Consider the following 52,504-nt stretch of genomic DNA (forward strand, 5'->3'; position numbering starts at 1 on the left):
ATGTGATCGATCTTTTCCGGCGATACGGAAAAGTCTTCTGTCAACGAAGAGGAACCAATCTTGACGACGACGCGCTTAGCGTTGGTGATTTGCTTACGCAGCTCGGAATCGTGGCCCATAGCCAAGCTGTCCAGGGACTCTTTGGGTGGGTCCGGGAACTTCACCTCCGGAGAATCATCGTGGTACGGATCCAGTGGGAGGTGGGCATGAATGTCACGGTCATGGGCGTTATGAGGCATACTGTGTAGTTTACAAAAATCTGCGCCGGTTCTCACCCATCACGCACACCGCATGTTTAACCCTGCCAACGCTCCCGATCAGCTTGTTCGTTGTCCACATCGTCGTAGACCAATTCGTCGATCAAACCACGGCGTGCCTGCGAGGCGCGTTTACGCTCAGCGGCCGTGGCACGCTGGGTGGTTTCCAAACGAGCGTCGCGTCCACGTCCGGCCAGGGTTGGGTCGCCACCGATCATCGGCTCCCACTCGAAGGTGATCTCGCCAATCGTGACCGGGCAGCCTTCGACGGCTCCTTGGCGGAACAGTTCGTGCTCTACCCCGGCACGCGCCAAGCGGTCGGCCAAGTAGCCGATGGCTTCATCGTTTTCGAAGTCCGTCTGGGTAATCCAGCGTTCAATCTTCTTACCCGTGACGACGAATCCACCCTCGACTTCTTTATCCGGACGCACAGTGAAATCAGCATGGTGGCCACCGCGCTTAGCCCCGCGCCCGGTAACTGCCTGTGGGCGAATGATTTCTGCAGCTGGCTTGTCGTCGGCTGCCGGGCGTGCAGCACGGTCGGATTCGACGATTTCTGCCAGTTTATAGCGCAACGCATCCAGGCCCTGACGCGCGACAGCAGAGATGATGAAGACTGGCCAACCGAATTGTTCTTCTAGGTCTTCTTTCACAAATTCCGCAAGTTCGCGAGCTTCTGGCACATCAGCTTTGTTCAGCACGATCACGCGCGGGCGCTGCATGATATCGCCGAGGCCGGTGTCTTCGTCCAGAGCATCCTGATACTGAGCCAGCTCGTGCTCCAGGGCCTCGATATCCGAGACTGGGTCGCGGCCGGGCTCAATCGAGGCCGTATCGACGATGTGGGCTAACACCGCAGTGCGCTCAATGTGGCGCAAGAATTCCAAGCCGAGGCCTTTACCTTCGGATGCTCCGGGGATCAGGCCAGGAACATCGGCGATGGTAAACACGGTCTCTCCTGCGGTAACCACACCCAAGTTGGGGGTCAAGGTGGTGAATGGATAATCTCCAATTTTCGGTTTTGCGGCAGAGAGCACCGAGATCAGCGAAGATTTACCTGCCGAGGGAAAGCCCACCAGGCCGACGTCGGCAACGGACTTCATCTCCAGAATGAGGTCGTGTTCTTCACCGGGTTCGCCGCGCAGGGCAAAGCCTGGCGCCTTGCGCGCAGCGTTCGCCAGCGCCGCGTTACCCAACCCGCCGTAGCCACCTTCGGCGGCCATGAAACGCGTTCCCACCGTGGTGAGATCAGCGAGCATCTCGCCTTGCGCGTTACGGACGACGGTGCCGACGGGTACGTCCAGAATCAGGTCTTCGCCGCGCTTGCCTTGGCGGTTGTCACCTTCGCCATTTCCACCGCGCTCAGCCTTGATGTGTGGGCGGAAGTGGAAATCGAGCAGGGTGTGGACCTGATTCGATACCTCAAGGATGATGTCCCCGCCGTGGCCACCATTGCCACCGTCGGGGCCACCGAGGGGCTTGAACTTCTCGCGGTGCACCGAGGCACAGCCGTGCCCGCCGTCGCCTGCAGACAAGTGCAGGGTTACTCGATCAACAAAGCGAGACATGGCGCGGGACCTTTCTGGAGAATTCTCTTACGGTGCATGATGCTGCGGCTGCACGGTTCTTAGGGTGCATGTTAAAGCAAAAACGCGCAGCCCCACATTCAGGTGGGAACTGCGCGCTGGAGCCTTGCTGCGGCTCCGACGAGAAGCTCAGCGTGTTATGCGCTGGCTTCTGCGGCTACTTCTTGTGCCGGAACGATGTTGACGATACGACGTCCGCGCTTTACGCCGAAGCTGACGGAACCAGCTTCCAGAGCGAACAAGGTGTCGTCGCCGCCACGGCCAACGTTCTCACCTGGGTGGAACTTGGTGCCACGCTGACGGATGATGATCTCACCAGCGTTGACTTTCTGGCCGCCGAATCGCTTAACGCCGAGGCGCTTGGACTCTGAATCGCGACCGTTCGAGGTGGACGATGCGCCCTTCTTGTGTGCCATTGTGCTATCCCCTTAGTGCTTTACTTAATACCGGTGATCTTAACGACGGTCAGTGGCTGACGGTGACCCTGACGGCGCTTGTAACCGGTTTTGTTCTTGTACTTAAGGATCCGGATCTTTGGACCCTTGGCTTGTTCTACGATTTCAGCGTTGACGGAAACACCGCTGAGCTCATCAGCCTTGGTTTTGACGGTTGCGCCATCGGCGAGCAGAACCGGGGTAAGAGCCACGGCATCGCCTGGCTCGCCCTCAAGCTTCTCAACCTTGACGAGGTCACCTTCAGCAACCTTGTACTGCTTTCCGCCGGTCTTGACGATCGCGTACATGGAGGGTTACCCCTTATCTATACTCGGCTCGGAGCCATCCACCCCGCTCACACGGTATGGAAGCCCCAAGATGGACTTTAATTTCTTAAGCGTTATTCGCCGCGCGTTCCAGCCAGCTTAGTCAAACAGCTGACTGTCTACATAGCTACCTACATAGCCACGCGCAGGCGCATAACAGCGACTGCCCAAGACTACCGTGTACACGCCCAAAAAGACAAACCCAGCTATTTCTTCACTGGCTTGCGCACCACCCGACGGCGCCGAGTGCTCTTGCGCACCACGCCATCGGCATCATCGCGCCGCCGTTTCTTGTCGACGGATTGCGCTCCCGCACGGCCAGCCTGCGCCCCAGACTGCTCGCCGGTGCGCTGCTCAGCAGCATCATCGCGGGCTGCCGATACCCGCCGGACGACGCGACGGCGCTTTGCGCTCTTGTGCACCGCAGCTTTGCCTTCCGATTTGGCCGTGCGCTGGTCGCTAGGCTTTTCTGCGGATTTCGCTGTGGATTTCTCTACAGCTTGCTCCGCAGCTGCACCGCGCGTCTGCTCATCGCCAGCGCGGTCTGCGTTGCGGAAATCTTCCGGGCGCGGACGATGGTCCGAACGCGAGTTGCCACGGGTACGTCGGCGACGACGCGGGCTCGCCTCGAATTCTTCTACCGCCTGTTCATACGATTCCTGGCCTGCACGTGGCGCCTCATCGCCGTGCTTTACGCGAGGTTTCTTCGAACGTCGACGTCGACCGGATTTCGCGGTAGCAGCGTCTCGGTCAGCGTCCTCATCCGCAGCTGCTGCGTGCTGCGACTGCGACTCCGACTCCGGTTGCGCTTCCGTGTGCTGCGTTCTGATGACGCTCGCGGCCAAAGACTCGAATTCTTCGGCACTCGCGCGCTGCCGGTCATCTTCGGCATGCCCGGCGCGCTCACTGCGGTCAACGCGCCCTGCTGCCTGCTCGTTTACGTCGTCAAGCGCCTCGTCGCTCGTCGTCGACACTCGATCGCGGCCGTAACCATTTTCCGGCTCCTGATGATGCGTTTTCGCGGCCGCCTCTGCCTGCTCCCGAGCATCAACCGGATCGCTGTTGATCACCACGCCACGGCCCGCACAGGTCGGGCACTCCATGCCATAGGCTTCCAGCAAACCGGTGCCGATACGCTTGCGAGTCATCTGCACCAAGCCGAGGCTAGTGACCTCAGAAACCTGGTAACGGCTGCGGTCTTGCGTGAGACGCTCTTTCAAACGCCGCAGCACCAAATCCTGGTTTTCTTCCAGCACCATGTCGATGAAGTCCATGACGATCATTCCACCCAGATCGCGCAAACGAATCTGGCGCACAATCTCGTCGACGGCTTCCAGATTGTTGCGGGTGACGGTTTCTTCCAGGTTGCCGCCCTTGCGCTTGCCCGTGAACTTGCCGGTATTGACGTCGATGACGATCATCGCCTCGGTACGGTCGATCACCAACGAGCCACCCGACGGCAACGAGACGTGGCGCGACAGAGCCGACTCGATCTGCTCATCGATGTGATAAGCCGTGAACGAATCTTTCCCGTCGAACTTGCTGGCATCGTGTTTTTTGATGCGCTTGAGCAGGTCCGGCGCGATAGATTTCACGTACGAGTAAATGACGCTATAGGCACGATCGCCGTCGACGATCAGCTCGCTGTAGTCTTCGTTGAACAGATCACGCACGACTTTGACCAGCATGTCTGGTTCTTCAAACAGCGTGACCGGCGTGGTGGACTGCGATTCTTTTTCTTCTTCGACGCGCTGTTTAATGTGCAGCCACTGGTTGTGCATCCGGTCGACATCTGCCGCGATGGCGCGTTCCGGAACGCCTTCGGCTGCCGTGCGGATGATGGTTCCGCCGTCGTCAGGCACGACGCGATCCAGCATTTCTTTCAAGCGCGAACGCTCCGGTGCGGGGAGTTTGCGGGAAATCCCCGCATTGTGGCCGCCTGGCACATAGACCAAGTAGCGTCCCGAAAACGAAATGTGCGCGGTCAGACGTGCGCCCTTGTGGCCAAGTGGGTCTTTGATGACCTGCACAAGCACCTGATCTCCAGGCTTCAGCGCAGCCTCGATACGACGCTGCCGGCCGTTGAGACCTCGCGCCTTCCAGTCCACCTCACCCGCATACAGCACGGCGTTACGCCCCTGCCCGATGTCGATGAACGCAGCTTCCATGTTGCGCAGCACATTTTCGACGCGCCCCAAATAGATGTTGCCGATGATCGAGCCCTGGTTATCGGCGTTGACGAAGTGCTCCACCAACACGTCGTCTTCCAACAGACCCAGCTGGGTGACGGTTCCTGGCCCATCGATGCGGGGGCGTTCGCACACGATCATCTTGCGGGTGATGGCGTCACGACGTTCCTGGAATTCGCTCGCAGAAACGATGCGTTCGGTTTTACGCGTTTCTTCGCGCAGTTCATTGCGGCGTCGGCGTTGCGCCTCGAGGCGGGAGGAGCCGCGTAGTCCACGTGGTTCGTCGATCTTTTCGACGTGCTCGTGCTTGTCGGCTTTGTCGTCGCGGTTGGATTTCGCTGCACCTTTGCCGGATTTACCGGCTTTGTCGGAGTTGTCGGTTTTGCCGGCGTTGTCGGTTTTTTCGGCGTTACCGGCATTGTCAGCGTTGCGTTCTTGTTTAGCGTGCTCGTACTGGGAATTGTCAGACTTGTCGTTCTTGTCTGGTCCGGCAGCCTCTGCAGCGCCACGTCCGCGCGCGCCACCGCGACGGCCGCGACGACGACGCCGACCGCGCGAATTCGTGCTCTCCCTGCGCAAGTCGTCGTCGGCAGCAATGTCTGCCTCCGCACCGCTCGCCTCACCTGCGTCCGCCCCGCGAGCGTCAGCAGAAGCGATCGTCCCGGTTGCATCTTCGGCTTGTTCTGTGAAGGCAACGATATCGTCGATCTCGGATTCAGAAATTCCCTCCGGCACGTCAGGCGCACGGAAAACGGGAACGTAAGCATTCATGGTTGGCTCTGCAGGGGCAGGCACGTCCGGGCTTGGCGCTGCAGCGGGCTCGGCGGTTACATCCTCAGGCTCGTCGGCTGAACCGTGCTGGTTGCTATTCTCGGCGTTTGCGACCTCACCGGATGGCGCCTCGACTGCAGATGCGGTGATTTCAGCATCCACCTTTTGCGCGATCTGGTTGATCTCGTTTTCAACGTTTTTGCGCACGCGGTGGCGCAGTTTTTCGTCGGCAAGCTTGTCCGCAGCATCCTTGTCTGAGGCGACGTCTTTCGTCGTCTTTTCTTTCGCCGTCGTTTCTTTCGCCGCTTTTTTAGATTCGGCCTTTTTTGATGCAGCCTTTTTCGCCGTCTTTTCTTTCGCCGTAGTCTTTTTCGCTACAGCTTCCTCATCCTTGTCTGCTGCGGTTTTAGCTGGTTTCGTCTCTGCAGGCTGCTGGTCAGCCGGCTTCTTGTCTGCGGATTGCTGGTCTTCCGGCTTCTTGTCTGCAGGTTGCTGGTTTGCCGACTTCTTGTCTGCAGGTTGCTTCTGGGTCTGCTTCGTTTGGGTTAGCTTTTCCTCTGCAGATTTCTTCCCTGAAGTTTCTTTCTTTGCAGGCTGCTTGGCTTCCGCAGAAGCAATATGGTCCAACACGGCCGTAATCTCTGTTGGCGAAACATTCGACTGCGCCCGCTTCGAGATCTGCAGCACCGCCAACAAGTCAATCAACTCGCGTGAGGAAAACCCCAGGTTCTTCGCCAACGTGTACACACGGGTTTTCTCAGGCCAGGCCGCGCTTGTCAGCGTCGAGGCTTTTTCAATTGTTTCCGGGTTAAATTTCACCGCTATCATGTCTCCTGACATCATGTTGTGCCCCGGGCGCAGCCATCCGGCCGCTGCCGCACAGGGCATCGCAAATATTTAAATATCAAGCTCACACCGAGCTTTTCCTACAAAACTTTGTGTTGTTATTTTCTTCGTCTTCGCGCCTGGCAGTTTGCCGCCCGCGCAGGAACAACACACCTGGCATTATGTCACAGAGTTCTTTACGACGAACATACGCGCTGGTCTAACTGCCACCAGGAATCTGCCTTGGACAATTCTGCGTAATTAAAATGAGAGCTAGCTGCCGGCCAGAGTAAACCCTAGTTAGACTAAGGGCATGCTCAGCAGAAAGGGTCACCACCGTTCGACAACCACACAATTGTTTTTTAACGCTGCCGCCACCGTGCCCGCAGGGCTTGGTTATGCCTTGATACTGCACGAACACTGGCTGTGGGGGCTGCTGAGCTTCGCATGTTTCATGGCCACCGGCGTATGGACGATGCGCGATCATGCGGTAACTGTGTCTACCGAAGAATACCGGGATACCGACTACACCCCGAAGCAAAAGCTCATGCTGTATCTTCCGTTATTCCCGTGGGGAGGAATTTTGCCGCTCCCATTTGCACAATTAGACGGTGTGCTCCACCCAGCTGCTTCTATCGCGGCGACCGCAGCAGTAGCGACCATCGGCTTGGCCTTCCAGATCCTCGGCATGAATATCGGGCCACGACGCGTCGGAAAGCGACGGATCCAGCAGGTTCTTGCGAAAAGCGATCTGGAGGCTGTTACCCGTGAGCGCCTTGAGATCGTGGCCCAAAACCCGAAGGTGCTTCGAGACCTGTCGACCATCGGCGCCGGGGATAATGTATTCGTGAAAGTCGCCGAGTTTGCAAGCGCTAGCCGCCGTGACACTGATGACTTGATCGCGGAGCTCGAGGAGCTGCGCAAAGCTGGTTTGGTGGATGCGCAGAAAATCACCGTGCGCGAGCAACCGCACAAATGGAAATATAGCTTAACCCCTGCTGGTATTCAGTGCTTGCAGCACTACCAGCAGGGGCGTTAGCGGGGTTCTGTTCCGGGCCGCGTCACTGAGGTGCGTTCCTGCGCTCCCGTTAGTGCGGGGTTTGCAACGCCACCCTTGGCACAGACATTGGCAGCAATCCCTAGCTACGGTCAGTGTGTCTTTTTTACAAATAGTGCTACGAAATCGCCGGTTTTGCGGCCACTATTTGTAAAATTCGCACATAAACTGCGGCGGGTTGTATAAATACACGGAACGAGAACACCGAATGGATACAGATTCTTGGAACCCGAACCCGCTGCTTACAGGTTCGGGAACCAGATTCCGATCTCGCGCTCGGCAGATTCTGGCGAGTCCGAGCCGTGCACAACGTTTTCTGCCACGGACAGGGCGAAGTCACCACGGATGGTGCCTGGGGTGGCCTTGCCGACGGGATCAGTGCCGCCAGCCAACTGACGCCACGCATCGATGGCACGCTCACCTTCGACGATGCCGGCGATCAGAGGTGCAGAGGTGATGAACTCGACGAGCTCACCGAAGAATGGTTTATCTGCGTGCTCGGCGTAGTGCTTTTCTGCGGTTTCGCGGTCGGCCACGCGCAGGTCGAGTTCTGCCAGGCGCAGTCCTTTGCGCTCAATGCGGGAGATGATTTCTCCCACGTGGCCGTTTTGTACGCCATCGGGCTTGATCAAGATCAAAGTACGTTCAGTCATGGCATCCATTCTACAACTTCCGCTCTACGACGCCCGCACCCTAGCGGCTAGTCCGTGCCCAAGTGCTGGGTGGTCAACAGTCCGCGGCGCATGCGTTCTAACAGCATCGAACGCAAATAAAGCATGAAGCCCCATACGCCAATGAACAACAGCATGATGACGCCGATGGACCAGTGCACGAAAAACATCAGCAGCCCCAGCGCTTGCAACACCAGAATCATCTTGACCGCCCACGGTTTGCGCGCGAAGAACACCGCGAGCACATGCAGCGAGCCAAGAATTGTCACTGCCAGCCAGTTAGGCGTGGTCCAGTACACCCCGCCGTCGATTTTCAGAATCACGGTCAGGCCCAAAAAGATACTGATCGCTTCCATCACCAGCGTGCCGGACATCATTCCGGCAAGACCACGCATCGGGTCTTTCACCGGTGCTTTACCTGGGCCTAGCGGGCCGTAGTCGGCGTTGTTCGCGCTCCTAGCACGGCCATTGCTGGCAGCGCCGCCACCGTTAGCAGCATCGGCGCGAGCGTATCCGTTGCTCCTAGCACGGTCATTTCTGGCACGGTCATTGCTGTCGCGGTTGTGCGTCATGACGGTTCCTTTCCAAACAACGTGCGCGCTTCACCGGCGGTGACCACAGAACCAGTGATCACGATGCCGGAGCCCGACTGCACTTCTGCATCTTCCGCCAGCTCCACGGCCAGCGCATAGGCTCCGGGTAAGTCTTCTATGGTGTGTACGCGTTCTTCACCGAAGATCTCGGTGGCGTAGTCTGCCAGCGTATACGCATCGAGAGCACGCGGGGAACTGTTTTGGCTGATGACCACCTCATCCAAGTGTGGTTCCAGCGCCAACAGCACGCCCTTGGCATCTTTGTCGTCAAAAACCGCAAGCACACCGATCAGGCGTTGGAAATTGAAATCGCGCGACAGCGCAGCACCCAAAGCAGTCGCGCCGTGCGGGTTGTGCGCAACATCGATGAATGTCGTCGGTGAGGTGCGCACACGCTCCAGTCGCCCGGGCACGGTGACGGTACGGAAGCCTTCGCGCACGGTATCCAGATCCAGGCCATGCCCGGCGCGAGCACCGAAGAATGCCTCGACCGCTGCCAGAGCACACGACGCATTGGCTGCCATGTGGCTACCAGATAGCGGAATAAAGATCTCTGGGTATTCCCCACCCAGGCCACGCAGGTGCAGCTGCTGGCCACCGACGGCCACCGAGGTTTCCAGCACGCCGAATTCGCTGCCATAGCGGGCAACCCCGGCATCGGCCTCGACGGCGCGTCGCAGGATAACCTCCATCGCCTTCGGATCTTGCTCACCGATGATGGCGATATTTTCGGCGGGCTTGAGCACGTCGTCAAGATCGTCGCGTTTTTTAATGATGCCGGCTTTTTCTGCAGCGATCTCTTCGATGGTCTCGCCGAGGTAGTTCTGGTGATCCAGCCCGACGGGCATGACGACGGATACTTCCGGGTTGACGACGTTGGTGGAATCCCAGGTGCCGCCGAGCCCCACTTCGACGACGGCGACTTCCACGGGTGCATCAGCGAAAGCGGCATAGGCCATGGCGGTGAGGATCTCGAACTTAGACAAGCGTACGTCGAAATGCGCGTCCGTCATCTGCACGAAGGGTTCGATCTCTTCCCACTGGCGGACATAATCGCGTGCGGGAATCGGGTTTCCATCGATGCAGATACGTTCGGTCACCGTTTGCAGATGCGGCGAGGTGAACATTCCGGTGCGCCGGTGGAACCCGCGGACTAACGAATCGATCATGCGCACCGTCGAGCTTTTGCCGTTGGTGCCGGCGACATGGATGACGTGGAAGTTTTCTTGCGGGTTGCCCAGCAAATCCAGCAGGTATTCGATGCGCTCCAGGCTGGGATCAATCTTGGTTTCCGGCCAACGCGTATCCAGCTCCGCCTCAACTACGGCGAGCGCGTTGAGTTCTTCCGGGGTGGCTTGCAGCGGTGCCGGAGGGTTGAGGTCTTCATCCGGCAGGCCCAGGTTCAGTTTCAGGCCGTGCTCGTCCACCTCAACGTCGCCGTGGTCGAGGGCAGCGAGTTCTTGATCGAGATCGACGCCGTCAGCGCCGTCTACACCGTCACCGCCGTCAGCAGCCCCATCTGTTCCAAATGGATGTTCGTTATCTGCCACTATCCCAGTGCCTCCAAACGCGCGCCGATGCGGTCGACTTCTTCTTGTGCCAACTGCTGGCGGGCTTTGATCTTGTCGACGACATCTTGCGGTGCCTTCGCCAAGAATTTCTCGTTACGCAGCTGGCCGCCGGTTTGCGCCAGCTCCTTTTCGGCCTTCTTCAAATCCTTCTGCAAGCGTGCGCGTTCTGCTTCCACGTCGACGGCACCAGAGGTATCCACCGCGATGGTGATCGTAGCTTGGCTCAGGCGAACTTCCACCGACGCGGATTCGGTGAAATCAGCACCCGGGGTTTCGACGTTCGCCAAGCTGCGCACCAGTTCTTCCTGGCCAACCAGGTCAGCGGCGGCGAAGTCCAGCTTGCCGGGGATCTTCTGCGAAGGCTTCACGCCTTGGTCGGCGCGGAAACGACGCAATTCGGTGATCAGCACCTCGGCGTCGGCGATGCGGCGCGCAGCAACCTCATCGGCGTCCACTCCACCGTTGGTATCGGCCGCCGTCGGCCAGTTCGCGACCACCAGTGATTCGCAGCCGGTCAGCGCTTTCCACGTCACCTCGGTGACAAACGGCATGGTCGGGTGCAGCAGACGCAGCACCACATCAAGCACGCGCCCCAGCACGATCTGCGTGTTACGCCCCTGGGCGGATTCGCTCTCACGCGGAATCTGGGTTTTCGCGATCTCGACGTACCAGTCACACAACTCACCCCACGCGAAGTGATAAAGCAGCTCGTTGGCTTTCGCGAACTGGTAATCGTCCAGGTATTTATCAACCTGCACGCGCACCTGCTCGGTGCGGTCCAAGATCCAGCGGTCAGCGTCGGTCAATTCGCTGCGCGGCGGCAGCTCACCAATGCCAGCGCCATTCATCAGTGCAAACTTCGTCGCGTTGAACAGCTTGGTGGCAAACCGCTTGGATGCCTCGGCTGCCTCATCACCAACCGGTAGATCCACACCTGGGTTGGCACCGCGTGCAAGGGTAAAGCGCAGCGCATCGGCACCGTAATCGCGCACCCAGTCCATCGGGTCGATGCCGTTACCCAGCGATTTCGACATCTTCCGGCCGTGCTCATCGCGGACCAGACCATGCAGGTAGAGATCCTTAAACGGCACCTGCGGGCGACCGTCCGCAGCCGTGCCGAAGGTCTCTGGGTCTTGGCTGGCAGCGAAGGTGCCGAACATCATCATGCGCGCAACCCAGAAGAACAAGATGTCATAGGCGGTAACCAGCACCGAGGTCGGGAAATAGCGTTCCAGATCAGCGGTTTTGTCTGGCCAGCCCATCGTGGAAAATGGCCACAGTGCCGAGCTGAACCAGGTATCCAGCACATCCGGGTCTTGCTCGTAACCTTCTGGGGCTTGCTCATCCGGGCCGACGCAAACGATGTCGCGCTCGCCGTTTTCATCTTCTGGCCCGTACCAAATCGGGATGCGGTGGCCCCACCAGAGCTGACGTGAGATTGTCCAATCGTGCATGTCATCGACCCAGTCGAAGTAGCGTGGCTCCATCGACGCCGGGTGAATCTTGGTATCGCCTTCGCGCACGGCATCGCCGGCCATCTGCGCGAGTTTGTCGACCTTCACGAACCACTGCAGCGACAAGCGCGGCTCAATCGGCTCGCCACTGCGCTCCGAGTGCCCCACCGAGTGGGTGTATGGACGCTTCTCAGCGACAATGCGGCCCTGCGCATCCAATGCTTCGCGTACCTTCACCCGGGCTTCTTCGCGGGTAAGGCCATCAAATTCTGTGCCCGTACCAGCGATATGGCCAGTGGTATCCATGACCGTGGGCATGTCAAGGTTGTGGCGCAGCCCCATCGCGTAGTCGTTTGGATCGTGCGCCGGGGTAATTTTCACCGCACCCGAGCCGAATTCCGGGTCCACGTAATCATCAGCGATGACTTCCAGTTCCAGATCATCGCGGAATGGGTGCGCAAATTTCTTGCCCACCAGGTGCGTGTAACGCTCGTCATCTGGGTGGACGGCCACGGCGACGTCGCCAAGCATGGTTTCCACGCGGGTTGTCGCGACGATGACGTGGTCTTCGTCGTCATTAAGCGAACCGTAACGCAGCGAGACCAACTCACCGTCGACGTCTTTGTGGACGACCTCAATATCGCTCACCGCAGTTTCCAGCACCGGCGACCAGTTAACCAACCGGTGCGCGCGGTAGATCATGCCCGCATCAAACATCTGCTTAAAGATGTGTTGCACAGCGCGCGAAAGGCCCTCATCCAGGGTGAAACGCTCGCGCGACCAGTCGACGGAATCACCGATCGCGCGCATCTGCTGCTGAATGGTGCCGCCGTATTCTTCTTTCCATTCCCAGACCTTGGCGATGAAATCTTCACGCGAATAATCCCAGCGCGATGTGCCTTCTTCTTCGCGCAGCTTGGCCTCGACCTTCGTCTGGGTGGCAATGCCTGCGTGATCCGATCCCGGCAACCACAGCGTAGAAAAGCCCTGCATGCGCTTGCGGCGAATAATCGAATCCATCAGCGTGTGGTCTAAAGCATGGCCCATATGCAGCTGGCCGGTGACATTTGGCGGCGGCAAAACCACGGAATATGCCGGCGCATCGGCATCTTCGCTCGGGCGGAAATAGCCTGCGGCCTCCCAACCGTCGTAAAGCTCTCGTTCTACCTCGCCCGGCTGCCAATTCTTCGCGAGCAGCCCGCTGCGGTCGCGGCCCGGCGCGGCATTATTCACGCTCTGGGCGCCATCCGCGCCATGCTGGTCGTTCGAGTTGCGGTTGTCTGGGTTTTGCTGGTTATCCGTCATCACGGCGCCTATTCTAGCGCCCGCCTGCAACATGAGTCTCGCTGCTTGCCGGCAACGCGGCGGCGACTTTCCACACTGCTAAAATTCGGTGTTATGTCTACCCAACCGTCGCATCCCGTAAAACGGCTACGCACCCATTATTTTTCCCGCGCGAAAGCCGCAAGCGAGCCCTTCACGGCACTCACCAGCTACGACAGTTTAACCGCAAGTATTTTCGATGAAGAGGGCATCGATCTGCTCCTCGTCGGCGATTCTGCGGCGAATGTCGTTTTCGGGCACAGCTCTACCCTGCCGATAACCACGGATCAGCTGATCAGCTTGTCGGCGGCAGTGGTGCGCTCCACCAAACGTGCGTTCGTTGTCGCGGATTTGCCGTTCGGTAGCTACGAAACTTCGCCAGCCCAAGCGGTGGATACCGCCGTACGATTCATGAAGGAAGCCGAAGTGCAAGCGGTGAAAATTGAAGGAGGGGTGGAAATCGCCCCGACCATCAAAGCGCTTGTCGACGCCGGCATCCCTGTCTGCGCGCACATTGGATTCACCCCGCAAGCCGAACACGCGCTCGGCGGCTACCGCGTGCAAGGCCGTGGTGAAGCAGCCGCCAAACTCGCGGCCGACGCCCAAGCGGTCGCAGAAGCAGGCGCTTTTGCCGTCGTCATGGAGATGGTTCCTGCGCAGTTGGCTGGCGAGATCACCCGCGATTGCCCCATCCCTACCATCGGCATTGGCGCGGGGAACGACTGCGACGGGCAGATCCTGGTGTGGACGGATGCCTTCGGTTTGGGCACCGGCACCCCGCCACGGTTTGTGCGCCAATACGCCCAGCTTGCCGACGAATTGCGCTGCGGTGCGCGCGCCTACCGCGACGATGTTGCCGCCCGTAATTTTCCGAACGCCGCGGAGTCGTTTAGCGACGAATCTTAGGCGATGCCTCGGGGCCACAAACTTGCACGGCCCCAAATTTAAACGCGCCAAAAACTTCAACGGCCAAAATCTTGAACGCACCACAAACTTCTACGCGGCACAGCAGCTAAAAATGCAGAACGGGAGACGCTGAGATGCAGATCTTCGAGACTATTACTGGGATGCGCGAGTTCCTCGCGCACAACAAAGCTCAGGCGGCAGATGGCGCTACGCGTTCGGTCGGGCTGGTGCCGACGATGGGCGCACTGCACGATGGACACGCCAGCCTGGTGCGCGCCGCCCGCGCAGCTAACGACATCGTGGTGGCTTCGGTGTTCGTGAACCCCCTGCAGTTTTCTGACCTCGGCGATTGCGACGATTACCGCAACTACCCGCGCCAACTGGACGCGGATGCGCGGTTTTTGGAGTCCTTGGGGGTCGACGCCGTCTTTGCCCCCAGCGTGGAAGAAATGTATCCGGGTTTTAGCGACGCTCCAGAAACCTCACCACAGATTTGGGTGCGCACCGGACGCATGGGAGAGATCCTAGAAGGCGCGTCCCGGCCGGGGCATTTCGATGGTGTCGCGACAGTCGTCGCCAAGCTATTTCAGATCATGGCGCCGCAGCGGGCGTATTTCGGGCGCAAAGATGCCCAGCAGCTGGCGATTGTCGAAGCACTGGTGCGCGATCTCGAATTCACAGTGGAGATCTGCGGCATGCCCATCGTGCGCGGCGCGGACGGGGTGGCAGAATCGAGCCGTAACCTGCGCTTAAGCGCGGAACAACGACGGCATGCCCGTGCGCTGTCTCGCACGCTTTTCGGCGTGCGCGATGGCGAATTCGACAGCGTGTCAGATGCCCGGGCACACCTAGCCGCCAGCGACGGCGTTGAGCTGGGTTATTTCTGTCTGGTCGACCCGCTGAATCTGCGCGAGGTGGACGCTGTTACCCGCCCAGCGCTCGCGTTAACTGCCGCATGGGTGGGGCCGGTGCGCTTGATTGATAACTTGCTACTGGAAGCAGCAGATGCATCCCCGGAGGCACATGAATAACGACAGCAGTACCGCCGAGGCCACAATTAATGCAGCGATCACGGAGTTTGTGCGCCACGGCTACGAACACGCACAGGTTGGCGTCGACAAGCAAGAGCTCTACGCCCAGGCCGTGAGCACCTGCATGGAGGCCATCACCCCGCCTGCCGACGCGCTGCGCATGGATTCTCCGATTCCGGCAGAGTGCATGGCACACATTGTTTCTGCGGTCTACACGCAACTGGATTCGCACCGCGATGCCGTTGCGCTATTGGCGGCGGAATCTCTGCACCCGGTGCTGGAAGCCGATACGGCGAGCGCGATGATGGAATCATCAGAACTTGGTTTGCACCTCGACCGGGTGCTGTTGCGTGGGCAGGAGGCCGGGGCTTTTCGGCCGGGAATTTCTGCCCAGGATGTGTTTTATGTGATTGTGGCGTTGAGCTCGTTCCGGCTCAACCATCGCCATTTGCTCACCACGACGACGCGAGTCGATACGTTATCGGCCGCCAATACCGCAGGGATTCGGCGGCTCGTGGTTGATGCCGTGCTGTCGTTTTTGACCTCGAATATTCCCAATTCTGTGCACGAATCTTATCTCGTGGCCTCTGGTGAAGACGGCGCAAGCTCAGGGCTTGGCGTCTACTGGGATTAAAAGGGCTTTTTTGGGGGGGGGCTAAGCCGACTGCACAGTCTACAGGCTATGCCGACTGCACGTTCTCGGAATAGCGCAGCTGTGGGGTGTTTTCTCCCCGCACAGATGCTGCGCTAACAACCACCTGGTTGATGTCTTCTCGATCCGGCAGCTCGTACATCACCGGCACCAGAAGATCTTCCAAAATCGCGCGCAAACCACGCGCACCGGTGCCGCGCTCAATCGCGAGATCAGCGATTTCTGCCAGGGCATCGTCGTCGAAAAGCAATTCCGCACCGTCCATCGCAAACAGGCTGCGATACTGCTTGACCAGCGAGTTCTTCGGCTCGGTCAATACCTGCACCAGGGAATCGCGATCCAGGTTGTCTACCGTCGCCACCACCGGCAAACGACCAATAAACTCTGGGATCAGACCGAATTTCACCAGGTCAGCGGTGCGAACCTGGGAAAACAGCGCGGAGTTGTCAGTGTCTTTGCGCGATTCGACCTCGGCACCAAAGCCCAGGCCTTTCTTTCCGACACGTTCTGCAATCACCTTGTCCAGGCCGTCGAAAGCGCCCGCCACGATGAACAGCACGTTCGAGGTATCCAACTGGATGAACTCCTGGTTCGGGTGCTTGCGCCCGCCCTGTGGCGGAATCGAGGCGGTGGTGCCTTCCAAGATTTTCAGTAACGCCTGCTGCACGCCTTCACCGGAGACATCGCGGGTAATCGACGGGTTATCGCTCTTGCGGGAGATCTTGTCGATCTCGTCGACATAAATGATGCCGCGTTGGGCGCGCTCCACATCAAAATCGGCAGCCTGCAGCAACTTGAGCAGGATATTTTCGACGTCTTCACCGACGTAGCCGGCCTCGGTCAGCGAGGTGGCATCGGCAATGGCAAACGGCACATCCAGCATGCGCGCAAGGGTTTGTGCCAGGTAGGTCTTACCCGACCCGGTCGGCCCCAGCATCAAGATATTGGATTTCGCGATCTCGATTTCTTCATCTGCATGGATGGAATCAGTACGCGAACCGTATTTCACCGCACCCGATGTCCGCTGGCTGGTTTTCGAACCCGAGCCGGTGCGAGAAAATTCGTCGGCACGCATGCGCTTGTAATGGTTATACACCGCCACCGACAAAATACGCTTGGCCTGGTTTTGGCCAATGACATAATTATCCAAAAACGCGGAAATTTCCGACGGGCGCGGCAACCGCTTGCCGGTTTCAGATTCCTGTGCGCCAGGCTCGTTCGCGATCTCTTCTTCGATGATTTCATTGCAGAGCTCAATGCACTCGTCACAGATATACACACCGCCACCGGCGATGAGTTTTTTCACCTGCTTTTGGCTCTTTCCACAGAAGGAACACTTCAGCAGATCAGCGCTTTCTTGCATACGTGCCATAGGACCTTTTACGTACTTCTCGTTTCGCGATTGTGGACAGGTGCTGTAATTTGCGTAGTTTTTGCAGTTCACACGGCCCGGCGCGCAGGGTGCGACGCCACGGAGCCGACTGGTTCTTTCTAGTGTAATCACCGATGCCGCCCGTGCTGGTAGCCACACGATGGGATCTACGCCATCTTGCTTGACGACGATTGGTGCTAACTTCGCGTTATGCCCACGATGAGCTCCAGCCACGATTCGCCCACGCTGCTGCACCGATTCAAGCGTATCCTCACCACTGATTCGGTCGAGCTCATGGCCTTGCGGATCTGTTGTATCGCGATGTCGGTGGCGCTAGTGCTGTATCTGCTGATCCAGTACGCCACCTATGGTTCGGGATACGTCGGCGATTGGTACGGATACCTTATCAGTGGTGGGCTAGTGCTGTGCGCGGTGTTCATGGTTACCGCCGCTGTCGTCGGCAAGCGGGTGTGGCTGCGCTATTCGCTGTACTGGAATGCTGTGGTCTTACTGTTCGCTACTGTCGCGTTTCCGGTGGCTTATGCCGTCATTCCGGATCTAGCCCCGTCTGTGCTCCGGTTCGCGGATTTCACCGGGGTGCTAGCAGTCAGCGTGGTTTTACTCTGGCCCACCAACCGGGCGGTGATCGCAGCGATTTTCATCCAGGCGGTGCCGGCCGCGCTGCACGCGTTCATCCATGGGCGGACTAGTCTGCCGGAATTACTCGCAACCTCGGGTTTTGCGGTGTTGATGAATCTGATCCCCTTCGTTTTAGGCGCGTTGACGTTGATGCGGGTTGCGCGCACCATTGATGAAACCGAAGTTCGGGTGCGCGACTCGCTGGCTGAATCCGAATCTAAAAAGGCTGCTATCGGTGAGCGGAAACGACTCAACGGGCTGGTGCACGACCATATTCTGGCCTCGCTCGCCGCGGTGGCACGTGGGCAATCATTGCGCGATCACACCGAGTGGTCCCTGCCATCGCGGCCGGCTACCGGTGAGGATATGCCCATGCAATTTTTGCTTGACGACGTCACCCGACGCCTGCAGGAAATCGTTCCCGACTGCACCGTGACCACGACGGGAATCGGGCCTGATGGCTCGGTGATTGTCGCGGCACCAACGTTGATTAAGGCTTCTGCTGCCGAGGCCATCCGGCTATCGGTGGCCGAAGCTGCTCGCAATTCCCGCAAACATGCCGGCGCAGGATCACAGCGCTGGTGCGATATTAACGTCACCGATAATGAACTCATCGTCGAATTCCGCGACAACGGGCGCGGTTTCGACGTTGATCAGCGCGATCCGCAACGCTCCGGGATCACTGTCTCCATTCTGCACCGCATGCGCAGCATCGACGGGGGCGATGCACAGATCGTTTCCAAACCAGGTGTGGGCACGACCGTGACGATTCGTTGGTGTTTGAGTTCCCCGGAATCGCAACAGTTTGGCGCTAACGGAGAGGTCTCCGACGAAGTGACGGAAGCCGAGCTCACGGCCGGCAGCCTGCAAAAGCGCATGCTGCAGCCCGCACATGTCTCGCGGAGTTGGGCGCGGCCGTATCTGCTGCTTGCTATCCCGAGTGTGCTGTCTGCAGCGTGGATAAGCTCGGGCAGTTTCCTCGCCGCATTACCCGCGGCATTTTTGAGCATCGCCATGTTGGCATTGATTCTTCTCGACGATGCGCCGCGAATGAACCGCAAAAAATTCAGCGTGGTCATCGCAGGTTTTATTTTGATCGGCCCGTTGAGTCTATGGCAAAACGCAGATTATTCCGGCTCGTGGGAAAACCAGTGGGCCATCGCTATCTCCGGGCTGATCAGTTGCATTTTGGTGCTACGCGGCGAGATCATCTGGGGTGTGGCTGGTTTTGCCGCCAACATCGCTGTGCTGGAAACCATTTCACTGGTGGGTGGCGGAGCAATAGCTAACCCACCGCTCATTACGTGGAGCAGCTATATCATTCTGCTTTTTGCGGCTGCCATTGTCTATTTCGCCAATAGCGGGATGCTGAAACGTCTGCCCAGCTTGCGCGCAAAAAAGTGGAAGGCTAACGCCGAAGCAGCCAGGATCCGCCAGATCCAGGCAGTGCACAAACAATGGCATGAACGCATCGAGCTTGATGCCGCCCCCGTGTTCGAGGCCGTGCAGCATTTTGACAGTCCCCCACCGTTACTGCGCCAGCGTGCGCACTTAACCGAGTTGGCAATCCGTGATGCCCTGCGGGCCCCGTTATTGGATCGGCCAGAGCTCAAAGCCGCCGTTTGGGATGCCCGCAATGCTGGTGCCACCGTCTTGCTTCTCGACGATCGCAGCGAACGCGCTGCCAGCGACGACGACAACGATTCCGATGGTCGCGACACTGACACGGCGCTGGAAAAATTAATTCCGCTGGCACTCAACGCCTTGCATCACGCAGGGGATGATTCTGTCACCATTCGCGTACTGCCTCCTGGACGTCGGCATTTCGCCACAATCTCCAGCGGGCGTGTCGGGATTACGCGAGTCGGTTATCCGGACGTGGACTAGCTCCGCCTAGTGGACGCGCATGCCGCACCTAACGTTTGAGAACCGGTGAGCAAGGCAAATGCGGTTCTGCCGGGGCTAGTGCGGGTCGGTGGGACCAGGTAAGAAACCGTCTTCTTGCGCGCGCTGGAATAAATCGGTCTTGGTATACGCCGCGCGCCCTGCCTTGGTATATTTCTGCCGCACCCGGTTCAAATAATCGTTGACGGTGTCTTGCTTCAGCCCCGTCAAGCGGGCAACACGTTTTGCGACCTCGCCGGAAGCATAAAGTTCAAGAACCTCGCGCTGGCGATCAGACAAATCCACTGAGTCGATCAACGGATCTGCGTCCATGGCCGCCGCCATTTCCGTGGAAACAGTCGGGCGGCCATCCAGAGTCCGGCGTATCGCGGCGACGATTTCATCTGTGGACTGACTTTTGCTCAAGACCTCTGCAATATTGGTTCTGAGAACTTGCCGCAGCAGATAAGGGCTTTCCAGCGACGACAACACCACGATATTGGGTGTGATTGTTTCCAGCTTTTCGACGTTATCAATTGGTTGGCTGCCGTCGCCAAGCCGGAGATCGAGCACGATCAGGTCAATCTTTTTCTTCCTGCCCAACTCCGTCATGAGTTCCGGCACGCTGGCGGCACTCGCGATGACCGTGAACTCCGGATAGGCATCGAGAGCCGAAGTAAGGCCTTGCCGTGTTAACTCATGGTCTTCAACAATTGCCAGCCGAAAGGCCTTCGAACCCGGAGGTGTCATTCCACTCGCCTTGCTCTAATTTTGGTGCGATCTCAAAACAGTATTTCGTGCGAAATTATCAGCACAATTCAAGTCTACGATCACACTGTCAGAAATAACTAATGTGATTGACGCGACACCATGCCCCAATTTTTAGGGGTCACACATCCGAGGCGAAGAATCACTCCCCCAAAAACAGCACAACGCCCTGCTCACCGAGTAAACGATGACCAGGGCGCGTGGATAGCGACCGCTATTGCGGTACCAGGTTAATTAATTATCGCTTGCCTTGCGGTATTCAAAGACACGATCGATGATGCCGTATTCGACTGCCTGCTCAGCGGTCAGAATCTTATCACGGTCCGTATCGATGCGGATCTGCTCAGCGGAACGACCAGTGTGTTCTGCCAATGTGTTTTCCATCAGGGTGCGCATACGCTCGATCTCAGCAGCCTGGATTTCCAAGTCAGAGACCTGGCCCTGCGTGCCGGAGGTGGCTGGCTGGTGGATCAGCACACGAGAGTTCGGCAACGCGGCGCGCTTACCTGGCGAGCCGGCAGCCAGCAGCACAGCTGCAGCAGAAGCAGCCTGGCCCAAGCACACGGTCTGCACGTCGCAACGCACAAAGCGCATGGTGTCGTAGATCGCCATCAACGCGGTGAAAGAACCACCTGGAGAGTTGATGTACATGGTGATGTCGCGATCAGGATCCTGCGATTCCAGCACCAACAGCTGCGCCATGATGTCGTTTGCAGCTGTGTCATCTACCTGGGAGGCCAAGAAGATGATGCGCTCTTCAAACAGCTTGTTGTACGGGTTGGTTTCTTTAGTGCCGTTCGCGGAATGCTCCAAAAACGATGGCAGCACGTACCGCGAAGCTGGCATCTGGGATTGGTTCAACATGAAAGTAGTTCTCCTCTTACCTAGTTCGTGGTTCGTGCCTAGTTAGTGACGGTGCCGCCCTGGGCTGCCGAAATGACATGATCGACCATGCCGTATTCCAGTGCCTGCTGTGCGGTGAACCAACGGTCGCGGTCGGAGTCCTTGGTGACCTGTTCAAAGGTCTGGCCGGTGTGTTCTGCGATCAGCTGCGCCATCTCGCGCTTGGTCTGCGCGAACTGTTCTGCCTGGATGGCGATATCCGCTGCGGTACCGCCAACGCCTGCGGATGGCTGGTGCATCATGATTCGCGCGTGCGGCAGCGCAAAGCGCTTGCCTGGGGCACCAGCAGTGAGCAGGAACTGCCCCATGGAGGCAGCCAAGCCCATGCCATAGGTGCGTACATCGCACGGCGAGTACTTCATGGTGTCGTAAATTGCCATGCCCGCGGTCACCGAACCGCCTGGGGAGTTGATGTAGAGGGAAATATCGCGGTTAGGATCTTCCGCCGAAAGCAACAAAATCTGTGCACACAGCTTGTTGGCGATCTCATCGTCCACCTGTGTGCCCAGGAAGATAATGCGTTCACGCAACAGACGCTCGTAGACGGAGTCACCCAGGTTCATACCTGCCGAACCTGCCTCGCTCGTAATTTTGTCAGACATTAGTGTTTCAAACTCCTGTTGGTCGTCGTCTTCAATGACACCAGCGTACCCGCCGACCCCAGCCCCGTCAGGTGTGTTCGCTGTCAGCGTTTGCCCCTAGTCGGCCACGATCAGCCGTGCACCAACCAGGCGCTCACACTACGCACCGGTAACACAAAACCCACCGGACTCAGCTTGTGCAGCCAAACCCAGTGGGTAAAAATTGCGGCGCTTACGGCGGATGATTCACCATGGTGTCACCATCTGCCGTGGAAGATTACTTCTCCTCGGAAGTCTCCTGTGCATCAGCGTTGTCGGCACCGGCAGCAGCGTCGACATCAGCACCTTCAGCGTTTTCAGCGTTTTCTTCTTCGCCGAAGTAGTCCTTCGGGTCAACCGAATTACCGTCAGTGTCTTCTACCGAGACGTTGCAGATAGCCATGGCCAGAGCCTTGCCGCGACGAACGTCAGCGAACAGGTTTGGCAGTTGGTTAGCCTGCTGCAGCTGCTGCATGAACTGGCCCGGCTCCATGCCGTAGGAACGAGCGGTGAACATAATGTGCTCGGTCAGCTCTTCCTGGGTAACCTCTGGCTGCTCCTTTTCGGCAACCGCATCCAGGAACAGCTGGGTGCGTACGGAGTCTTCTGCAGACTCGCGTGCTTCCTTGTCGAACTGCTCGCGGGAAGTGCCCTGCGCCTCCAGCAACTGTGCCAAAGCCTTCTCGTCGCCGCCGACCTGGCCAAGTACCTGGTGGTACTGGTTGTGAACCTGCTCGTCGACCACGGTCTTTGGCAGCTCGAACTTGACGTCTTCCAGGGCAGCCTTCAAAACCTCATCGCGGATTTCTGCAGCCTGCTGTGCCTTGACGGATTCTTCCGACTGGGCGCGGATGGAATCGCGCAGCTCGTCGGCAGTGTCGAATTCCGAAGCCATCTGTGCGAATTCGTCGTCAAACGCAGGCAGCTTGCGCTCCTGGGTTTTTTGCACGTGAACGGAAACCTCAGCTTCTTCACCAGCGTGCTCGCCGGTCTGCAACTTGGCGGTGAAGCTGTTGTCTTCGCCGGTCTTCATGCCACGCAGCGCGGTGTCCAGGCCCTTGATCAAGTTACCGGAGCCGATCTGGTAGGACATGGCCTCAACCTTGGCGTCTTCGATTTCTTTGCCGTCAATCTCGGCGGTCAAGTCGATGACAGCAAAGTCATCAGTCTTGAGCTGACGCTTGGTTTCTTTCAGCTCACCGAAACGATCACGCAGCTGGTCGATCTGCTCGTCTGTAGCTTCGTCCAGCGACTTCAGTGGGGAAACCTTGACGTTGATCTTGGAGAAGTCCGGAACCTCGATCTCAGGCTGGACATCAACCTCAGCGGTGAATTCTACGAACTCGTTGTCTTCGATCTGCTTGATATCAACCTCAGGCTGGCCGATTGGGTTGATGTCGTTTTCCTTCATGGCCTCTTCGTACTTCACCGGCAGCATGTCGTTAACGACCTGCTCCAGCACTGGGCCACGGCCGAAGCGCGCGTCGATCAACTGACGAGGCGCTTTGCCTTTACGGAAACCTGGGATAGTCACCTGCTGCGCGATGGCCTTATAGGCGTTATCGATTTCTTTGTCGAGCTCAGAGAATGGAACATTCACGGTGAGCTTCACGCGGGTATCGCTCAGCTTGTCGACGGTTGTCTTCACGAGTAACTCTCCTGGTTTCTCATCGAGGGATAATACTTAAACTTATTTTATTAAATAGGGGCCCCGGCAATTTCACCTAGGACCCCATTTGTCGGGGCGACAGGATTTGAACCTGCGACCTTCTACTCCCGAAGCAGACGCGCTACCAAGCTGCGCTACGCCCCGCGACTACTCACGTGTACGGTCCGCACAGACCGACACATAAGCACGACCCCGTAGTCTACCTGCCTTATTTTTCTGCTGCACGGGCGGGGGCCACTATAGTTTCTGCACCCATAAGTGGTGAGGAATTTATGTTATGCAGAACACAGGCTAGTCTGTAACGCATGACACATTCCGTGACTGACACCAAAGCAGAAACCGATTTTTCGCGTTTACTATCGCCGCTGACCGTCGGCAAGAAACGCTTCCGCAACCGCGCGATCATGGGTTCCATGCACACTGGCCTGGAAGACGATCCCGCCGATGCGCCGAAATTAGCCGCATATTTTGCAGAACGCGCACGAGGCGGTGCCGCGGCCGTCGTCACGGGTGGATATTCGCCGAACCAACTCGGTGTGTTGAGCCCGTTTGCGCACCCATTCAATAACGACGACATGGTCGAAGCACACAAGCAAGTCACCGCTGCCGTGCACGAACACGACAGCTTGGCGTTTTTACAGCTGCTGCATGCGGGACGGTACGCGTTCCACATGGAATCAGTCAGTGCTAGTGCCACACAAGCACCAATCAGCCCATTTCCTGCACGCGAGCTTAGCGACGACGAAGTCACCCAAACCGTGCAAGATTTTGCGAATGCCGCCAAGCTCGCAGCACAAGCCGGGTACGACGGCGTGCAGATCATGGGTTCGGAAGGTTATTTGATCAACCAATTCCTCTCAGCGCGCACTAACCAGCGCGATGATCGTTGGGGGCAGCAACGCAGCTTGTTTGCCCTGGAAATCGCACGTGCGGTGCGCGCGGCGGTTCCCGAAGACTTCCTCGTCGACTTCCGCATGAGCATGCTGGAGCTGGTCGAAGAAGGCCAAAGCCAATCCGAGATCCTGGAGTTGGCACGTGGGCTCGAAGAAGCTGGCGTCGACATGCTCAGCACGGGTATTGGTTGGCACGAAGCGCAAGTACCAACGGTGATTACCAGCGTGCCGCGGGCCGCGTTCAGCTGGGCCACCGCGCGGGTGAAACAGCACGTTAATATTCCCGTGGTTGCCTCCAACCGCATCAACACCCCGGAAGTTGCCGAAGATGTGCTGGCCGGGCGCTGGGATGATACTGGCGTGGAGGTCGACTTCGTCTCCATGGCGCGTCCGTGGCTAGCGGAGCCGGAATTTATCAATCGTGTGCAGACCGGTAGTGCTTCCCAGATCAATCACTGCATTGCTTGCAACCAGTCATGCCTCGACCATGTTTTTGAAAACAAGCGGGCTAGCTGTCTGGTCAACCCACGGGCTGGCTACGAAACCGAGTTGACGCTGTTGCCGATCAACGGTGTGGGAGAAAATGCGTCGGCAAGCTCCACAGGCACGCACGCAGGCACAGGCACCGGCGCAGGCGAAGCAAAAACCAAGGTCGCTGTTATCGGCGGCGGTGTTGCCGGCCTGTTCGGCGCCGAAGCCCTGGCGAAACGCGGCTATTCCGTGGAAGTTTTCGAAGCCGCAGATACCGTCGGCGGCCAGTTCCGATTGGCCATGCAGATTCCCGGCAAAGAAGAATTCCACTATTCCCTGCAGGCGGTACTCGCACGCTTGGAAGCACTCGGCGTGACAATCACCACCTCTACCCCGACCACCGCAGAACAAGCCTTCGCGGCTGGCTTCGATGAGGTCGTCATCGCCACCGGTGTGCGCCCGCGCATTCCTAACATCCCCGGTATCGAACAGGGCTTGGCCGGTGAGCTCGACGTCAATGTCATCACCTACGCCGAATTGTTGTCTGGGGCGAAACCAGCAGGCAACAAGGTTGCGATCGCCGGCGCCGGCGGCATTGGATTCGATGTCGCCGAGTATCTGATCGAAGAATCCGGAAGCGGCACAGATACCGCGCCGACCCCCGCCAGCATCGAAGAATGGGAGTCTGCCTGGGGCATTAGCCGTCGCGCGGATCTGCCGGGAAACTTGAACCGCCCGCACCCACCACGTGCGAAGCGCGAAATCACGATGCTGCAGCGTAAACCATCACCACAGGGTCTGGGGCTGAACCGAACGACTGGCTGGGTCCACCGCATATCGGTCGCCGCCGCTGGGGTGAAACAAATCAGTGGCGTCGCCTACACGAAGATCGACAACGACGGCTTGCACGTCAACCTTCCGGTCAACGATGCGGCGAAGACGTCAAAGGCGATCCGGAAAGCGCAAAAAGCTGGTGACAAGGATAAGGTCGCCGAACTGGAAAACGATTTGCAGAACAACCGCACAGACACCGTGCTTGCTGTCGACACGATCGTGTTGTGCACCGGGCAGGAATCTGTCGTCGAGGCGGATCTCGATAGCCTGTCCGACGAACAACGCAACCGCATCCACGTCATCGGCGGTGCGGACGTGGCGGCAGAACTCGATGCTGCACGCGCGATCCGGCAAGCCGTCGAGTTGGCGGCAAGCATCGAACAATAGCAGCTTACGGGCGTGGGATGTTCCGCAGGTTCGACCGCGCCATCGACAGCATCTTGCCCACGCCGCCATCGAGGACGGTGCGTCCGGCCGCCAGCGCGAAGCCCTTGAACTGCTCGAGCTCTAGCTTTGGCGGCATGGACAGCGCGTTTGGGTCGGTAATCACGTCGATCAGCACTGGGCCATCTATCTCCAGGGCTTCTTTGAGCTGCTGGCGTGCCTTTTTCGGATCCGTAATGCGCACGGCAGGAATGCCCAGCGATTCCGCAGCACCGGCGTAGTCAACGCCATCGTGATCGGTGCCGAACTCTGGCATGCCCTCGACCAGCATCTCGAGTTTCACCATGCCCAGCGAAGAGTTATTGAACACCACCGTCTTCACCGGCAGGTTGTTACGGCGCACCGTCAACAGCTCACCCATCAGCATCGCCAGCCCACCATCGCCGGAAAAGCTTACGACCTGCCGGTTGCGATCAGCCTGCTGTGCACCAATGGCTTGCGGCAACGCGTTGGCCATGGTGCCGTGCTTCCAGGAACCGATCACGCGGTTGCGCCCAGTCGGGTTGACGTAACGCGCAGCCCACACATTGCACATGCCAGTATCGACGGTGACGATGGCGTCGTCGTCAAGCAATTCATCAATCTGATCCGCCAAGAATTCTGGGTGGATCGGGGTGTGCTTTTCGACGTTTTTCGTATACGCATCGACCACCTGGCTGAGCTCACGCTCGTGCTTTTTCAGCATCGCATCCAGGAAAGAGCGATCCGTTTTCGCCTTAGTCTTCTCCAGCAACGCCGTGACGGTGGGCAGCACGTCGCCGCAGATCGCGTGGCTGAGCACCGCGCGGCGCCCCAGGTGCTCTGGGTTGTTATCCACCTGCGCGATGGCCACATCGTCGCCGTCAGGCAGGAAGTCCACGTACGGGAAGTCCGTGCCCAACATCAGCAGCAGATCGGCATCCTGGCAGGCGTCGTAGCAGGCACCGTAGCCCAGTAGGCCGGACATGCCGACGTCGTAAGGGTTGTCGTACTGGATGATTTCCTTGCCACCCAGCGCGTGCCCGATCGGGGCATGCAGGTGGGTTGCCAGCTCAATGATCTCGTCATGCGCACCTGCAGAACCCGCACCGACGAACAGGGTAATCTTTTCTGCTTTATCGATGGCGGCTACGAGCTTGTCGACGTCGTCAGCATCCGGGATCATCTGCCCCTTCTTCCGGGCGATCACGCCACCACTGACGGGCTCGCCGACGTCTTCTGCCGCGATATTTCCAGGGATCACCAGCGTGGAGACTTGCTTGTTACCTACCGAGTTCTGGATCGCGGTGTGCAGGATGCGCTGGCCTTGCTTCGCGGTATGGACGACCTCGATATAGCCGGAGCATTCTTTCAGCACTTGCTGCGGGTGGGTTTCTTGGAAGAAGCCGGTGCCGATCTCTTCGCTCGGGATGTGCGTCGCCAGGGCGAGAACGCGAGCTCCATTGCGGTGGGCGTCGTAAAGCCCCTGCACCAGGTGGGTATTACCTGGGCCGCAGGAGGCAGCGCACACGGCGAGTTCGCCAGTGATCAGTGATTCCGCTCCGGCGGCAAAGGCCGCGGATTCCTCGTTGTGGACGTGGATCCACTCCATGTCTTTGTGGCGGCGCACAGCATCAACGATGGGGTTGAGGCTGTCACCGACGAGGCCGTAGATATGGCGCACGCCTTGTTTGGCGAGGGTATCGATCAGAAAATCGGCGTAGGTTTTCGACATCTAGTCAAAGCTCCTTGGGATTACGCTGCTTGAGATTAAACGGTGTCGTTTTTTTTGGATTGTTCAACAGCATCCCAGCCTACGCCGAATTGGTAGCAGAAAAATCCCGTGAGACTGATCTTACAACTGAATGTTTATATCTTTACAGATAACATCAGTGCTTTTGCTGATCAGCCCCACGGGATAACGTGGAGGGAATGACGGGAATCGAACCCGCGTCTTCAGCTTGGAAGGCTGAGGTATTAGCCACTATACGACATTCCCACGCACCCTTGCGGTGCGTTCAATAGCCTACAACATGTTCGCGGCCATGCCAAAATCTCCACGCGTACCGGCGGTTTCAGGCTGCATTCTCACCACTACCTCCGCCACCAACTCACCCGCAAACAACCCTGTATCGGGGAGCACACCATGAGGCGGTTAGTCGCTAGAATGGCAGCAAACCTTTCGGGAGTGATATCAACCATGGAAATTTTGCTCATCCTCGTTATCGGCATTGGCATCGCTTTTTATGTCTCCAGCCGAAATAACAAGAAGCAAGTAGAACAGAACAACCAAAACCAGCTTGACGACGCACGTGCTGACGCCCAGCGTTGGATCGATAGGCTCGGCTCGCAGGTTTACAGCATCGACGGCACCGATACTGCCTCCAAACAGGCGATGTCCGATGCTTCCGAGCGTCACAACGCGGCGGTCTCGGCGTTGTCTTCCGCAACCACCGTCAAGCAAGCACAACTAGCCCGCGAATCCGCCCTCGAAGGCATGCACTACGCCAACGCCGCCCGCGAGATCATGGGCATGTCCACCGGGCCGGAAATCCCGCCGTTGGAAGGCCAACGCAACGCGGGCAAGGTTACCGAGCGTCGCGAGATCGATCACGAAGGCGAGCACATCATCGCCTCGCCGAAAGCCAGCGATGACGCGCCGCACTACTACCCCGGCGGCAACGTCGCAGGACGCCCGGTCCCAGCTGGTTGGTATTCCACTCGTTGGTGGGAGCCTGCCCTGTTGACTGGTGTGTGGGCGATGAGCTCAGCGATGATGTTTTCCATGATGTTCGCCGGCATGTCGGGCGTGGGCTATGGCGCCCACGAGTTTGAGTCTGGTGCCGGTGAAGGCCTCGACGGTGCAGATGGCGCTGGTTCTGACGGCATGGATGGCGCCGATGGTGGCGATGCCGGTGATATGGATGACATGGGCGGCATGGACGATGCAGGTATGGACGACGGCGGCGGCTTCTTCGGGGGCGGCGATGACGGCGGCCTGTTTGACCTCGGCTTTGACTTCTAAAACCAAGACCTAAGCCAAGCAAGCACCCCATTGTTGGTTCAACAATGGGGTGCTTGGTGTTTTTAGCTGACAACAAAATCTGCGCTAAAACAAATATCTACCATTTGGGGTAGGCCAGCCACTGAAATAGATACACGAAGATCATAGGGGCGCCTACCAGAGTAGCTAGGACATAGCACCACCTCACAGTATCGGCTTTGACCCCGTACGTTTCCGCTACGCCTGCACAGACTCCTGCTATTTGTTTGCCGTCGTCTGTACGGTGCCACTTATTTTCTACGGGAAGCTCCATTTGCAGCCTCAGTTATTAGTTATTCGGCGCTTGGTACTTCCGGGGCCACACCGGTGCGCTCGTATTCCGCCAAAATATCGATTCGGCGCTGGTGACGTTCTGCAGCCGACCATTCTTGGTCCAAGAAAGCATCAACAATCTGCAGGGCTTCTTCTTCCGAGTGCATGCGCCCGCCAATTCCGATCAGCTGCGCATTGTTGTGCTCGCGTGCCAAGCGTGCGGTTTCTGGCGACCAAGCCAGAGCGCAACGCGCACCTTCTACTTTGTTAGCTGCGATCTGCTCACCGTTGCCGGAACCCCCCAACACGATGCCTAGCGAGCCCGGATCATTGACGGTGCGCGTTGCAGCGTCAATGCAAAATGCCGGGTAATCGTCGTCGGCATCGTAGGTGTGTGCACCGCAGTCGATGACCTCATATCCAGCTTTGCTCAGGTGGTCTTTGATCAGGTTCTTCGTGTCAAAACCTGCATGGTCTGCTCCAAGATAAACGCGCATACACACAATAATAGCCGCCTGGGGTAAACCAGACGGCTAATTCTTAAGCGTGGCGGTAGTAGGTTGCACTAGCTCTCCGCACTGACTCCACCGTACGGAGGCGCTGAGGCACAGTGCTCACGCTTACCGCATCAGCGCTTAACGCGCTGGTCGCTGCGCCGGAGCATCAGCTTCAGCACCAGCATCGGAGTTACGGTTAGTCAACATGCGGTAGACCAACCAAATGCCCAACGCCAGCAGCAGCCACGGCAAAAGCTTGAACACGACTGCCACGGTAGAAGCCAGGCCGGTGATCACGGCAATGATCGAAGCAACCAAGCACACGCCTGCAGAAATCAGGGCCACCATGGCATTTTGCCGCCAAGAATAAAAGGCAGCGGCACCGCCCAGAGCAGCGATGATCAGAGAAGTAATAAAAGTACCAAACATAGTTACACCTGTGGGTTTTCGGTTCGGGAACGTTTCAGTTCGAAGAAGTATGGATACTGTCCTAAACGCAGCGCAGCGTCGAAAAGTTCCCCGGCCTCTTCGCCTTCTGGAACACGGGTAATAACAGGGCCGAAGAACGCCGCATCACCCAATTGCATTACCGGAGTTCCCACATCATTACCGACCAAGTCGATGGCCTGCTGGTGGTATGCGCGCAGCTTCTCATCAACTTCGTCGCTATTTGCCAGTTTCGCCAGCTCGACGTCGGCGTTGATGTCTTGCAAAGCCTGCACGATCAAATCGTCGTAAGCGCCGTAGCCTTTTTGACCACCGTTGCCTTGCTTATGGATCAATGTGCCCAAGGCCGTGTAATAGGCATCAACCTTGTCAGGGTGCTGATCTTTCAACGCGGCAGCAACCCGGGCTGGGCCCCAGTTGGCCTTCATCATCTCTGCATAATCGGCCGGAATATCCGCGCCCTCATTCAACACGGACAGAGAAAACGGCATCCACTCGACCTGCACGTCACGGACTTTCTCGACTTCCTTCATCCAGCGAGAAGTCTGCCATGCAAACGGGCAGGACACATCAAACCAAAAACGTACGGTTTCCATTGTGTTCTCCTTAATTCTTCATTCGGGACTTCTTCTACATCCGGGGAAAATTGACCACACACTTGGCCGCACACGATGCCCAGTTCATGGGCGATCATGTGCATTTGTCGCAGTCATTCAGCGAAACCGCCACCACCCATCCTAGGGAGACATTAAGCTGGGTGCGAACAACTTCATGACCTAATAGCGCTGCGGTACCGGCCGCAACATCGACCAGCCACAGTATTAAGTACAACGCAGAAGAAAGGTAATTCATTCCGTGACTTCTCTAAACCTGACACGCGACGAGGCGCAACAGCGCTCACGACAGATCAAGGTCCACAACTATAAGGTGGCGCTGGATCTGACCGTCTCGGAGAAATTTTTCACCTCCCACACCGTCGTAGACTTCGAAGTCCGTGAAGGCCAGCAGGCAGACACCTTCCTGGATTTGCGTGCCGACGAAATCGTGGAGCTTTTTATCGACGGCACCGAGAAGCCGACCGAGTACGACGCCGAGCACGGCATCCCGCTGCAGGGGCTGGAGCCAGGACGGCACAGCGTTGATGTCACAGCGCGCATCCCCTATTCGCGCACCGGGCAGGGCCTGCACCGCTTCGTCGATCCGGCTGATGACCGGGTCTACCTGTACTCCCAGTGTGAGACTGCCGACGCCAAGCGCATCCTCGCCTGTTTCGACCAGCCAGATATGAAGGCGACCTACGATTTCTCCATCACTGCTCCAGCTGACTGGACCGTGATCACCAACGAGACATCCACGGTGACTGATAACGGAGATTCCCGCGAGTGGAACTCGCGCATCGGCTATCAACTTTCCACTTACCTGATCGCCGTGTGTGCTGGCCACTACTACCAGGTCAGCGACGAATGGACCGGCACGCTCACCGCGCACCCGGAAACCAGCGAGGAAGAACGCGAAATTTCCGTGCCCCTGGCTCTGTTCTGCCGCCAATCACTGGCGAAACACCTCGATGCCGAGCGCCTGTTTACCGAAACCAAGCAGGGCTTTGATTTCTATCACCGCAACTTCGGCATCGCCTACCCATTCAACAAATACGACCAGGTGCTGTGCCCGGAATTCAACATGGGCGCGATGGAAAACGCCGGTTGCGTCACCCACCGCGACGAGTTCGTCTTCCACAACAAAGCCACCCACTACCAGTACGAACGCCGCGCCGATACCTTCTTGCACGAGATGGCGCACATGTGGTTCGGCGACCTGGTGACCATGCAGTGGTGGGATGATCTGTGGCTCAACGAGTCCTTTGCCACCTGGGCCTCGGCGATCTCGCAGGCCGAAGAAACTCAGTACGACACCGCGTGGGTCACCTTCGCGAATATCGAGAAATCTTGGGCCTACCAGCAGGATCAGCTGCCGACGACGCACCCGATCTCCACCGACGCCTCGGACATCGAAACCGTCGAGCAGAACTTTGACGGCATCACCTACGCCAAGGGTGCTTCGGTGCTGAAACAGCTGCAAGCTTATGTCGGCCGCGAGGAATTCTTCGCCGGTGTGCGTCGCCACTTCGAGGCACACAAATTCGGCAACGCCACCTTCGAAGATCTGCTGGGCCACTTGGAGGACGCTTCCGGCCGCGATCTAAGCTGGTGGGCGCAGCAGTGGCTGAAGACCACGGGCGTGAACACCCTGTCGGCACGCACCGCCGACGATGGCAAAACCTACACCTCGTTCGCGGTGCACCAGGCCGGTGACACTCTGCGCACGCACCGCCTTGCCGTGGGCCTCTACCGCTTCGACGAAGAGACACAAAAGATCGTGCGTACCAAGCGCGTGGAGCTGGATATCGATGGCGAATTCACCGACGTCGACGAGCTGGTCGGCGCACCAGTCGCAGACCTGGTGCTGGTCAATGACGACGATCTCACCTACTGCCTGCAAGAACTCGATGAGCGCTCCCTGCAGACGTTGCTGCAGCACATCGACAAGATCGCCGATCCGATGGCTCGCACGTTGTGCTGGTCTGCCGCCTGGGAGATGACACGCGACGGCAACCTGAAGGCTCGCGATTTCGTGCAGCTGGTCGCCCGTGGTGCGCAGGCAGAAACCGAGATGGCGGTGCTCGAGCGCATCACCGGCCAGGCTGTGACCGCTCTGACCTCCTACGCCGATCAGGACTGGGCGAAGGCAGAAGGGGCGCAACTACTCGGCGAGGCGTTTCAGGCCGCCGCAGAAAACGGCAGCGAAGACCGCGCGTTGATCTTCATCAAAACGCTGTCCCACCTGCCGTTGGTCGATTCCACTCGCACCTACCTGCAAGGCATCCTGGATAATGACGACGATGCTGGGCTGCGGTGGAAGGCACTGACTGCACTGGCTGCTGACGGTGCCATTGGTGAGGAAGCCGCCATACGCGAAAAGATCGCCCAACAGCGCGAGCTGGACAAAACCTCGTCTGGCGCGCAGGCTGCGCTCCAGGTCGAGGCCGCAATCAACAGCGACGAGAATAAGAAGCGGATCTGGGATGAACTGCGCACCGGCGAGTTGGGCAACTTGGAAGCCCGATTCAAGATGCTGGGACTGACCTTCACTGGTTCGGCGAAGCACCTGGAGCAATTCAACGAGGCTTACTTCGCCGACGCGCAGAAAGTCTGGGCGGAATTCTCCCCAGAAATGGCGCTGGCAGTACTGACCGGCACCTACCCAACTTGGGACAAGACGGAAGAGGGCTTGCAGCGTGCCGACGACTTCCTGGCTGGCGATATGCCTGCTGGCTTGCGTCGACTCGTGCTGGAAGGCCGCGATCGCACTGCTCGTGCCCTGCGCAACCAGCGCATCGACCGCGGGGAGTAATTAACGGTCTGCTAGCTCAATGCGCGGGCGCACCCGCAGTTCGGTGAACTGCGTGGTTGGGCCCGCATCCACGCACGAGCGAACGGCGTGGGCGACTTCGGCCGGGGCAATCATGTGCTCGGCGTTGTAGTCGCCCATCAGCCCCTCCAACATCGCGGTATCAGTAGGTCCTGGTGCAACCGTGGTCACACGGATTTCACGTTCGTCTTTGCGCAGGCAATCCGCCACGGCGTACAGCGCATGCTTGGTGGCGGCGTAGACGACGTTGTTCGGATGCCCACCGTGGCCCGCACCCGAGTTGATGTAGATGACATCGCCTTCAGCTTTGCGTAATGCAGGCAGCAGCTGGCGAGTCAGCTCGGCAGCGGCGAAGACGTTGATGTCGAAGTGCTTGCGCCAATCGGCCGGGGTGGCATCGTCGACGGATTTTTTCTCTGCGATCGCTGCTGCGTGTACCACCACGTCGACAGATTCGAGTGCGAGGACGTCGGCAAGCTGCTCGCCGTGTTGGGCGTCGTCGTCAAGCAATTCTGCGACCAGATCTGCGCCAACCGGCGTGATGGTCTCGCAGGCAGACAGCGCCTCTAGCCCGGCTTCGTTGCGGCCCAACGCATAGACGTGGTGGTCACGGGATAGATCGGCAGCGATCTCACGTCCCATGCCGCCGGTGGCTCCGGTAACAACGGCAATCTTGCGTGGTTGTGCTGGCTGGATTTGTTCGGGCTGTGTTTGCTCTTCTTGTGTCATTTCGACTCCTTAGTTTTTCGGCTAGATCTCTACGCTATTTCTCGCCCAACTTGTCCAACGCATGCGTGAGATCAGCGATGAGATCGTCGATATCCTCGATACCGATGGACAGGCGCACCAGATCAGCTGGTGGGGAAAGCTCGGAGCCTTCGGCAGACACGTGAGTCATGCTGGTGGGGTGTTCTACTAGTGATTCCACACCGCCGAGGGATTCTGCCAGCAGGAACAGCGTCGTGTTCAGGCAGAACTGTTTCGCTGCTTCCTCACTGTGGAAGCGCACGGACATCATCGCGCCATAGCGCTTCATTTGCTTGGCGGCAGTCTCGTGGCCTGGGTGATCTGCAAGGCCCGGATAGAGCACGGTTTTAATCTCCGGGCGGGATTGGAAGAATTCCGCGATTTTTTCTGCGTTATCGCAATGGCGATCCATGCGCACCGCCAGCGTTTTCATGCCGCGGGTGGTGAGGTAGGCGTCGAATGGCGAGGCAATAGAACCGACGGCCCCCTGGAACCACAGCAGTTCAGCGTCGACGTCTTTATCTGCGGTGACCACTGCACCGCCGACGACGTCGGAGTGACCACCCAAGTATTTCGTGGTCGAGTGCAGCACATGGTCTGCCCCCAGGCTGATGGGGTTTTGCAGATACGGCGAGGCAAAGGTGTTGTCCACGACCAGCGATGCGCCACCTTTGACCTCGGCGATGGCGGAAATATCGCTGATCGACAGCGCTGGGTTAGTCGGGGTTTCCAGCCAGATCACGCGGGTGTTTTCTTGGATCGCGCCGGCGAGTTCGTCGACATCGCAGGTGTTGACGACGGTGTAGTCAACGCCCCACGGCTTGAATACGGACTCAATCAAACGCCAGGTGCCGCCGTAGGCGTCGTTGCCCAGGATCATGTGGTCGCCTGGGCGCAACAGGATGCGCAGCAAGGTATCGGTGGCGGCCATGCCGGAAGAAAACACGCGGGCGTATGGCGCTTTTTCCAGTGCAGCCAAAGTGGTTTCCAGGCTGCGTACCGTCGGGTTGGCCACGCGGCCGTATTCAAAACCACCGCGCAGGCTGGCTAGACCGTCCTGGGCGTAGGTGGTGGAGGCGTAAATCGGCACGTTGACAGAACCGATGTGCGGATCTGGTTCATAGCCGGCGTGAATGGCCGCAGAGCTAAATCCGTTCAGGTAATCGGCTTTCACATCAGCGGTGAGTTTGTGGTGCGCAGCCGGATATTCCGGTGCCGGAATCCGGTGCGGGGTCAGGTTGTTTTCTGCAGGTGAATTCATACCTTCCACCATAAACCACATGCGCGAGTTGTATTGCGAATATCACCGCCACTCTCACAGCCAACTTGCAGCCTAGCCACGTAAGATGGCCAAAGTTGCAGCGGAAATCGATTGCCAAAGCAAAGACTTAAGGATGAGATGAGCACGAATATTTTTCACCTCGCATCAAATTCTGTTCCTTCGGTGCCGTCTGCCGAGGAAACAGTGAACACTGTCAACAACTGGTGGAATAACCCAGAAACCCAAGCGTGGTTGTTCCAGCGCCCCATCTACATCGGCCTGATTATCCTGTTCGCGTTAATTGCGCACTGGATTCTGGTGCGCGGCATCAACAAACTGGCCAACCACAACATGAAAGATGGCCGCAAGAAAACTGCGGAGCGTCAGGCCGAATCAAAGCACAGCCATGAGGTCCCAGAGCCTGATCCGGAGAAATTGCATCAGATCCGGCTGATGGAAAAATCGCGGGAAAACCGCCGGAAATCGCGTATCAAGACGCTTTCCGGTGTGGCAAAATCCGCCGTCGCCATTTTTGTTTGGGTCTGGGCCGTCATCGCGATTTTGGACGTTGTCGGCATTAACGTCGGCCCACTGATTGCTTCCGCAGGTATTGTCGGTGTCGCCCTTGGTTTTGGTGCACAATCGCTGGTCCAGGACTTCCTGTCCGGTATCTTCATGCTGATCGAAGACCAATACGGCATCGGCGACGTCGTCGACTTGGGCGACGGCACCATGGGCGAGATCGAAGAGATTTCGCTGCGCATCACTTCCCTGCGCGATATCGACGGCGCGTTGTGGCACGTGCGTAACGGCGAGATTTTGAAGGTCGCTAACCACTCCAGCGACTGGTCGATCGCCCGCTTCCAGATTCCAGTCAGCCACAGCAACGACCAGAACAAGGTCTGGAAGGTGCTTACCGAAGCCATGGCCAAGGCTGCTACTGACGAACGGTGCGCGAACGAAATCATGGAAGCTCCAGAAATCCAAGGCGCTTCGGAGTTCAACCCGGATTACCTCTCCTACCGCGTTTCTGTCATCACCATGCCGGGCGAGCAGTGGCACGTCATGCGCGTGATGAACGGTTTGATCATGAACGAGCTGGCCGAAGCTGGCATCAAGACTCCATACCCACACGGCATCGGTATTGCCGGCCCGGGAGGCGAGCCACTTGGACGCTCACAGTCATAACCAAGACATTCGCTCCGGTGAGCGCCCGGGTTCTGTCTTTGAAGCCGTCGGCGGGATGGAAACCTTCGAGAAGCTTGTCGACGGTTTCTACGCCCAGGTTCCTGACGACGACATCCTGGCGCCGATGTACCCGGAGCAGGATTTCGACGGTGCCCGCGACCGCCTGCTGTGGTTTTTAGTGCAGTTCTGGGGCGGACCGAAGTTGTTTAATGAACGTCGCGGCTCGCCCCGGTTGCGAATGCGGCACGCGGAATTTCCGATTGATACCGCTGCAGCGGAGCGTTGGCTCGAGTTGATGGGCCGTTCGTTGGACATGATCGATCAGAAAACCATCCCGGAAGAATTCCGCGCTGCTATCTGGAATCACATGCAAAAGCTGGCATATATGTTGCGGAATATGCCCGATCATCCGGCGCCAGAACAACAACCTGATCTGGGCATTATTCGCCGGGACCTTGGTTTGCGGTAGGCGGTAGGCGCTCCGCAGCGCCGTCGCATTCTTCGCACGCCGCACGTTTGCCTAAGCCCTAAGACCGCACAGGCACAACGCTTGCTTAGCTAACAGCAAAACGCTCCCATCCGATACGGGTGGGAGCGTTCCTTATTTTTAATGGTGGAAAACTAGTCCTGCCAGTCGAAGGCCTCACGCACCGGCTTGGAAATCAGCTTGCCGTCGCGCGTCGACAAGCCATCGGCCAAACCTGGGAAGCGTTCAATAGCCTGATCCACACCACCGGCAGCAACCGCGCGGATATACGGCAGAGTCGCAGACGTCAACGCACGGGTCGAGGTATTAGCCACGGCACCAGGCATGTTCGCCACGCAGTACATCAGCGCATCGCCAACACGGAACACGGGATCTTGGTGGCTGGTCTTACGCGAAGGCTCGAAACAACCACCCTGGTCAATGGCAACGTCCACCAGCACGGAACCGCGCTTCATACGCTTAATCAGATCTTCCGAAACCAGCTTCGGCGCCTTACCACCGGCAACCAGCACAGCACCGATCACCAGATCAGCTTCGAGCAATTCTTCCTCGATGGTCACTGGATCCGAAATCTGGGTGCGCACAGTACCGGCGTACTGATCATCGAAGCGCGCCAAAGTACCAGCATCAATGTCCAGCACGGTGGTTTCTGCCCGTAGACCGTGTGCCATCGCCACCGCAGAGGCACCGACCTGGCCACCACCGATCACGACGACGCGACCAGCCTTGGTGCCCGGTACACCAGAAGGCAGCACGCCACGGCCGCCGTGGTGCGACAGCAGGTGGTGCGAACCTTCCAGCACCGCCAAACGGCCTGCGACCTGCGACATTGGGGTCAACAGCGGCAAGGCACCGTTTTTATCAGTCACAGTCTCATACGCCAACGAGGTCGTGCCGGCCTCGACGAGCGCGTCAGTCAGCTCACGGGAGGCAGCCAGGTGCAGGTAGGTAAACAGCAGCAGGTCTTCGCGCAGGTACTGGTATTCCTCCTGCAAAGGCTCTTTTACCTTCAACACCATCTCGGCGGCCCAAGCATCAGCCGCGGTGTCGACGATGGTGACACCGCGTTCGGTGTAATCGCTGTCGACGTAGCTCGAGCCTTCGCCGGCGCCGGACTGGATCAGCACTTCGTGGCCGTCGTCGACAAGCGCCTGGGCTGCTGCTGGGCTGAGGGCGACGCGGCCTTCACTGTTCATGATCTCCGCGGGAACACCAATTTTCATGGCTGGAACCTCTTTCTGGGTACTTTGATTGCTTCGTGCATGTTCGTGCATCAGGCGTGCATAGCGAGAATTCAACGCGGGGTTGGTGCAGTGAATTCTCTTTGCCTACCCCCAGGGTACGTGTTGTAGGCTAAACATAACCGGATTGCGGAATGCACCACAGCTTTCTTCGATCAGCATCACGTGCCTGATCGTTCTGTGGAAACGGCACGCCGCAACCGTCGACAAGCATTTGCACCACACACGGGTGCCCTGCTGGTACAGGGCTGAGATCACGCTAAGACCGCGTGAGCACCGTTCGAACCTGTTGGTTAGTACCAACGTAGGAAGGAGGTGGGCACTGTGGCGAACCATGACGCGCACACCGCTGCCCCCGAAGACGAGATTCACTTCAAGCACTCCTACTCCCCGATCCGCGAGGGAGACCTGGAAGTTCCAGAAACTGAGATCCAGCTTGATGATTCTCCCACTGGCCCGAACAAACCATTCCGCGTCTACCGCACCCGTGGCCCGCAGGCCGATGTGCACCGTGGGCTAAAGCCACTTCGTTTGCAGTGGATCAAGGACCGCGACGATGTGGAAGAGTACGACGGCCGTGGACGCGATCTTGCCGACGACGGCCGCTCCGCACAACGCCGTGGTGCTGCTAGCCAGGAGTGGAAAGGTGAATCCCGCCCGCCGCTGCGCTCCAAAGAAGGCAAAACCGTCACCCAGATGCACTACGCACGCCAGGGCATTATCACCAAAGAAATGCAGTTCGTGGCGCTGCGCGAGCACTGCGACCCGGAGTTCGTGCGCAGCGAGATTGCCCGCGGCCGTGCGATCATCCCGAATAACATCAACCACCCAGAATCCGAGCCGATGATCATCGGGCGGAAGTTTCTGACCAAGATCAACGCCAACATCGGTAACTCTGCGGTGACTTCCTCCATCGAAGAGGAAGTCTCCAAACTGCGGTGGGCTACCCGGTGGGGTGCCGATACCGTGATGGACCTGTCCACCGGTGATGACATCCACACCACCCGCGAGTGGATCCTGCGCAACTCGCCGGTTCCGATCGGTACCGTGCCGATGTACCAAGCACTGGAGAAGGTCAACGGTGTTGCCGAGGATCTGACCTGGGAAATCTTCCGTGACACCGTTATCGAGCAGGCTGAACAAGGTGTGGACTATATGACCATCCACGCCGGCGTGCTGCTGCCGTATATCCCGATGACCACCAAGCGCGTGACCGGCATCGTCTCCCGCGGTGGCTCGATCATGGCGGGTTGGTGCCTGGCGCACCACAAGGAATCGTTCTTGTACGAGAACTTCGACGAGCTGTGTGAGATTTTCGCCCGCTACGACATCGCCTTCTCGCTTGGCGACGGCCTGCGCCCAGGTTCCATCGCCGATGCGAACGACACCGCGCAGTTCGCAGAGCTGAAAACCATCGGTAAGCTGACCCAGCGCGCGTGGGAATACGACGTGCAGGTCATGGTCGAAGGCCCAGGCCACGTTCCCCTGGACAAGGTGCAGGTCAACAACGAACACGCCCAGGCATGGACCAACGATGCGCCGTTCTACACGCTGGGGCCACTGGTGACCGATATTGCCCCTGGTTATGACCACATCACCTCCGCGATTGGCGCCGCCAATATCGCGATGGGCGGCACCGCGATGCTGTGCTACGTCACCCCGAAAGAGCACCTCGGTTTGCCAAACCGTGACGACGTGAAAACCGGTGTGATCACCTACAAGCTGGCTGCGCACGCAGCTGACGTCGCCAAGGGTCACCCCGGCGCACACGAGTGGGACGATGCCATGTCGAAGGCACGTTTCGAGTTCCGCTGGCACGACCAGTTCGCGTTGTCACTGGATCCGGATACCGCGCAGGCCTACCACGACGAGACGCTGCCTGCCGAGCCAGCGAAGACCGCGCACTTCTGCTCGATGTGTGGCCCGAAGTTCTGCTCCATGCGCATCAGCCGGGACATCCGCGATGCCTTCAGCGATGACATGGCGGATCTCGGCATGCCGGCCTTCCAGAAGCCAGTCGACGACGATGTTGCCACTGCCGTGGCCGAGGCCAACGGTGAAGCCGTCGAAGAGGGCATGGAAGAAAAAGCCCAGGAATTCCGCGAACAAGGCTCCGAGCTGTACCAACACGAAGGCAGCTACGTGCCCGGCCGGTAGGCAGGTTTAACTCCCGCGTTACCGGGATATAAACCGGCGTTAAGCTGGGAAAACCTCCGAGTAAACCACCTGCTTTCTGGGTACCCATTGGGTAAACTAGACTGCACGATCACTCGGAGGTTTTGTTATGTCTGCACCTTTACCACGCATCGGTTCTGCTGATTCGGTGGCAAACACTGCCGAAGCCGTGCCTGCCTTAACCGAAGCCGAAGCATTGTCGGATGCAGCCCTGGGCGCAGCGGGACACTCACTGCACGACCCATATCTCCGCGAGCTGCGTCGTCTAGTCGCAACCGGAGAACTCACCGGAGACGAAGCCATCCGTCGCGGCTTGGACTACCTGAAGATGCGCTAATGTCGGACAATGGGTGGGGCTATGAAAGCTGGGAAGACTACTACATTCCCGGAAGCAAGGTAGTTCGTAATAAATTCCGCGGGCCGGATAAACCGTACGGTGAGCCGGATCCTGACGTATTACGTGAGATGGAAGAATTTGCCTCCGCAGTTCGTATGGCTGAGCTTAAAGCCAACCCCATCGAGGGCAACTTCGATTACGAACACATGCAGGCCATTCACGGCTATATCTTCCAGGATGTGTACGACTGGGCTGGAGTGCCGCGCGTCGGCCCGCACGGGTGGATGACCAAAGAAGGCCCCAACGTGTTGCACCCGGATGATCCAGACAATCCGACGATGGCGTTTACTTATTATCCGGGCACCGAGGTCATGCACGAAGATGCCCGCAAGCAATACGCTCGTCTGGCAGAAAAGAATTATTTGCAAGGGTTGGAAAAGCCCGAGTTCGTCCGCGAGCTCGCCGAAATCTGGGGCGAACTCAACGTCATCCACGTTTTTCGTGAAGGTAATACTCGTACACAGTTCATTTTCTTCGAGCAACTGTGTCGGCACGCTGGCTTCGTCATCGACACGGAACGCTTTGCCGTCAGAGATGATGCCACCATGCGGCAACAAGCCGCAGCAAGTCGGCCGAATCTGCGCGAAGATTTCGTTCGCGCGCGGTTTTATAGCCAGGCAACCGGCAGCAATAATCGCTTGGCCGATGTCCTCGACCAAGCGATTATGCCGCTGAACTAGGGCCAGTTGGGCAGTTGGCAACTAGATAATTGGGCAGCACCTAAACAGGACGGGCCGGTGCCTCGGAAGCACACTAGTTGCTCCACCTACTGCCCTATTTCCCTACTTCTTGGGCTTGCGCACAATTCCCAAACCAATCACCAGTGCTACAACAATGGCGGCACCGCCCAACATCAGCCAAGTGGTGTTGCTGGAACCGTCGTCAGAAGAATCCGCAGCCGCGGAGCTATCCGTCGACGAGGTGTTATCACCCTGTGAGACGTTTGCTTCATCGGAGCTGACCGACTCCGACTGCTCAGTCATGGTCTGGATCATCCAGTCGTAGCTTTCGGCAGCCGGGGCGACGATCGATTCTGGCGAGGTGGTGGCTTCTGGATTATCTGGGTTGAATGCCGCAGAGAGCACGCCATAGAGTTTGCCGTCCATGAAGACCGGTCCGCCGGAATCGCCTTGCTGGAATTCCGCATCGTTATCCAAGCGCGCAATCGCAGCCTGCTCGCCACCGAACAATGCGAAGTTGTTTAGCTCGGTGATCTTGCCGTCAGCCTTTGGCAATTTCTCGGTCTTTCCGGAGCCCTCAGAAGACCAACCGTAGGATTCGATCACACCCTGATCCGGGATTTCCTGCATGATCTCTGGGTATTCCTTCAAACCAATTGGTTCTGCGGTACGGATCAAGCCGATATCCCCAGCCGGTGCCTTGTACCAGTCTGCGACCTTGATGCGTTTTTGGTCGTCTCCCTGGCCGACGCGGATGCTGCCGCCTGGGGTCTCAGAGTTTTCCAAGCAGTGGCGAGCGGTGACCACCCAGTAGTCCGCGACTGCGGTACCGGTGCAGTTGCCGTCCTCGTCGCCGTCATCACCAATTTGTTCCGAGACCACCGCGTTGGCGTGCACGGAGTCCTCGGCGAACTGGTCGCTGATCATAGCCTGCGCCGGAGCGCTCGTCGCCAGGACAGCGCTAGCAGCCAAAACTGGGGCGGACAAGCTAAGCAAGCGACGTTTTGTGGAGACAGCTTTTTTCGACATGGTGAGACTTCTTTCTATTCAAAAATGGATATTAGTGTTGTACTGGAGCTGGCTGTTCGCTGGTGTTTCCAGGTTTGTTGGTAGTTCCAGCTTTTCCGGTGACGGCAGCTGCCGCATTGGAACCTGTCCGCGCAATGGTGCCGAGCAGATATTCCAGTGGGCCATAGCGGAAGAACATCGCCCACACACTCGTGGCAACGATTGCGACCACGATGGTGCCCACGGCTAGCTCTGGGTATTGCGTCGCGATGTGTCCTTTGTTGATGATGCCCGCAGAAATCACATGGCCCAGATACACCGTCAGTGCCATCGAGCCCATGGCCTTCAGCGGGAATACCCAACGATCTGTCTGCACGAGTGCCAAGCAGAGCAGGATCATCGCGAGCGATCCCGCAATGGTGGCGAGCCCGTCGACAAGCCCGCCGCTATGTGGTTTTGCATCCAGGAACCCTTGCACGGCGATACCGAGGTTGTTGCGCGTGGCGACGGCATAGGCCGAATCGATCCAGTCCCGCGCCAGGACACCGACGAATGCGATGACCATAGCGATACATGCTGCGAAAATCGCCGTGGTATCCAGCGGTGCAACTCGCCAGTTGTTGGCGCGCAACCAGTGTGCGAACAGCACGCCAGCGGCCATGTAGGCCAGCCACATCACGATGGGATAAGGCTCGCGCAGCAACGCGTGGAGAGTGGTGTGCAGCGTAATGATGCGCACGATGCCAGATACTGCGAGTAACACGACAAACCCGGCGGCGACCCAATTGGTTCGCCAGCGTGGGATCTGCAATAGCGCGAACACGATATAGCCGATCCCCAGGGCTTTCAATACCACGATGATGGTGCCGGCGTAGGGGGTGACCACGATGCCGATTATGACAAGGAGCACGCCGCGAATAAAAACATCGACGGCGCCGCGCTTGCTGAATATGATGGTCATCGAAATTCCGGATAGCACCGCGAAAAGCGCCGACGGGAAGCCTTCGAGGAAGGCCCCAGCGAATCCTTTCAGCGGATACAGGTGGGCAATGATCATCGCGAGTAACGCGATGCCACGGGCGACATCGATTCCAATGATGCGGCCGGTGACCTTAGCTTCATGTTGGGCAGTATCTGGCATGAGCACTACCCTATTGCCCCTTACTGAAAACTACGTGCATTATTTCTGGCCGCTTGCAACGAGGTTTCTGTCCGCTGGTTTAGAATGTCGCAAAAATGCCGCCCACACTGTGAAAACAGCGTGAACGGCGACTGACTGCTGGGGGTTGACTGCCAAGGACCGGGCGCTAATCGACACCAAAATATGGCCAGGTTAGCGAGCCGACGGTCAAAACTACGCTGCCACAGTATCAGGCAGCGTTGCACGGGCGTTAGAAAAGCATCGACAGACCGCTCGAATGGTAGACGCTGCCGAACGGCGCATCGACCCGCGCCCACCGACTATGGGCTGAAACCCGCAGGTGGCGCGGAATATCCATGGGAGCAGAAAAGCCAGGGATCAAGCCTAAGTTGGTGCAGGCGAAAATCATCCGCATCGGGATTTCCACCTCGTCCTGTGAATTAGCCGAAGCAGGTGCCGCAGAGTTTTCTGAAAGTTCGGCAGAAGTTTGCTCTGCATGTTCTGTGTGCTCTGCGGGCGCAGAAGATTCTGCCTGCTCTGCGCTAGTGCCAGCACCGGGGCGAACAGTGAGCACAGTTTGGTTCAGCAGGCTTTGCGGCGGCCCCATGGGGCCGGAAAACTGCCGCGCCAAATTTCGGCCTTTATCGGCGAGTTCCCGCACCACGTGCACGGGAAGATTATCCAACAAGTGGAAACCGTGGGCAGGTGGAAGCGCCCCCGGCCACGAAGCATCACGCGCAGGGCCTAGATGGGTTTGTCCGGTCTCTAGGCAGTGCAACAAAGTACTTGCTGCAACTACTGCCCCATCGCGTGAGACGGTGCCTTTGATGCGTCGACATGCCACGACATCAAACGGGGTGGTCACGAAAACATCGATGAGATCGTCACCGTCGCCATCGCTGCTAAGTACCCGAAATCGGGCTGAGGCGCTGGCATCCAGGCCGACGGCGCGCGCGAGCAAGGCCCGAAGCCCTGGCCCGCCTGCTGTGACCTCAAGGGATTCGGACATTAATCGTCGTATCCAATCTCGTCGCCATAGTCGATTTCATCACCGTAGTCGACTTCGTCTCCGTAGCTGACCTCGTCGCCATAACCAACCTCGTCGCCGTAATCTACTTCATCACCGTAGTCGACTTCGTCGCCGTAGCCGATCTCGTCGCCGTAGTTATCGTCGGCACCACCTGGTTGCTGGACGGAACCAGCGGCCCCCGACGCTGCGCCAGCTGCTGTTCCAGACGTTCCAGCCGCTGCACCACCCGCACCGGCAGCCACACGGCTAGGCGCCGACGCAGAATTCGCGATTGCACGATCCGCGGCTTTGGCCAATGTCGACTCCAAGCGCATGATCTCGCGCTCGTCGTCAGTCAACGGGCGTGGCATCTGCGTATCCATGTCTACCGCAACAGACACAGTTTCAATGACACACGCGGTACGGCCGTGTTTGTCTTTGATTTCCTGCCGGGTGACGAATGAGGAATTCCCGACTTCAACGACCTGCGATTCCACTAACAGAATCGAATTGCCCTCTGGCTCGATTGGCTTACGGAAATCCAGGTCGAGTTTGCGCACAAAAGCAGCAAAATCTTCCATCCCGTTAGGGTCAAAGTACGCCTCTTTGTACGCCAGGCGAGCCTCCTGGGCGATTTCCACATAGTTGGCGTTCATCACGTGCCCATAGCGGTCGAAATCAGACCACCGCAGTGGCACGTGGTACTGGTGAATTGCCGGGTTATCCGCCATAGAAAACCTTGGAAACCTTTCTGGAATGCTCGCCACACATAGTGGGAATGCTTGAGCCTTAGCAGCCTTAGCAGCCTTAGCGGGTCAACTTACGGTGCGTCACGCGGGAAGGACGCGCTGCATCCTCACCGAGGCGCTCGACCTTGTTCTTCTCGTAGTCACCGAAGTTACCTTCGAACCAGAACCACTGGCCTTCTTCCACATTGCCTTCCCACGCCAGAATGTGAGTACAGGTGCGGTCCAGGAACCAACGGTCGTGCGAAATGACCACCGCACAGCCCGGGAATTTCTCCAGGGCGTTTTCCAAAGAGCCGAGCGTTTCGACGTCCAAGTCGTTGGTCGGCTCGTCAAGCAGAATCAGGTTTCCGCCTTCTTTCAGCGTCAACGCCAAGTTCAAGCGGTTACGCTCACCACCGGAGAGCACCTTGGAAGGCTTTTGCTGGTCCGGGCCCTTGAAGCCAAAGGCAGACAGGTATGCGCGCGATGGCATTTCGTTCTGGCCGACGTGGATATAATCCAGCCCACCGGAGACAACTTCCCAGACGGTTGCTTCTGGGTCGATGTTTTCGCGGTTCTGGTCGACATAGGACAGCTGCACGGTTTCGCCGACGCTGACTTTGCCGTCATCTGGCTCTTCCAGACCAACGATCGTCTTGAACAGCGTCGTTTTACCGACACCGTTCGGGCCAATCACGCCGACAATGCCGTTGCGCGGCAGGGTGAAAGACAGATCCTTGATCAGAGTACGATCACCAAAGCCTTTGGTCAGGTTGTCGGCTTCGACAACCTTGTTGCCCAAACGAGGTGGGGTCGGGATCTGAATTTCTTCGAAGTCAAGCTTCTTGTACTGCTCGGCCTCGGCAGCCATTTCCTCGTAGCGCTCCAGACGCGCCTTGTTCTTCGCCTGGCGCGCCTTGGAACCGGAACGAACCCATTCCAGCTCGTCCTTCAAGCGTTTGCGCAGCTTGGCATCCTTCTTGCCAGCAACCTGCAGACGCTCCTGCTTCTTTTCCAGGTAGGTCGAGTAGTTGCCTTCGTATGGGTGCAATTTGCCGCGGTCGACTTCACAAATCCAGCCCGCGACATTGTCCAAGAAGTAGCGGTCGTGGGTCACTGCCAACACGGCACCTGGGTAGTTTTCCAGGTGCTTTTCCAGCCAATGCACGGACTCCGCGTCCAAGTGGTTGGTTGGCTCGTCGAGAAGCAGCAAGTCCGGCTCAGATAGCAGCAGTTTCGCCAGCGCCACGCGACGGCGCTCACCACCGGAAAGGTTGGTAACAGGCTCGTCGGATGGCGGGCAGCGCAGTGCTTCCATGGCCTGCTCAATTTTGGAATCGACTTCCCAAGCATCCGCGTTATCCAGGTCTTCCTGGAGCTTGCCCATTTCTTCCATGAGCTCGTCGGTGTAGTTGGTGGCCATTTCTTCCGCGATGGCTTCGAAACGCTGCTTCTTCTCGAAAATCTCGCCGAGGCCTTCTTCCACGTTGCCGCGAACGGTCTTTTCTTCATTCAGCGGAGGTTCCTGCTGCAAAATTCCGACGCTTGCGCCTGGGTCCAAGAATGCCTCACCGTTGGAGGGCTCCGACATTCCGGCCATGATCTTCAGGATCGACGATTTACCGGCACCGTTCGGGCCGACGACGCCGATTTTTGCGCCGGGGTAAAACGCCATGGTGACGTCGTCAAGAATGACCTTGTCACCCACGGTTTTGCGTACATTTTTCATCGTATAGATGAACTCGCCCATATTTCCCCTTTGCGAAATTAGGTGGAACGACACGAAATCTTTATCTCTGACGAGAATACATGACTTTCGCGCCCGCCCCACCACCGATCCCGCACCCACGGGGCCTGGAACAGCGCAAATAATTATCGCCCAATTTCTCGCAACGGCATGCTATTTCGCACCGACGGGTTCGACTCGCTGCTCGCCAAACGCGATGGCCGATTCATCGCTAAAACCACCCGTGTTCGCTGAGCCGTCCTTATTACCCGTATTCCCTGCGGCTCCCGCACCTCCGGCAGTTCCGGCGCCGGCCCCCGTGCCGGTGGCTGCGTCCGCCAAGGCGTCGTGATCGAAAACTACATCCTCCACGTTCAGCACGGGCGCTCCAGAAGCATCGCGGTCTGCTTTCCGCGTCGTTAATGCCGCGGCGTGGTGTGTGAGATCGGGAGCAATATGGCTGGCTTTCAGAACGGTCTTCGAGCGGCGGTTATCTTCGGCATCTTCCCATTCCTGGGTCACCAGCGACCCCACCACCACGACCGGATAACCCTTGTGCAGACTCATCGCAGCGTTGATCGCTAACTGCCCCCAGGTCTCGACGTCGATAAACAGGTTGTCATAGTCACGCCAGCCGGATTCTTGCTCAGTATCTCGCACGGCCCGCGAGGATGCGAGGCGCATGTCAAGAACGCAGTTTCCGCCAGCAACGCGGCGCAGGCGCGGATCTTGGGTAATGCGTCCAGTGATGGTGATCTGATGTTGCGACATGGTATTTCCCCTTCCAAGGCTCGTTGTTGAGCTTCGATGTCTACCAACACGATTTGTGCTGGCATCACCTACTCTCACCGGAAGTATCGGGCGTAACAATGTCGGCAACACCAGGGCTGTGGACAACTCGAGTTATCCACAGATTTCTCACCGGTTGGGCGCGGACGGTTGCGCATAGAGAAAATCCCTGCCGCACCAAGGGGTACAACAGGGAGGAAGCAAAGATTGCAGCGCCGGGACTATTTGGCCAATTCGCGAGCGATCGCCCGGGAGCCTTCCACCGTGGGGTGCATCGACATTGTGTGCTTCGGTGAAGTCCGATCGACGAGTACCGCTGAGACATAACGCTGCGCATCCGGTGCACAGGTGCCGTGGCCTTTTGTTGCGGCTTGCACGTCGACGAAACGCGCTCCGATACGGTTGGCGGCATCACGCTGCACGTTCGCGATCTGCTCTTCGATCAGGGACGCACCTGGAACCACCAGGCCCAAAGGCTGGTTCGGGATCACGTTGACCATGCACATACGGCTGGCTTCGTCGGAAATGCTCAGGTATGACGGCAGGGTGATGCGCGCATTCGGGGCAACCTCGCGCACGCGGGCGGCCAAATGTTCGAAGCGTGCGTTGTAGTCGTCGATCAGCTTTTGCGGGAACGGCATCGGGAAGTTCAGCAATCCCCCGGTGAACGCCCCCTGCAGGTCCATTCCACCAACTGCCACGATTACTTCTTGTGTCTCCGCGCCGAGCGCACCATCGCGAATCGCTTGGTCTAATTGGTCTTCGACCACGTTGCTGGATTTCGCAGCGTTGCAGGAATAATCCGCAAGGCTACGGTTGGTCTGCTCTGCAAGTAGGCGTGGCCAGTTTTGCGGATCTTGCCCGCACCCATTGACCCCGATTTCGACTGGCATGAGCTTGCTTGTCGACGAGCCGCTACCCGAAGAACTCAATAGCTCTTGTGGGACACCGCTGTGCACGAGCTGAGCCGCACGCACGTGGCCGTTAGCGGTGAAAGAATCGCCCATTGTCACCAATTGTGCCGCTTGCGCGCGTGGGCTGTGCCCACCGGAACGTCCCTCTCCGCTGCTCACGCTGCTGCTTCCCAGGCTGTTGCTGCTTAACGAGTTGACGCCGACCGAATCCGAAGAGCCGCCCGGGCTGGCCTGGGCGGTTCCAGCCATAGTCATCGCAGAAAGCATTACGGTGGTCAGCGCGCTCAGCGCAATCGCGACGGGACGTTTCTTCATGGACTCTGCCTCAATTTCTCTTATTCGATATTCACTATTGCCATCTCATGCTGGGCAGGAAAGCGCAGTGAAGCTAGCGCTTCCGTTTTCTGCGTGTTTTGCGTGGACGGGGTTGGCGCATCTCAGATTCATAATAATCATCGTCGATGTGCTCACCGCGACTCATTTTTTCCAGCATCTCATTATACAAATCTAATGCATTGCCAGATTCGTTAACTAATTCTGAATTATTTTTACGCTCGCTAGCAGATTCGGCCGCCGGGGTACGTTCCGGAGCCGGGGTGCGTTGCGGTGCCCGCGTGCGTTCCGGCACCGGGGTGGACTGCTGATCGCCTGCAGAATATTCATCGTCGTCAAGCCCATGATCCGGCACCCGGTCCATCTCCGCGTCAATGGCTTGTTGCTGTTCGCGGTCGTAAGTAAACAACTGGCGGAACAGCTCGCCGAACACGACGATCAACGGGAACGAACCTGCAGCCCAACCAATGCCGGCGCCGACGCGCTGATCGGCAAGCAAATCAATATCCCACGGCAAATCGATGGAGGAGTAGAACTGCTCGCCCAGAATATCTGTCAGCTGCATCATATAAACGCCCAGGTAGAGGTGAATCGGCATGGAGAAAAACAGCCACGCCAAACGCACCAGCGGCTGCTTGCGCCCTGGTAGCGGGTCCGGGCCGATGACTTCCCAGAAATAGATATAGCCGGAAACCAAAAATGTCCAGTTCATGATCACGTGGCCGGCATGATCCGAGATCGCCGCCTGGTACCAGTCGAAGCTGAGATACAACGCGTAAAAGACGAAAATAAACTGCGCGAGGTTCACCGGCGGGTAGGTGATCATGCCCAGCCCGCGGGACTGGCAGAACGCGCGCGTCCAATCATGCAGGTTGGGTTTGCCATATTCACCAGGCTCCCACGCCGTCATGATCAGTGTGAGCGGCGCACCGAGCACCAGGAATACCGGGAAGGTCATCGACAACAGCATGTGGCCGATCATGTGCATCGAGAACGTCGCCGGGATGATCATGCCGATGCCCGAACTCATGATCACCGCCAAACCCAGCGAACCCAGCAAGAACCAGGCGGTGCGGCCCGACGACCAGGAATGTCCGGCGCGACGAGCACGACGCACCGCATACAGGTAGCCGACGGCGAGCAGAATGCCGAGCGCGCTGAACATGACGTCGAAGCGCCAAATAGTCCAAATGTTGAGGATGTCCGGCTCGAATGGGATGTCGTAGCCGACGGTGATTTCCATCGTCGACAAGCTCGGATCGTCCGGTGCCGGTGGCGGGGTGCGGCCCATGGTGACAGCGATGCCGGCGGTCAATGCCATCACCAGCACTTCGACGATAGCGATGCGCTGGAATATGCCCGGGCGCTGCGCCAGCTGCGGGATGCTGCGGGTGCGGTGCAGCCAGCCCAGGCCAACGAGGACGAGGGTGAGCACGGTTTTGGCGGTGATGATCCAGCCGTAATTCGTCGTAAAGAGGTGGTGTGGGCCGATGCGCAATGCGGCGTTGACGATGCCAGAAATTGCCATCACTGCCGCGGCGAATAGCGCCAGGGAGGAATAGCGGCGCACGGCGAGTTCGAGGTGTTCACCCAAGCGGCGCGAATGCGCGATCAGTGCGGTCAGCCCACCGATCCACAGCACCAGGAAGACGAGGTGCCACAGGTAGGAGTTGGTGCCCCAGTCGTGGTCACCGCCGGAGGCAGAGTGGCCTTCCATGCCCAGCGGGACGACGGTGATCACCGCACCGACCAGCAGCAACGGTTGCATCGTCCAGCGACGCGCAAACAGGCCGACGATGCCGACGACGGCCGCCAGCAGCGACATGATCAGCCAGGATTTGGCTTCGGCTACTTGGCTGAGCGCAACGTCCCAATGCCCGAAGGTGTTGAAAAACGGGGTTCCGGAGACATCAGAAAACGTCATCGAGACCATCGCCAACGCGACGACAGCGAGGGTGAGCAAGCTCAGCGCGCCCGTGCGTGCGGCCAAGTGCCCGTCGACGCTGAGTCGGGCTTGGGCAAGGCCGGAGTTCGGCGTGGGATCGTCGGCTGCGGGTTCCGGCATGCGCGGTGGGATGAGGAATGCCGTGAGCAGGTAAGAACCGACGGCGAGTGCGACGAGAATCCAGACGGCGGCACGCAAAAACGGCAGCCCGAAAGTGGTGAGCATGCCTGGGTCGGGGATTCCGAGCGCTGCCAACGACTCCGCGAGGAACTGCGCGGAGATAATGCCGGCTGCTAAACCGGCGGTCAGCAGCATTGCTAGGTACCAGGGCCAGGTCGATCGCACTCGTGAGGTCGGGGTAGCCATAGGCTCTAACCTACAACTGATCGCTGCAGATTCTGAACCGGTGTGAACTGGCTAGCATTGTCGCTTGTTCGGAGCATCCGGTATAGTTTTCATGCGGATCGACGCTCATGGGCGCGATCTACCGGCCTCCATAGCTCAGTGGATTAGAGCAACGGGTTTCTACCCCGTCGGTCGCGGGTTCGAATCCTGCTGGGGGCACTACCCGCTTGCCTTATCGCCGGCAATCATGTCTGCCGGTAATCATGTCTATGGTGTCTTTTTTACAAATAGTGAACGAAAATAGCCGGTTTCAGGAGGCCTATTTGTAAAAAAGACACAATACGCTGGTCGACGCCCCGACCAAACACACTTTTGGCGTTTAACCCACACTTCTGTCGCGTATCCCGCGATAAAAGAAGTCTTTGCCGTCAGCAAGCGCAATTACCTCCATCTCCGGCCCCGCGCTACTTACGCACCAAGGTAGGGTTGAACCCAACAAGACCCCAAAACAGCTACGCGACAGCGACTCCCCGGTGTGCCTTATCCCGCCACTGCGGTGAGCGCGCATCGTTAAGGAGCCCCATGGCACTTCCCCACCCC

43 protein-coding genes, 3 tRNA genes and 1 riboswitch (1 of these 47 cut by a window edge) are annotated in these 52,504 nt (G+C 58.2%); of the genes, 14 read left to right on the plus strand and 32 right to left on the minus strand.

What is annotated here, in order from left to right; translation table 11 throughout:
- The 5 genes from proB to U1140_RS03935 all read right to left on the minus strand — a co-directional run.
- Nucleotides 1-239: the beginning of a glutamate 5-kinase gene (gene proB, locus U1140_RS03915; RefSeq protein ID WP_369846212.1), read on the minus strand. The gene continues 1,000 nt to the left of window position 1, outside the view; only the first 239 of its 1,239 coding nucleotides appear in the window; its start codon is at nt 237-239; its stop codon lies off the left edge, out of view.
- Between the two features lie 56 nt (nt 240-295).
- On the minus strand, nt 296-1,825 hold the full coding sequence (gene obgE, locus U1140_RS03920) for a GTPase ObgE (protein WP_369846214.1): 1,530 nt from the start codon (nt 1,823-1,825) through the stop codon (nt 296-298).
- 155 nt (nt 1,826-1,980) lie between these two features.
- Complete coding sequence (rpmA, locus tag U1140_RS03925; protein WP_369846215.1) at nt 1,981-2,259, minus strand: 50S ribosomal protein L27; 279 nt, start codon at nt 2,257-2,259, stop codon at nt 1,981-1,983.
- 20 nt (nt 2,260-2,279) lie between these two features.
- Entirely contained in the window at nt 2,280-2,585 is a 306-nt protein-coding gene (rplU, locus tag U1140_RS03930; protein WP_369846217.1) for a 50S ribosomal protein L21, read from the minus strand.
- 224 nt (nt 2,586-2,809) lie between these two features.
- Nucleotides 2,810-6,391 carry a translation initiation factor IF-2 N-terminal domain-containing protein gene (locus U1140_RS03935; RefSeq protein ID WP_369846218.1) on the minus strand — a complete coding sequence of 1,194 codons (3,582 nt, stop codon included), beginning with the start codon at nt 6,389-6,391 and terminating at the stop codon, nt 2,810-2,812.
- A 310-nt stretch (nt 6,392-6,701) separates the two neighbouring features.
- Between U1140_RS03935 and U1140_RS03940 the strand changes: the two genes are divergently transcribed.
- Nucleotides 6,702-7,427: a hypothetical protein gene (locus tag U1140_RS03940; RefSeq protein ID WP_369846219.1), complete on the plus strand. Its 726-nt coding sequence runs from the start codon at nt 6,702-6,704 to the stop codon at nt 7,425-7,427.
- A gap of 260 nt (nt 7,428-7,687) precedes the next feature.
- On the opposite strand, the gene ndk is transcribed toward U1140_RS03940, so the two are convergent.
- From ndk to U1140_RS03960, 4 genes are all read right to left on the minus strand, one after another.
- Nucleotides 7,688-8,098 (minus strand): nucleoside-diphosphate kinase, encoded by a 411-nt coding sequence (ndk, locus tag U1140_RS03945; protein ID WP_306514816.1) that lies wholly within the window; start codon nt 8,096-8,098, stop codon nt 7,688-7,690.
- Between the two features lie 47 nt (nt 8,099-8,145).
- Nucleotides 8,146-8,511 (minus strand): DUF4233 domain-containing protein, encoded by a 366-nt coding sequence (locus U1140_RS03950; RefSeq protein WP_369846278.1) that lies wholly within the window; start codon nt 8,509-8,511, stop codon nt 8,146-8,148.
- 173 nt (nt 8,512-8,684) lie between these two features.
- On the minus strand, nt 8,685-10,259 hold the full coding sequence (folC, locus tag U1140_RS03955; RefSeq protein ID WP_369846221.1) for a bifunctional tetrahydrofolate synthase/dihydrofolate synthase: 1,575 nt from the start codon (nt 10,257-10,259) through the stop codon (nt 8,685-8,687).
- Complete coding sequence (locus U1140_RS03960) at nt 10,259-13,039, minus strand: valine--tRNA ligase (RefSeq protein WP_369846223.1); 2,781 nt, start codon at nt 13,037-13,039, stop codon at nt 10,259-10,261. The genes folC and U1140_RS03960 overlap by 1 nt, the downstream gene beginning before the upstream one ends.
- 93 nt (nt 13,040-13,132) lie before the next feature.
- Here U1140_RS03960 and panB point away from each other — a divergent pair, with 93 nt between their 5' ends.
- The 3 genes from panB to U1140_RS03975 all read left to right on the plus strand — a co-directional run bounded on the left by panB (nt 13,133) and on the right by U1140_RS03975 (nt 15,628).
- Nucleotides 13,133-13,963: a 3-methyl-2-oxobutanoate hydroxymethyltransferase gene (panB, locus tag U1140_RS03965; RefSeq protein WP_369846225.1), complete on the plus strand. Its 831-nt coding sequence runs from the start codon at nt 13,133-13,135 to the stop codon at nt 13,961-13,963.
- A 134-nt stretch (nt 13,964-14,097) separates the two neighbouring features.
- Complete coding sequence (panC, locus tag U1140_RS03970) at nt 14,098-14,994, plus strand: pantoate--beta-alanine ligase (RefSeq protein ID WP_369846227.1); 897 nt, start codon at nt 14,098-14,100, stop codon at nt 14,992-14,994.
- Entirely contained in the window at nt 14,987-15,628 is a 642-nt protein-coding gene (locus U1140_RS03975) for a TetR/AcrR family transcriptional regulator (RefSeq protein WP_369846228.1), read from the plus strand. The genes panC and U1140_RS03975 overlap by 8 nt, the downstream gene beginning before the upstream one ends.
- A gap of 46 nt (nt 15,629-15,674) precedes the next feature.
- Here the strand turns inward: U1140_RS03975 and clpX are convergent, their stop codons facing one another.
- Nucleotides 15,675-17,018, minus strand: a complete 1,344-nt coding sequence (gene clpX / locus U1140_RS03980; protein WP_369846230.1) for an ATP-dependent Clp protease ATP-binding subunit ClpX — start codon at nt 17,016-17,018, stop codon at nt 15,675-15,677.
- Nucleotides 17,019-17,228: 210 nt separating this feature from the next.
- Here clpX and U1140_RS03985 point away from each other — a divergent pair, with 210 nt between their 5' ends.
- Nucleotides 17,229-19,544 (plus strand): sensor histidine kinase, encoded by a 2,316-nt coding sequence (locus tag U1140_RS03985; RefSeq protein ID WP_369846231.1) that lies wholly within the window; start codon nt 17,229-17,231, stop codon nt 19,542-19,544.
- Between the two features lie 75 nt (nt 19,545-19,619).
- Here the strand turns inward: U1140_RS03985 and U1140_RS03990 are convergent, their stop codons facing one another.
- The 5 genes from U1140_RS03990 to U1140_RS04010 all read right to left on the minus strand — a co-directional run bounded on the left by U1140_RS03990 (nt 19,620) and on the right by U1140_RS04010 (nt 23,645).
- Nucleotides 19,620-20,291: a response regulator transcription factor gene (locus U1140_RS03990; protein ID WP_369846233.1), complete on the minus strand. Its 672-nt coding sequence runs from the start codon at nt 20,289-20,291 to the stop codon at nt 19,620-19,622.
- Nucleotides 20,292-20,543: 252 nt separating this feature from the next.
- Nucleotides 20,544-21,173 (minus strand): ATP-dependent Clp protease proteolytic subunit, encoded by a 630-nt coding sequence (locus U1140_RS03995; RefSeq protein WP_306514824.1) that lies wholly within the window; start codon nt 21,171-21,173, stop codon nt 20,544-20,546.
- Nucleotides 21,174-21,211: 38 nt separating this feature from the next.
- Complete coding sequence (locus U1140_RS04000; protein WP_369846234.1) at nt 21,212-21,814, minus strand: ATP-dependent Clp protease proteolytic subunit; 603 nt, start codon at nt 21,812-21,814, stop codon at nt 21,212-21,214.
- 256 nt (nt 21,815-22,070) lie between these two features.
- Nucleotides 22,071-23,480: a trigger factor gene (gene tig, locus U1140_RS04005; protein ID WP_369846236.1), complete on the minus strand. Its 1,410-nt coding sequence runs from the start codon at nt 23,478-23,480 to the stop codon at nt 22,071-22,073.
- A gap of 91 nt (nt 23,481-23,571) precedes the next feature.
- Nucleotides 23,572-23,645: transfer RNA gene (locus U1140_RS04010), tRNA-Pro, on the minus strand.
- A gap of 161 nt (nt 23,646-23,806) precedes the next feature.
- Here U1140_RS04010 and U1140_RS04015 point away from each other — a divergent pair.
- On the plus strand, nt 23,807-26,086 hold the full coding sequence (locus U1140_RS04015; RefSeq protein ID WP_369846238.1) for an oxidoreductase: 2,280 nt from the start codon (nt 23,807-23,809) through the stop codon (nt 26,084-26,086).
- A gap of 4 nt (nt 26,087-26,090) precedes the next feature.
- Here the strand turns inward: U1140_RS04015 and U1140_RS04020 are convergent, their stop codons facing one another.
- Together U1140_RS04020 and U1140_RS04025 are read right to left on the minus strand one after the other, a co-directional pair.
- Nucleotides 26,091-27,836 carry a pyruvate dehydrogenase gene (locus U1140_RS04020; RefSeq protein ID WP_369846240.1) on the minus strand — a complete coding sequence of 582 codons (1,746 nt, stop codon included), beginning with the start codon at nt 27,834-27,836 and terminating at the stop codon, nt 26,091-26,093.
- 189 nt (nt 27,837-28,025) lie between these two features.
- Nucleotides 28,026-28,100 (minus strand) — tRNA-Gly (locus U1140_RS04025).
- Nucleotides 28,101-28,301: 201 nt separating this feature from the next.
- Here U1140_RS04025 and U1140_RS04030 point away from each other — a divergent pair.
- On the plus strand, nt 28,302-29,126 hold the full coding sequence (locus U1140_RS04030; protein ID WP_369846279.1) for a DUF1542 domain-containing protein: 825 nt from the start codon (nt 28,302-28,304) through the stop codon (nt 29,124-29,126).
- 97 nt (nt 29,127-29,223) lie between these two features.
- On the opposite strand, the gene U1140_RS04035 is transcribed toward U1140_RS04030, so the two are convergent.
- From U1140_RS04035 to U1140_RS04050, 4 genes are all read right to left on the minus strand, one after another.
- Nucleotides 29,224-29,418, minus strand: a complete 195-nt coding sequence (locus U1140_RS04035) for a PspC domain-containing protein (RefSeq protein WP_369846242.1) — start codon at nt 29,416-29,418, stop codon at nt 29,224-29,226.
- 19 nt (nt 29,419-29,437) lie between these two features.
- Nucleotides 29,438-29,914: a ribose-5-phosphate isomerase gene (locus U1140_RS04040; RefSeq protein ID WP_369846244.1), complete on the minus strand. Its 477-nt coding sequence runs from the start codon at nt 29,912-29,914 to the stop codon at nt 29,438-29,440.
- A gap of 138 nt (nt 29,915-30,052) precedes the next feature.
- Nucleotides 30,053-30,343, minus strand: coding sequence for a hypothetical protein (locus tag U1140_RS04045; protein ID WP_369846246.1), 291 nt, complete (start codon nt 30,341-30,343; stop codon nt 30,053-30,055).
- Nucleotides 30,344-30,345: 2 nt separating this feature from the next.
- Nucleotides 30,346-30,957: a mycothiol-dependent nitroreductase Rv2466c family protein gene (locus U1140_RS04050; protein ID WP_369846248.1), complete on the minus strand. Its 612-nt coding sequence runs from the start codon at nt 30,955-30,957 to the stop codon at nt 30,346-30,348.
- 259 nt (nt 30,958-31,216) lie between these two features.
- On the opposite strand from U1140_RS04050, the gene pepN reads away from it, so the two are divergent.
- Nucleotides 31,217-33,772: an aminopeptidase N gene (gene pepN, locus U1140_RS04055; protein ID WP_369846250.1), complete on the plus strand. Its 2,556-nt coding sequence runs from the start codon at nt 31,217-31,219 to the stop codon at nt 33,770-33,772.
- Here the strand turns inward: pepN and U1140_RS04060 are convergent, their stop codons facing one another.
- Both U1140_RS04060 and U1140_RS04065 read right to left on the minus strand, forming a co-directional pair.
- Entirely contained in the window at nt 33,773-34,519 is a 747-nt protein-coding gene (locus U1140_RS04060; protein WP_369846251.1) for an SDR family oxidoreductase, read from the minus strand.
- Between the two features lie 34 nt (nt 34,520-34,553).
- Nucleotides 34,554-35,798 (minus strand): cystathionine gamma-synthase, encoded by a 1,245-nt coding sequence (locus U1140_RS04065; protein ID WP_369846252.1) that lies wholly within the window; start codon nt 35,796-35,798, stop codon nt 34,554-34,556.
- 138 nt (nt 35,799-35,936) lie between these two features.
- On the opposite strand from U1140_RS04065, the gene U1140_RS04070 reads away from it, so the two are divergent.
- Both U1140_RS04070 and U1140_RS04075 read left to right on the plus strand, forming a co-directional pair.
- Entirely contained in the window at nt 35,937-36,986 is a 1,050-nt protein-coding gene (locus U1140_RS04070; RefSeq protein ID WP_369846254.1) for a mechanosensitive ion channel family protein, read from the plus strand.
- Nucleotides 36,967-37,455 (plus strand): globin domain-containing protein, encoded by a 489-nt coding sequence (locus U1140_RS04075; protein ID WP_369846256.1) that lies wholly within the window; start codon nt 36,967-36,969, stop codon nt 37,453-37,455. The genes U1140_RS04070 and U1140_RS04075 overlap by 20 nt, the downstream gene beginning before the upstream one ends.
- Nucleotides 37,456-37,607: 152 nt before the next feature.
- Here the strand turns inward: U1140_RS04075 and ald are convergent, their stop codons facing one another.
- Nucleotides 37,608-38,696: an alanine dehydrogenase gene (ald, locus tag U1140_RS04080; RefSeq protein WP_369846257.1), complete on the minus strand. Its 1,089-nt coding sequence runs from the start codon at nt 38,694-38,696 to the stop codon at nt 37,608-37,610.
- 233 nt (nt 38,697-38,929) lie between these two features.
- A riboswitch (TPP riboswitch) is annotated at nt 38,930-39,042 on the plus strand.
- Here ald and thiC point away from each other — a divergent pair.
- From thiC to U1140_RS04095, 3 genes are all read left to right on the plus strand, one after another.
- Nucleotides 39,030-40,871: a phosphomethylpyrimidine synthase ThiC gene (gene thiC, locus U1140_RS04085; RefSeq protein ID WP_369846259.1), complete on the plus strand. Its 1,842-nt coding sequence runs from the start codon at nt 39,030-39,032 to the stop codon at nt 40,869-40,871. (Overlaps the previous riboswitch by 13 nt.)
- Before the next feature lie 127 nt (nt 40,872-40,998).
- Entirely contained in the window at nt 40,999-41,226 is a 228-nt protein-coding gene (locus U1140_RS04090; RefSeq protein ID WP_369846261.1) for a hypothetical protein, read from the plus strand.
- Nucleotides 41,226-41,966, plus strand: coding sequence for a Fic/DOC family protein (locus U1140_RS04095; protein ID WP_369846263.1), 741 nt, complete (start codon nt 41,226-41,228; stop codon nt 41,964-41,966). The genes U1140_RS04090 and U1140_RS04095 overlap by 1 nt, the downstream gene beginning before the upstream one ends.
- Before the next feature lie 102 nt (nt 41,967-42,068).
- On the opposite strand, the gene U1140_RS04100 is transcribed toward U1140_RS04095, so the two are convergent.
- The 8 genes from U1140_RS04100 to U1140_RS04135 all read right to left on the minus strand — a co-directional run bounded on the left by U1140_RS04100 (nt 42,069) and on the right by U1140_RS04135 (nt 51,925).
- Complete coding sequence (locus U1140_RS04100; RefSeq protein ID WP_369846264.1) at nt 42,069-42,995, minus strand: trypsin-like serine protease; 927 nt, start codon at nt 42,993-42,995, stop codon at nt 42,069-42,071.
- A gap of 31 nt (nt 42,996-43,026) precedes the next feature.
- Nucleotides 43,027-44,115 carry a DUF418 domain-containing protein gene (locus U1140_RS04105; protein WP_369846265.1) on the minus strand — a complete coding sequence of 363 codons (1,089 nt, stop codon included), beginning with the start codon at nt 44,113-44,115 and terminating at the stop codon, nt 43,027-43,029.
- Between the two features lie 250 nt (nt 44,116-44,365).
- Entirely contained in the window at nt 44,366-45,124 is a 759-nt protein-coding gene (locus tag U1140_RS04110) for a DUF8185 domain-containing protein (protein ID WP_369846266.1), read from the minus strand.
- Nucleotides 45,124-45,855 carry an acyl-CoA thioesterase gene (locus U1140_RS04115; protein ID WP_369846267.1) on the minus strand — a complete coding sequence of 244 codons (732 nt, stop codon included), beginning with the start codon at nt 45,853-45,855 and terminating at the stop codon, nt 45,124-45,126. Before U1140_RS04115 ends, U1140_RS04110 begins: the two co-directional genes overlap by 1 nt.
- Before the next feature lie 76 nt (nt 45,856-45,931).
- Nucleotides 45,932-47,602, minus strand: coding sequence for an energy-dependent translational throttle protein EttA (gene ettA, locus U1140_RS04120; protein WP_369846268.1), 1,671 nt, complete (start codon nt 47,600-47,602; stop codon nt 45,932-45,934).
- A 150-nt stretch (nt 47,603-47,752) separates the two neighbouring features.
- Nucleotides 47,753-48,349 carry a single-stranded DNA-binding protein gene (locus U1140_RS04125; RefSeq protein ID WP_369846269.1) on the minus strand — a complete coding sequence of 199 codons (597 nt, stop codon included), beginning with the start codon at nt 48,347-48,349 and terminating at the stop codon, nt 47,753-47,755.
- Between the two features lie 239 nt (nt 48,350-48,588).
- A complete protein-coding gene (locus tag U1140_RS04130) occupies nt 48,589-49,596 on the minus strand; it encodes a GDSL-type esterase/lipase family protein (RefSeq protein ID WP_369846270.1) in 1,008 nt (335 codons plus the stop codon).
- A gap of 73 nt (nt 49,597-49,669) precedes the next feature.
- Nucleotides 49,670-51,925, minus strand: coding sequence for a bifunctional copper resistance protein CopD/cytochrome c oxidase assembly protein (locus U1140_RS04135; protein ID WP_369846271.1), 2,256 nt, complete (start codon nt 51,923-51,925; stop codon nt 49,670-49,672).
- Between the two features lie 124 nt (nt 51,926-52,049).
- Here U1140_RS04135 and U1140_RS04140 point away from each other — a divergent pair.
- Nucleotides 52,050-52,123, plus strand: a tRNA-Arg gene (locus U1140_RS04140).
- Nucleotides 52,124-52,504: the final 381 nt, after the last annotated feature.

It is taken from the genome of Corynebacterium drakensteinense, assembly GCF_041224285.1.
Classification (GTDB): domain Bacteria; phylum Actinomycetota; class Actinomycetes; order Mycobacteriales; family Mycobacteriaceae; genus Corynebacterium.

Excerpts from the sequence above, each read along its gene's own strand:
- U1140_RS04115 (WP_369846267.1), bottom strand. The coding sequence starts at position 45,855 with ATGGCGGATAACCCGGCAATTCACCAGTACCACGTGCCACTGCGGTGG.
- ettA (WP_369846268.1), bottom strand. The coding sequence starts at position 47,602 with ATGGGCGAGTTCATCTATACGATGAAAAATGTACGCAAAACCGTGGGT.
- U1140_RS04100 (WP_369846264.1), bottom strand. The coding sequence starts at position 42,995 with ATGTCGAAAAAAGCTGTCTCCACAAAACGTCGCTTGCTTAGCTTGTCC.
- rplU (WP_369846217.1), bottom strand. The coding sequence starts at position 2,585 with ATGTACGCGATCGTCAAGACCGGCGGAAAGCAGTACAAGGTTGCTGAA.
- obgE (WP_369846214.1), bottom strand. The coding sequence starts at position 1,825 with ATGTCTCGCTTTGTTGATCGAGTAACCCTGCACTTGTCTGCAGGCGAC.
- ald (WP_369846257.1), bottom strand. The coding sequence starts at position 38,696 with ATGAAAATTGGTGTTCCCGCGGAGATCATGAACAGTGAAGGCCGCGTC.
- U1140_RS03990 (WP_369846233.1), bottom strand. The coding sequence starts at position 20,291 with ATGACACCTCCGGGTTCGAAGGCCTTTCGGCTGGCAATTGTTGAAGAC.
- U1140_RS04020 (WP_369846240.1), bottom strand. The coding sequence starts at position 27,836 with ATGTCGAAAACCTACGCCGATTTTCTGATCGATACCCTCGCCAAACAA.
- clpX (WP_369846230.1), bottom strand. The coding sequence starts at position 17,018 with ATGGCACGTATGCAAGAAAGCGCTGATCTGCTGAAGTGTTCCTTCTGT.
- U1140_RS03940 (WP_369846219.1), top strand. The coding sequence starts at position 6,702 with ATGCTCAGCAGAAAGGGTCACCACCGTTCGACAACCACACAATTGTTT.
- U1140_RS04090 (WP_369846261.1), top strand. The coding sequence starts at position 40,999 with ATGTCTGCACCTTTACCACGCATCGGTTCTGCTGATTCGGTGGCAAAC.
- U1140_RS04015 (WP_369846238.1), top strand. The coding sequence starts at position 23,807 with ATGACACATTCCGTGACTGACACCAAAGCAGAAACCGATTTTTCGCGT.
- U1140_RS04105 (WP_369846265.1), bottom strand. The coding sequence starts at position 44,115 with ATGCCAGATACTGCCCAACATGAAGCTAAGGTCACCGGCCGCATCATT.
- U1140_RS04045 (WP_369846246.1), bottom strand. The coding sequence starts at position 30,343 with ATGTTTGGTACTTTTATTACTTCTCTGATCATCGCTGCTCTGGGCGGT.
- U1140_RS04050 (WP_369846248.1), bottom strand. The coding sequence starts at position 30,957 with ATGGAAACCGTACGTTTTTGGTTTGATGTGTCCTGCCCGTTTGCATGG.
- ndk (WP_306514816.1), bottom strand. The coding sequence starts at position 8,098 with ATGACTGAACGTACTTTGATCTTGATCAAGCCCGATGGCGTACAAAAC.
- U1140_RS04035 (WP_369846242.1), bottom strand. The coding sequence starts at position 29,418 with ATGGAGCTTCCCGTAGAAAATAAGTGGCACCGTACAGACGACGGCAAA.
- U1140_RS03960 (WP_369846223.1), bottom strand. The coding sequence starts at position 13,039 with ATGACGGATAACCAGCAAAACCCAGACAACCGCAACTCGAACGACCAG.
- U1140_RS03950 (WP_369846278.1), bottom strand. The coding sequence starts at position 8,511 with ATGCGTGGTCTTGCCGGAATGATGTCCGGCACGCTGGTGATGGAAGCG.
- U1140_RS04110 (WP_369846266.1), bottom strand. The coding sequence starts at position 45,124 with ATGTCCGAATCCCTTGAGGTCACAGCAGGCGGGCCAGGGCTTCGGGCC.
- U1140_RS03985 (WP_369846231.1), top strand. The coding sequence starts at position 17,229 with ATGCCCACGATGAGCTCCAGCCACGATTCGCCCACGCTGCTGCACCGA.
- panB (WP_369846225.1), top strand. The coding sequence starts at position 13,133 with ATGTCTACCCAACCGTCGCATCCCGTAAAACGGCTACGCACCCATTAT.
- U1140_RS04030 (WP_369846279.1), top strand. The coding sequence starts at position 28,302 with ATGGAAATTTTGCTCATCCTCGTTATCGGCATTGGCATCGCTTTTTAT.
- rpmA (WP_369846215.1), bottom strand. The coding sequence starts at position 2,259 with ATGGCACACAAGAAGGGCGCATCGTCCACCTCGAACGGTCGCGATTCA.
- U1140_RS03995 (WP_306514824.1), bottom strand. The coding sequence starts at position 21,173 with ATGTTGAACCAATCCCAGATGCCAGCTTCGCGGTACGTGCTGCCATCG.
- U1140_RS04065 (WP_369846252.1), bottom strand. The coding sequence starts at position 35,798 with ATGAATTCACCTGCAGAAAACAACCTGACCCCGCACCGGATTCCGGCA.
- U1140_RS03935 (WP_369846218.1), bottom strand. The coding sequence starts at position 6,391 with ATGATAGCGGTGAAATTTAACCCGGAAACAATTGAAAAAGCCTCGACG.
- U1140_RS03975 (WP_369846228.1), top strand. The coding sequence starts at position 14,987 with ATGAATAACGACAGCAGTACCGCCGAGGCCACAATTAATGCAGCGATC.
- U1140_RS04000 (WP_369846234.1), bottom strand. The coding sequence starts at position 21,814 with ATGTCTGACAAAATTACGAGCGAGGCAGGTTCGGCAGGTATGAACCTG.
- U1140_RS04070 (WP_369846254.1), top strand. The coding sequence starts at position 35,937 with ATGAGCACGAATATTTTTCACCTCGCATCAAATTCTGTTCCTTCGGTG.
- U1140_RS04130 (WP_369846270.1), bottom strand. The coding sequence starts at position 49,596 with ATGAAGAAACGTCCCGTCGCGATTGCGCTGAGCGCGCTGACCACCGTA.
- U1140_RS04135 (WP_369846271.1), bottom strand. The coding sequence starts at position 51,925 with ATGGCTACCCCGACCTCACGAGTGCGATCGACCTGGCCCTGGTACCTA.
- U1140_RS04125 (WP_369846269.1), bottom strand. The coding sequence starts at position 48,349 with ATGTCGCAACATCAGATCACCATCACTGGACGCATTACCCAAGATCCG.
- U1140_RS04060 (WP_369846251.1), bottom strand. The coding sequence starts at position 34,519 with ATGACACAAGAAGAGCAAACACAGCCCGAACAAATCCAGCCAGCACAA.
- U1140_RS04095 (WP_369846263.1), top strand. The coding sequence starts at position 41,226 with ATGTCGGACAATGGGTGGGGCTATGAAAGCTGGGAAGACTACTACATT.
- panC (WP_369846227.1), top strand. The coding sequence starts at position 14,098 with ATGCAGATCTTCGAGACTATTACTGGGATGCGCGAGTTCCTCGCGCAC.
- U1140_RS04040 (WP_369846244.1), bottom strand. The coding sequence starts at position 29,914 with ATGCGCGTTTATCTTGGAGCAGACCATGCAGGTTTTGACACGAAGAAC.